Genomic DNA, 55862 nt, shown 5'->3' with positions numbered 1-55862 from the left:
GACCGTGAGGACCACGCAGGCATGGCCGGCTCGCTGCAACTGCTGAAACTCAGTGAGGGCAAGACGGTAGGGCACTCCGAAGCCCAGCTGCACAGCCACCTGATCAGCGGCCCCAGGGAGGTCCAGATCCTGGAGATGCGCTATGGAATGATCCGCGCGCAGGCTCTCACCCCCCGGGAGTCACTGGCCTTCATCGAGAAAGTCCTGGGAGAGGAAACATGACGCTCACGCCTTCAGCTCCACTGAACTGGATCAAGAGCAGCTACAGCAGCAATGACGGCCCCGAATGCGTCGAGGTCGCCTTCACCCCCAGCACCATCCACATACGGGACTCGAAGATCGCAACAGGCCCCCAACTCATCTTCGGCCCCACGCAGTGGGCCGCCTTCCTCACGTACGCCGCCGACCGCTGACCGGGCACGCGGCGTCGGCGTCCCAGGGCGCGCTGTGCGAGCCTGTGTCGCATGGGTGATCTTTTTCTCGTCCGGCACGGAGAGACCGCGTGGTCGCGTTCCGGCCGGCACACCGGATCGACGGACGTCCCGCTCACCGAGCACGGCCGGGACGAGGCGCGGCGGCTGGCGCCGCTGATCCGGTCGCACCGGATCGGTGCCGCGTTCGTCAGCCCCGCGCAGCGCGCGCGGGAGACGGCCGAGCTGATCGGGCTCGGCCCGCACGAGCCGCAGGTCGACGCGGATCTGCGGGAGTGGGACTACGGCGGCTACGAGGGCATCACCACCGTGGAGATCCATCGGGAGCGGCCCGACTGGTTCCTGTTCACGGACGGGGTCGCGCCGGGACCGCCCGAGCATCCCGGGGAGAGCCCGGAGCAGGTCGGGGAGCGGGCCGACCGGATGCTGGCCAAGGTGGACGCGGCGCTCGCGAACACCGAGGGGTGCGTGGTGCTGGTGGCGCACGGGCACTTCCTGCGGGTCCTCACGGCGCGCCGGCTCGGGCTGCCGCCGTCCTCGGGCGCGCTGTTCCAGCTGGCCACGGGCACGCTGTGCCGCCTGGGGACGGAGCACGGGCGGCCGGTGATCGCGGGGTGGAACATCCGCCCGGGCGGATGACGGGCCCGGGGGATGTCAGACCCTCGTCGTAGCCTCGGAGGCGGTGGGTGAACGGCGGGAGCGGGCCCGTCGTCCCCGTGGCCCGGAGGGGGTACGCCGTGACACGACCGCCGACCGCCGCGCAGCGGCGGGTGATCGACGCCGCCGATCCCGTCACCGGGCGGCTGCGGGGTACGGAGGCGCAGCTCGCGGCGCTGGTGGGGCGGGGGCTCGCCTTCCGGCATCCGCGCCCGCCGCACGACTGCTTCCTGACGCCCGCCGGGCACCGGATACGCGAGGCCGCGCCCGAACCGCCCCGTGCGGCCGAAGCGGCTCCGGAGGCGGCGGGCGCGGGCGGGGTGTTCGCCGCGCGGGTCGGCGGCGAGGAGGAGCCGGCGGCGGGGCCCTCCCGCGCCCGGGAGGTGCACAGCGCCTGGCAGGGGCTGCTGGAGCTGCGCCGGATGACCAATCCCGACGGCGCCGCGGACCGGCCGTGCGGGTGGGAGCGTACGCATCTCGTGCGGGCCGCCGCACTCGCCCTGGAGGCCGCCGGGCACCGCCCCGCCGGGCCGGACGGCGACGGCTACCGGGTCCGCGCGACGCCGCAGCCGGACGCCGTCGCGGTGCGCGGGCCGGACGGCGGGACGCTGCGGGCGTGCGCGGCGACGCTGGAAGGGGCGGGCTGGCAGGTCGGGGAGCACACCGACTCCCGCACGAGAGACCGCTACCTGCTGGCGTCCCCGCGCCGCGTGTGAGGGGCGTGCCGGGATGCGCCGAAGCCGTCGGTCTTTCAGTGCCCGCGGTGCCGTCCTGTCGAGGGCCGACAGGGGCCAGGAGTCGGAGTCCGGGAAGGGGATGAGGAACTGCTCGGGCAGCTCGGTGCCGGGGTGGAGCGAGGGGGCGTCCCACCCCGGCCGGGTCTCATCGGATGTGCTTCGCCGGTTTGGTGGCGGCGTTCAGGAGGTATTCCAGGGGGCCTCGGCGGAAGAATCGGGACCAGATCGCGGCGAACACGGTCGCCCCGAGGACGAACATGACGAGCGGCACCCATGATTGCTGGGCACCGGTCCCGGCGGGCACGGACAGCGCGGACTGGGCGAGGAAGTGGCCGACGTAGGCGGTCAGGGACATGGTGCCCACGGCGATGACCGGCTTGGCCAGGCGGCGCAGTCGCGGCAGGCGGTCCATCGCCACCGTCGCGCCCACGATCACGAGGATCGCGACGCCCACGCTGCCGATGATGTCGAACGTGGTCCCGCTGTGCGGCCCGGCCGCCAGGAGCGACGAGGCCGGAATGTCGGGGAACGACCCCCCGTCCGGGGGCATCGAACCGCTGACGGGGGGCATCGAACCGGAGCCGCCGGACGAGGACCCGTCTTCCGCCGTGCTCCTCAACGCGCCCGATCCGGCGAGCAGCAGGGACATGCCGTAGGCGGCCGCGGTGAGGGAGGCGCCAAGCGCGGCGAGGCGCTTCTGAACGGTGGCGGAGGACAGGTCGAGGCGGCCCAGTGCCATGCCCGCGATCACGAACGACATCCACGTGAGCGCCGGGTAGAAGCCGGTGAGCAGCAGGTCGAGCACTCCCACCTCGCTGAGGCGGCGGAGCGGGTCGTGGGCGTTGATGCTCTCCTGGACCGACGAAGTCAGCAGCGAGGTCAGGACGTACGCCAACTGCGGTGTGACGAGGGCGAACGCGGCCGCGACGACCGCGAGTGTCCTGGCACGCAGTCGCACCAGGGGCAGGGCGAGCAGGAAGTAGACCCCGTAGAAGCCGAGGATGATCACTCCCCCGTACTCCATCGCCAGCACGGTGCCCAGCACCAGCAGGACCACGGCGCGGATCGCGATGCGGGCCTTCGCCTGCCGGCCCGCCAGGCCCGTCTTCGGCTCGCGGCGGCCGGCGATCAGCATCAGCGAGAATCCGGCGAGGGTGGCGAACAGGACCGACGAGTGGCCATCCGCCATGTAGCGGATCCAGCTCGCCACACCGGTCGTGGCGGACAGCGGGGGGCCGATGTGCACGACGTACATGCCGAACACCGCCAGCGCGCGGGCCAGGTCCACCCCGACGAGGCGTCCCATCGAGGGACCGGCCGAGGCAGACGCGGTGGACCCGTGCGGGTTTCGGGACTGTGGAGGCGAGTCGTCCTGGGGACCTGACGTCTCCGGCGGCGGCTGTGTCTGTGTCATACCGAGAACCTCGCGTGGCGTCAGGGAGGGGGCCACCCGGCAGCCTTCGGTGACTCCCCCGCCGAGCGGCGGGTAACGCCCCGCCGACCGGCGAGGTTCCCACTCCTTCCGGTCCGGTGCGGACCGGACGGCGGTCTCGGTCAGCCGCTCGGCGGGGGTGTACCCGACGGTTGCCGGATGGGCGCGGCCCAACCACGCCTCCAGGCTGGTGGCATGACGCGCCGTGTGCAGAACAAGTGGACCCATGCTTCCTCCGGGTCATCGGCCGACGTGCTGGGCCGGGGCGCCGTCCCTGGCAGGGCCGGGTTCCTGGAGTTCCTCGGAATGACGTTGGCGGCAGGCGTCTTGGCGCTGTCCGTCGTCCGTCCCGAACTGCCCGCGGCGTTTGTGCATGCCCTCGTCTCGGGGTCCGCCACAACCGGCCCTCGGGCCGGCACATGCTCACTCACCGGTGTGCTGAACCGCTGACGCGGCCCGGCAGACCGCAGAAGAAGGGAACCTCGTGAACACCGCATCCGCCCCGACGACGGATGAGACCTCCCTGTCCGCACGGGAGACGGTCAAGGCCCTGTGTGCTTACGTCCGGCCGCACCGGGGGGCTGTCGCTGTCGGTCTGCTGTGCGCCCTGGTGGGGGCTGCCGGGGGGCTGCTGCAGCCGCTGGCCACGAAAGCCCTGGTGGACCGGCTCACCACAGGCGAGACCATCGCCGGGATCCTGATCGCGCTCACCGCGCTGGTGGTGCTGGGCACGGCAGTCGAGGCGTTCGGCGCGTATGTGCTGGAGCGGACGGCGGAGTCGGTGGTCCTGACCGCTCGGCGCACCCTGGTGGCGCGGTTGCTGCGGCTGCGGCTCGCGGAGTGGGAACGGATCCCGCCGGGTGATCTGATGTCCCGCGTCACCTCGGACACCACGCTGCTGCGGGCGGTCAGCACGCAGGCGGTCGTCTCCGCGGCCACGGGTGCGGTCGCGTTCGGCGCGGCGATCGTGATGATGGCTCTGCTCGATGTCGTGCTGCTGGGTGTCACGCTCGGCGTGGTCGTGCTGGTCGGCGGAGGCGTCGCGCTGGTCATGCCGAAGATCGCCCGGGCCACCGAGCGATCGCAGCAGGCGGTCGGGGAGATCTCCGTCGCGCTGGAGCGGGCCTTCGGGGCGTTCCGCACGGTGAAGGCGTCCGGTGCCGAGGGCCGGGAGACCGCCCGGGTGGAGGCGGCGGCGCGGCGGGCGTGGCGGCACGGCGTGAAGAGCGCGAAGTGGGAGGCCGTGGCGGGCTCGGCCGACGAACTCGCCGTCCAGCTGGCCTTCCTCGCGGTGCTCGCGGTCGGCGGGTCGCGCGTGGCGTCCGGGGAGATCCCCGTCTCCACCCTCATCGCCTTCCTGCTGTACCTCTTCTACCTGATCGAGCCGGTGTCCAGACTGGTCGACGCCGTCTCCCAGTATCAGGAGGGGGCGGCAGCGCTCTCCCGGATCGCGCACGTGGAGCAGCTGGCGACCGAGCCGACCGCCGGACGGCACAACGGCCCGCCCAGGCAGGGGCCATCGGTGCCGGAGCCGGCGTCGGTCCGCTTCGAGGACGTGTCCTTCCGCTACCGCCCGGGCCGGCCGTACATCCATCGGCAGGTGAGTTTCGAGGTTCCGGGAACCGGTATGACGGCCTTCGTCGGTCCCTCCGGTGCGGGCAAGTCGACGGTCTTCGCGCTCATCGAGCGGTTCCACGAGGCCACCGGCGGCCGGGTCCTGGTCGACGGCAAGGACGTGCGGGACTGGCCCCTGTCCGAGCTGCGGTCGGCCATCGGGTACGTGGAACAGGACGCGCCCGTCTTGGCGGGCACCCTGCGGGAGAACCTCGTCTTCGCGGCGCCCGGCGCGAGCGACGACGACATTCGCGACGTCCTCGCCCGCACGAAGCTCGACACCCTCGTCGAGCGCCTGCCCCACGGCCTGGACACCCCGGTCGGACACCGCGGTTCAAAACTGTCGGGCGGCGAACGGCAGCGCATCGCCATCGCCCGCGCCCTGCTGCGCAAGCCCCGACTGCTGCTCCTGGACGAGGCGACCTCACAGCTCGACGCCGTCAACGAGCTCGCGCTGCGGGACGTCATCACGGAGGTGGCCCGCGACACCACCGTGCTGGTGGTGGCCCACCGCCTGTCCACGGTGACCGGAGCCGACCGCATCGTCGTCGTGGACGCCGGCCAGGTCCGAGCCGTCGGCACTCACGAGGAACTGGTGGAACAGGACCAGCTGTACGCGCGGTTGGCAGCCACCCAGCTCCTGACCCCCGCCCGGTGATCCGCTTCCGCTTTCGGCGCACCCTGCCCAGGGTTCACCTGCCGTAGGCGATGATCCGCCGGACAGGCCCTGAGCAACAGCTCAGTCCGCGCTGAGCGGGATCCGCAGCCGCACCCGGTAGCCGCCTTCCGTGGTCGGGCCCGCGTCCAGGGTGCCGTGCAGGATGTCGGCACGTTCCCGCAGTCCGACGAGGCCTTGCCGGGAGCCGGGGAGGGACAGGGAGGGACGCGTGGGTGGGGTGTTGGTGACGGTCACTCCCACGCCGTCGCCGTCCTGCCACAGCGCAACGCCGGCAGTGGCGCCGGGGGCGTGCTTGCGGACGTTGGTCAGCGCTTCCTGAACCGTACGGTAGAGGGCGCGTTGGGTGGGTGTGCTCACAGTGGGTGGCAGTTCCCCCGTCAGCTCTACGTGAGTGCCGCTCGATTCCACGAGTTTACGCAGGTCGGCAAGGGTGGGCTGAGGCGTCAGCTCGGTGGCGTCACCGCCGGAGGCCCGCAGCAGTGTGACCATGGTGCGCAGTTCGTCGAGCGTGGTGACGCTCAGCGAACGGATCGTGCGGGCGGCCTCCTTGGCGTCCGCGTCCTTGGTGGCGACCTGCAACGCCCCGGCCCGGACGGCGATCAGGCTGACCTGATGGGAGACCACGTCGTGCATCTCCCGGGCCAGCTGGGCGCGTTCGCGGGCGAGGACGGCCTGGGCGTGCAGGGTCCGCTCGTGTTCCCTGGCGTCCTCGATCTCGGCCAGTCGCCGCGCCAGGTCCCGCTGCGCCTGGAGAAGCTGGCCGAAGAGGACCGGTGCCGCGGCCGTGGCCAGGCCGTACACGAAGAAGACCAATGTCATGGTCCGGTCGACCTCGGCCAGGGGCCACGGAGTGCTGCTCGCGACGGCGGCCAGGGCGACGCACACGGCGAGAAGACGGCGGTTGCGGGAGCGTTCGGCCAGGGTGAACAGCGCCGCGAGCACAGCGACGGCGACATCCTGCGTCAGCGCGAGGGGCAGGGTGAGCAGGAACACGCCGAGCGGGAACCTGCGCCGGAAGGCCAGCGCGGTGCACCCGACAGCCGCCAGCGCGAGCGTGAGGCGCGTGGGCTCCCAGTTGTTCAGCCGCACGTCCACGGCCGCCGCGGCCACCAAGGCGAGGTCGATGACCGGCGCGGGAAGCCGCTGCCACAGGGCGCGTGCACGGCTCATCCGCCGGCCTCCGACCGCAGGCGCTCGTCGAGCAGCCCGGCCCGCTGCGCCAGCAGCGCGGCCTGCACCCGGCCCGCCACCCGCAACTTCGTCAGGATCGCGCTGACGTGGTCCTTGACCGTGCCCGCCCCCAGGTGGATGCGTGCCCCGATGTCCGCGTTCGACAAGCCCTCCGCCACCAGGACGAGGACATCACGCTCCCGCGCGGTGAGCAGCCGGACCCGCGCCGCGTCCTCGTCGACAGCCCTCTCGGTGCCGGGGTGGCTGTGCAGGAGGGTCCGCGACGCCTTGGGGGACAGCACGACACCGCCCGCGGCCAGGGTGCGCACCAGGTGAGGGAGTTGCTCCGGTTCGGTGTCCTTGAGCAGGAAGCCGGCAGCGCCGCCGTTCAGCGCGGTCAGGATGTACTCGTCGGCGTCGAACGTCGTCAGCATCGCCACCACCGGCGGGTCAGGCATCGTGCGCAGCTCGCGCAGGACGGTGAGCCCGTCGACGTCCGGCATCCGGATGTCCAGCAGCACCACGCCGGGCCGCTCCCGGCGGACGGTGTCCACCGCGTCTCCGCCGCTCGCGGTCGCGACGACCTCGATGTCCTCGGACGCGCCCAGAATCAGCTGGAAGCCCGAGCGGACCAGAGCCTCGTCGTCCACCACCACTACCCGTATCACGCGCTCCGCCTCACCTTGTTCATGCCGTTCGGCCCATGCCGACTCGACCCTAAGGCCCCGATCGGTCCCGGAGACCCGCTGAGCTGCAGCGCCAGCCACACGGCGGGGTGGCACCCACCGCTCGGCAGGGCCACGACGGCTTTCTGCAGTACGGGCAACGGATACCCGGGCTCAGCGGACGCGGTTCGCCAGTTTCGTGGCGCTGTTGAGGAGGTACTCCAACGGGCCGCGGCGGAAGAAGCGGGACCAGGTCCCAGCGAACAGGGTGGCCCCGGCCGCGAAGCAGAGCAGCAGCTCGAAGGAGGCGGACTGCGGTGGGGTGACCCCGTCGCATGTCAGGCATCCCGGCCATGATCTCCACGAGACCGACACGCAGGGCCATGTGAACCAGAGCGTGTACGTCAACTACGCGGAGCACGCGCGCTGGTCGCTGCTCCAGGCCGCCGGGATCACCCAGGCCGCCCTGATCGCGAGGGGCGTCGGGCCCGTCGCCCTGGAGACGACCATCCGCTGCAAGCGTGAGCTGCTCGCCGGCGACGAGGTCGACGTGACGTGCGTCTTCGAGTCGAGCGGCGGCAAGACGTTCCGCATCGAGCAGGTCATGCACAGGGCCGACGGCACGGTGGCGGCCGAACTCACCGCGGTCGGCGGCCTGCTGGACCTGAAGACACGGCGGATGGTGCCCGACCCGCAGAACCACTTCAAGGAACTGGCGTCCGACCCGGCCCTGTTCGGCCTCTGACGGACGACGTCACCCGAAGGCCGCTCGACGCTCCCGCGCCCACTCGCGGTAGGTCCGCGCCGGACGCCCCAGCAGCTCCGGCACGTCCTCGGTGACCACGGCGTTGCCGCCGTCGCGCACGAAGGCGTTGCCGGCCAGGACGCCCTCCGCCTGGGCCTCACCGAGACCCCATGCGAGCAGACGCTCACGCGCCTCCCGCGGTGTGAGGTCCCGGGTGGTGATCGGCCGGCCGAGGACCTCGGCGAGCACGGCGGCCTGCTCCGGGACGCTGATCGTCTCCGGTCCGGTCAGCGTGTACGTCCGTCCGACGAGCCGGCCGTCGAGAAGGACCCGCGCCGCGGCCTCGGCCACGTCACGCGGGTCGATCACGCCCTGCGCCCCGTCGCCGCACATGTTCGGCACCGGCTCGCCCGCCCTGATCGGGGCCGCCCAGCTCAGTGTGTTCGAGGCGAACGACGAAGGCCGCAGGACGGCCCACTCGGCCCCGCTCTCGCGCACGGCCCGCTCGCCGGGCAGATGCCACGTTCCGAAAGCGCCCAGACCGGGGTCTCCGGTGGCGATCGCGGACAGCTTCACCAGCCGGCCGACCCGCGCCGACCGGGCCGCCGCCACCAGCGCCTCGTCGTGGTGGGTGTCCGGCCCCGGGACGCCCACCAGGAACGCGGCCTGCGCTCCGGCCGCCGCGGCCTCCAGGGAGCCGGGGTCGAGGTAGTCCCCACGTGCCACCTCCACCCCCGAGGGCAACCCGGCGGCCTTCGCCGGGTCGCGGAGCAGTGCGCGCACCTTCTCGCCGCGCGCCGTCAACTGTCGTACGAGTTCACTGCCGATGGTGCCCGTGGCACCGGTCACGAGGATCATGGCTCTCACGGTGCCGGGCGTCGCCGCCGCGTCTCTAGGAGATTCCGGCACGCTTCGGCAGCCCTCCGGGACCTGTCCGACGCATACGGTGGAGCGGTGACCGACGTCCTCGCCGAACAGCCCCTCACCGTCCACGACCGGGCTCGCCCCTGGATCTCCGGCGTCGCGGCGGTGCGGGCCACGGGTCCCGTCGAGAACGCCCTCGCACACCCGCCGGACACCGCGACCCAGGTGGTCGTGCGTCTGCGGGGCGACGGGGGGCGCGACACACTGGTCGTCGGACCGCGCACCCTGGCCACGTACCACGCGGACGCGCGGAAGCGGCTGGTGTCCTGTGTGCGCCTGCGTCTGGAGCCGGGTGCGGTGCGACCGCTGCTGGGTGTGCCGGCCGTGGACCTCGTCGGCCGGGTGATGCCGCTGGGCGCCCTGCCCTCCGACACCGCCCGTGCACTGGCGCGTGATCTGGCGTACCGGGATCCGGGCGAGGTCACGTCCGGCCTCGCTGATCTGCTCCCCCCGCCCACGATCCGTTCCCGCGACCGCGACCGGCTGCTGCGCGCCGCCGTCGCCGCCCTGTCGACCCGACGGGACCGCGCGCCGGCCGCCGTGCGGGACGTCGCCCGCGAGCTTGCCGTCAGCGAACGTCAGTTGCGCAACCTTTTCGCGGAGGGCATCGGCCTCTCCCCCAAGCACTTCGCCCGCATCGACCGCGTGCGGCACGTCCTGGACCACGCCCTGACCACCCCGTGGGCCGAACTCGCCGCGGTCACCGGTTACTACGACCAGTCGCACATGACGGCCGACTTCCGCACCCTGATGGGTGTGCCGCCCCGGGAGTTCTTCTCGGGGCGGCTGCCGCGGGCCACACCCTGCCAAGCACCCTCATGAGGCCAGAGGGGAAGGGGAATTCGGGTGCACCGCGCCCCGCGCACCTGCGATGCTCCCGTCCCATGCCCCCGCGACGCGTCAGACCCAGCCTGTACATCTCCGTGGACATCGAGGCCGACGGACCCATTCCCGGCCCGTACTCGATGCTCAGCCTCGGCGCCGCGGTCGCCGGTGTGCAGGACGCGGACGGTTTCACCGCGGCCGATCCCGCCGCGCGGACCTTCTACCGCGAACTGCGGCCCATCAGCGAGGAGTTCGTGTCCGAGGCGCTGGCCGTGAGCGGGCTCGACCGGGAGCGGCTGCGCGAGCAGGGGATCGAACCCTCCCTGGCACTGGCCCAGTTCGCCCGCTGGGTGCGTGAAGTGAGCGACGGCGCGCAGCCGGTGATGTGCGGCTACCCGGCGTCGTACGACTGGACGTTCCTGTACTGGTATCTGATCCGGTTCACCGGGTCGAGTCCGTTCGGGCACTCCGGCTGTCTCGACATGAAGACGCTGTACGCCGCGAAGGCGGGGCTGCCGCTGCGGGCGGTGGCGAAGCGGGCCATGCCGCCCGAGCTGCTGTCGACGCGCCGCCACACCCACCACGCCCTCGACGACGCGATCGAGCAGGCCGAGCTGTTCGCCAACCTCATGGCCTGGGCGGGCCCCCCGGCGTCCTGAGGCCGCCCCTTTTCGCTCAGGAACCGGCGGCGATCCGGGCCAGCCGCCTCGCCTCCTCGCGGGTGGACCGGGCGATCGCCTCCTCGTCGGCGGTCAGCAGCCGGCCGTTCTCGACGATCTGGCGTCCGTTCACGAAGGAGGCGGTGACCGGGGCGGCCGCGCCGAAGACCAGCGCGGTCACCGGGTCGGCGATGGAGGCGTGGGCGAGGGTGTCCATCCGCCACAGCACCAGGTCGGCCAGCTTTCCCGGCTCCAGCGAGCCGATCTCCCTCTCCCGGCCCAGGACCTGGGCTCCGCCGTAGGTGCCGAGGCGCAGCGCCTGACGGGCGTTCAGGGCGGCCTCGTGGTGGGGGCCGAGCCGGTTGACGAGGAGGGCGTTGCGCAGCTCGGTGTGCAGTTCGCCGGACTCGTTGGACGCGGTGCCGTCGACGCCGAGGCCGACCGGGACGCCGGCCGCGAGGAGGTCGGGGACGCGTGCGATCCCCGCCGCGAGGCGGGCGTTGGAGGAGGGACAGTGGGCGACGCCGGTCCTCGTGCGGGCGAAGGCTTCGATGTCGGAGTCGTTCATGTGGACGCAGTGCGCCATCCACACGTCGTCGCCGAGCCAGCCGGTGGACTCGAAGTAGTCGGTCGGGCCCATGCCGAACAGCTCGTGACAGAACTTCTCCTCCTCGACCGTCTCCGAGCCGTGGGTGTGCAGCCGCACGCCGAGCCGGCGCGCCGACTCCGCTCCCTGCCGCATCAGTTCGGTGGAGACGGAGAAGGGCGAGCAGGGGGCGACGGCCACCTGGGTCATCGCGCCGAAGGAGGAGTCGTGGTGGCGCCGTACGGTCTTCTCGGTGGCGGCGAGGGCGTCCTCCAGGCTCTCGACGGCGAAGTCGGGCGGCAGGCCGCCGTCCTTCTCGCCGCGGTCCATGGAGCCGCGCGCCAGGGTGAAGCGGACGCCCATGTCGCGGGCGACGCCGATGATCGTGCCTTCCAGGTCCCCGCAGCCGCGGGGGAAGACGTAGTGGTGGTCCATGGCGGTGGTGACGCCGCCGCGGGCCATCATCGCGAGCGAGCCCTGCGCGGCCGCGCGCACCATCGGCTCGTCGATGCGCGCCCACGTCGGGTACAGCGCGACGAGCCAGTCGAAGAGGTTGTGGTCGGTGGCGAGGCCCCGGGTGATCCACTGGTAGAAGTGGTGGTGGGTGTTGACCAGGCCGGGGGTCACGAGGTGGCCGGTGGCGTCGACGCACCGTACGACGTTCTCCAGGCCCTCGGGGGCCCGACCGGGGCCGATCGACTCGATCCGGTCGTCCGCCAGGACCACGTGCCCCGAGGCGTGCTCGGTGTCGTGCGCGTCCACGGTCGCGATGGCCGCGTTCTCGATGACGGTGCGCTGGGTCATCCGGTCCGTCCTCACAGGTTGGTCAGGTCCTCCGGGATCCGCGCCTCACAGCCGTCCCGCAGGACGGTGGCCTCGATCAGGCCGTAGGGGCGGTCCGCGGCGAAGTACACCTCGTTGTCGTTCTCCAAACCGAACGGCGCGAGATCCACCAGGAAGTGGTGCTTGTTGGGCAGCGAGAAGCGGACCTCGTCGATCTCCGGGCGGTGCTCGACGATCCGGGAGCCCATCGCGTACAGGGTCTGCTGGAGGGACAGCGAGTACGTCTCGGCGAAGGCCGAGAGCAGGTGTTCCCGGGTTCGCGCGTAGGACTCGTTCCAGTCGGGCGCGGACTGCGCGTCGTCGGTCCAGTTCAGGCGCCAGCGCCCGGAGACCTCGGTGGCCAGGACCCGGTCGTGGGCCTCGGGGAGCGTCGTGTACCTGTCCTTGACGTAACCCGAGAACTCGGAGTCGGTGGTGTTCAGCACGGTCAGGTCCTTGAGCCCGGCGACGACCTCCCAGCGCCCTCCGTCGTAGGCGATCTGGGCGAGCCGGGTCTCCTGGCCCTTGCGGACGAAGGAGTGCGCGCCCTCGCCTGAGGTCTCGACGCGCTCCCAGGCGTACTCCTCGACGCGGATCCGGGCCCGGTGGATCGACTGCTGCGAGGTGACGAAGTGGCGGGCGAGGTGGATGCCGAACTGCTCGGGGGAGTCGACGCCGTGCTCCTTGGCGAACGCGTACACCGTGTTCTTGGTGGTGTCCGTCGGCAGGACGCCGGCGTTCGAGCCCGAGTAGTGGACCTCCTCCATGGCGCCGCTGAGCGACACCGAGACGTTGAGGTCCTTGATGTGGTGGGTGGCGCCGTCGCGCGTGACCTTGACGACCCGGGTCTCGGCCTTGCCGTACCGGTTCGGCCCGAGCACGGGGCGGCCGGGGCGGGGGTTGTCTGCCATGGAGCTAGCTCCCTCGGTATACGGAGTAGCCGAACGGGGTGAGCAGCAGCGGTACGTGGTAGTGCTCGCCGGGCGCGACGGCGAACGTGACCGTCACCTCCGGGAAGAACACGCCCGGACCGCCGTCCCCGTGCGCGGGGGCGTCCTGCCGCGCCTCGGCCCGCTCGGTCTCGAAGTACGGCTCGACCGCGAAGTCGAGCCGTACATGGGTGGTGTCTTCCGGCAGGTCCGGGAGGTCCTTGCACCGGCCGTCCGCGTCGGTCGCGGAGCCGCCGAGCGGCTGCCAGCCGGCGTCGCGGCCCGCGCGGGCGGCGATCCGGACGGCGACGTCGCGGGCGGGGCGGCCGACGGAGGTGTCCAGGATGTGGGTGGACACCGAGGCGGTCGTGCTGGTGCTCATGCTGCTCCTCGGTCCTCTTCGGCTTCGACGACGCGGGCGAGCCGGATGCGGTTGATCTTCCCCAACTCGGTGCGGACGACCTCCCGCTCCCGCTCCGGCGTGTTGCCGAACCGTTCCCGCACGGCGTCGCGCATCTGCTCGCCGGTGCGGCCGGTGGCGCAGATCAGGAACACGTGCCCGAACTTCTCCTGGTAGGCCAGGTTGAGTTCGAGCATCTCCGCTCTCAGCTCCTCGGACGCGCCGGCCATGCCGCGCTGTTCGCGGGCGGAGGCCGGGTCGCCGGGCCGGGGCCGGCCGATCGGCGGATGCCCGGCCATGGCCTCGTCGAGGTCCCGCGCGTTCAGGCCGGCCGTCGCGGCGTCGCTTGCGGCGTAGAGGTCGTCGGGGGTGGCGTAGGGACGGCCGGCGAGCAGCCGTCGCACCCATGCCGTGGAGGAGCACACCTCGTGCAGCGCGGCGGCTGCCGCCCGCTCCTCCAGGGCGTTGAACCGGCTCAGACCGGCGGGCTGGGGAGTCGACGTCACGGGAGCCTCCGTGGCCGTGGCGGCCTGCGTGCTGATGGGACTGCGTACTGACCGGGCTGGGGCCAGCTAACGCCCCACCGGCCCCTGGCGTCAACACTTTGTTGAAAAATCCGGGTTACGGCTCCCCGCCGACGGGCACTCCTCCCCCGCAGCGGGTGACGACCCCGCCGCCGCTCAGCCGCCCTTCTCGCGGTTGAGGTAGTTGTAGACGGTGAACCGGCTCACCCCGAGCGCGCCGGCCACGGTCTCCACGCCGTGCCGCACGGAGAAGGCACCGCGCGCCTCGAGTATCCGTACGACCTCCTGCTTGGCCTTGCGGTCGAGGTCGGCGAGCGGCCTGCCCCGCTCGCGCTCCATGGCGGCCAGGATGTGGTCCAGGGAGTCGGCGAGCTGCGGCAGCCGTACGGCGACGGCCCGCGTCCCCTCCCAGGAGAGCACGACGTCGTCGGGGCCGGCCTCGTCCGGCGGGAGCAGCTCTCCGCCCATCGCGTCGACCAACGGCTTGACGGCCGCGACGAAGGCGTCGTCCCCGGCGCGGGTCACTTCCCGCCCTCCCCGACGACGTTGAGCTGGAGGGAGATCCGGGTGGCGCCCGACCCGAGGGTGCGGCGCAGCACGGCGTCCACGGCGGCGAGCACGGCGTCGGCGTCGCCTTCGGCGGTGTTGCCGAACGGGCCGACGTCCACGGCGTCCAGGTCGGCCGACTCGATCACCTCGCGGGCGACCAGCGCGTGCGCGGGCGCCTCGTCGAGATCGAAGGGCTCGGTGGTGAACTCCAGTCTCAATCGCACGCGCTCAACCTAACGTGCGAGACGGTTTCCCGCCGGGCGTCCTCCCCGGCAGGGGCACCGCCGTCCGGCGCGATCGGGAGCCCGCGTCAACCTCAAATGAACCTCTGAACACGGTCCGTGGGCTTCAACCGCGCCTGGCGCAGGGCACATTGTGGTCCTGCGGGGTCCGCCGGCACGGGGGCGGCGGACCCCGCGCATCGTGAAGCGGGCGTTCGGTCTTCGAGCACGCGCCGGGCTTTCGGCCCCGCTTTCTCCGGTCTCTTTCCGACCTTCGCCAACGGACGGACAAGCGGGGGGCGATGGAGGACCATGGGGGCCATGTTCGAGAGCGTGCCGGTGAGTTGCCCGGCCTGCCGACGCGAGCGTCTCTACTCCGCGCCGACCTACCCGTGCGCGTGCGGTGCCCCGGTCGCCCCGCGCCTCGACCTCCGCGCGAAGGTGACGGCCGTCGCCCACCGCGCGTGGGAGGAGGAGTGGGTCACCGTCCGCTGCGCGGCCTGCGGCCGTCATGACCAGTGGCCCCGACCGGAGCTGGGGTGCGCCTGCGGCACGGTGCTGCGCATCCCGGTGAGCGCGGAGAGGGACGACGGTGAGGGGGAGGCGACGGCGAGTTCGCCGCCCCAGCGGGAGACGGCGAGCCCGCGGCCGGCCGAGGACCCGGCGGCGGACCTCGCGGCCGCCGCGCCGCCCGCGCCCATATCCACCTCCCCGCCCCGCCCCCGCCCCTTCCGCCCCGTCGCCATACGCACGGCCCGGGACGCGGTCACCGCGACCGCCCTGTACCTGGACTGGCTGGGCTACCCGGAGGTCCGCCGGGCCGACCAGCGCCCGACCTCGGGCATAGGCCTCGCCACCCGGGGGCTGCTGGCGCAGGTCGACCCCAAGGCGGCCCCGGCCTCCGTGCGGGACGTCGAGTGCCTGTGGCTGACGGCCATGACGGAGTCCTCGGAGTGCGTGTACTTCTCCCTCTCCGGTTACACCCCCGACGCCCACGCCCGCGCCGACTCCCTCGCCGTACCCCTGTTCGTCATGGACCTCACGGGCAGACCCCGGCCGGTCAACGCGGTCGCCGGCGCGCTCGACGCACAGGGCGGCGGCTGAGCCGGCACGACCGCACCGGCCCGGCTCCGCCGCCCGCTCACGCGCGAGGACTCACCGGAAGTCCTCCTCCCGGTACTCCCCCGCCGACCCCGCCGCCGTGGCCTCACGGAGCTCGACGCGGCGGATCTTGCCCGAGACGGTCTTGGGCAGCGGCGCGAACTCCAGCCGGCGCAGGCGCTTGTAGGGGGCGAGGACCTCGCGGGAGTGCTCGAACAGCACCTTCGCGGTGTCGGGGCCGGGTTCCCAGCCCTCCGCCAGGACGACGTACGCCTTGGGCACGGCCAGCCGCACCTCGTCCGGTGCGGGGACCACGGCCGCCTCGGCGACGGCCTCGTGCTCCAGCAGGGCGCTCTCCAGCTCGAACGGGCTGATCTTGTAGTCGGAGGCCTTGAAGACGTCGTCGCTCCTGCCGACATAGGTGATGTATCCGGATTCGTCGCGTTCGCCGATGTCGCCGGTGCGGTAGTAGCCGCCCGCCATCGCCTCCGCCGTACGGTCGTCGTCGCCGTGGTAGCCGGTCATCAGGCCTACCGGCCGCGCCGACAGGTCGAGGGCGATCTCGCCCTCCCGGGCGCCGGGCGCACCGGTCACCGGGTCCAGCAGTTCCACCCGGTAGCCGGGGCTGGGGCGGCCCATGGAGCCGGTCTTCAGGGGCTGCCCGGGGCTGTTGGCGATCTGCACGGCCGTCTCCGTCTGGCCGAAGCCGTCCCGGACGGTGACGCCCCAGGCCCGCCGGACCTGCTCGATCACCTCGGGGTTGAGCGGTTCCCCGGCGGCCACGACCTCACGGGGCGGGGTGCGCAGCGCGGTCAGGTCGGCCTGGATGAGCATGCGCCACACGGTCGGCGGGGCGCAGAACGTCGTCACGCCCGCGCGGTCCATCTCGGCCATCAGCCGGGCCGGGTCGAAGCGGGTGTAGTTGTGGATGAAGACGGTCGCCCCGGCGTTCCACGGGGCGAACAGATTGGACCAGGCGTGCTTGGCCCAGCCGGGTGAGGAGATGTTGAGGTGGACGTCGCCGGGCCGCAGGCCGATCCAGTACATGGTGGCGAGGTGCCCGACCGGGTACGACACGTGCGTGTGCTCGACGAGCTTGGGCCGGGCGGTCGTCCCCGAGGTGAAGTACAGCATCAGGGTGTCGTCGGCCAGGGTCGGGCCGTCGGGCAGGAACTCGGCGGAGGCGGCGTAGGCGTCCTCGTACGGCTGCCAGCCCTCGGGCACTCCGCCCACGGCGGTGCGCGTGTAGTCGCCGGGGACCTCGTCGAACTTGCCGGCGTCCTCGGCGCGGACGACGACGTGCCGGACCTGGCCGCGCTCGACGCGGTCGCGCAGGTCGGCGGGGCCGAGCAGCGGGGTCGCGGGGATGACGACGGCGCGCAGCTTCATCGCGGCGAGGGCGGTCTCCCACAGTTCGGCCTGGTTGCCGAGCATCACGAGGATGCGGTCGCCGGCCGCGACGCCGCGCTCGCGCAGCAGGTTGGCGAGCCGGTCGGAGCGTTCGGACAGCTCGGCGAAGGAGAGCCGGACCTCGGTGCCGTCCTCCTCGACGATGTGCAGTGCGATGCGGTCGTTGCCGTCCGCGATGGCGTCGAACCAGTCGAGTGCCCAGTTGAAGTGCTCGAACCGGGGCCACTCGAAGCCCTCGTAGGCCGTGGCGTAGTCCTCGCGGTGTCGCAGCAGGAAGTCCCGCGCCGTACGGAACCGCTCCGTCGCCGTCGTCATGCGTCCTCCGTCTCGCTCTGCCTGCCGCGCGGCCCCGTCGGGCCCCGGGCGGCGGCCGCGCGCCCGGTGAAGCGCGCGGGCCGGCGCCGGACCATTGCCGGGCGGCTCTCTGTCATCGTGTAATCCGTGATGCGGGTGCACCACCCCCGCACGGGGATCACCTCGGAAAGGAGGGGCCGCCGGCACAGGAGGCGGGGAGGTCCGCGCGGAAGGCGGGGCCGCCCCGGGAAGGGCCGGCCGGACGAAAGACCGGCGATTCGGCGGAGGGATCCGTTCCGGCCAGGGACGGCTCCGGGCGACGAGTGGCTATTCAACGGCCGGTTCGTTGAATTTCCCCATGCTTCCCGCTGTTATATCCCTCACCAAGGAGTCCGCCGGGATTTCAACGGGATGTTGCCTAGAATTTGGCCCGAACACGACACACGGAGGGGAGCGGTGACCGTGCGACGGGACCTCCAGGAGCCTGCCAGATGCCGCCCCGACCTGGTCATCGGACGGGAGGAACTGGTCGCGGCCGCCCGCGACCAGCTGACCGGCGGCGGCAGTGTGCTGCTGCACGGCCCGGCCGGAATAGGCAAGTCGACCGTGCTGCGGGCACTGGCCGCGGATTACGGCGACTCCGCCCGCACCGTCCTGCGCTGCTCGGCGACCGAGTCCGAATCGCACCTTCCCTTCCTCGCGCTGGCCGACCTCTTCGGACTGGTCCTCGGCGAGGTGTCCGACAAGCTGCCCGCCGCCCAGCTCACGGCCCTGGAGGCGGCGCTCACCGGCCGTGGCGAGTCGACCCTGCAACGCGACGGCCTCGCCCTGCGCCTGGCCGTGCTGTCGGCGCTGCGCGCCCTCGCCGCCGCCGGGCCCGTGCTGCTCGTCGCCGACGATCTCCAGTGGCTGGACTCCGCCAGCGCCGAACTCCTCGGCTTCGCCGCCCGCCGCCTGGGCGACACCCCCGTGCAGCTGCTGTGCGCGGTGCGGACCGAGGGGCAGGAGTACGACCGCCATCTACGCGCGTCCCCGCCCGACACCCTGGCCGTCCGGCTGAACCCGCTCTCCCGCGCCCAGGTGTCCGCCCTGCTCGACCACCGCGGCTACACCGACCTGCCGCGCTCCACGATGCGGGAGATCCACCGCACCAGCGGCGGCAACCCGCTGTTCGCGCTGGAGCTCGGCCGCGCCCTCGGCGAGAATCCGACCCCGCCGCGCCCCGGCGAGCCGCTGCCGGTGCCGACCTCGCTGCGCGACCTGGTGCTCAGCCGGCTCGACATGCTCTCCGGCGAGGCCCGACGCACCCTGCTCGTCGCCAGCGCCGGCGCCCGCCCCACGCTCGCCCTGCTCCAGGCGGCCGGCCGGGAGAACGCCGAGGCGGAGACCGCCCAGGCCGCCGCGCTCGGCCTGCTGGCGACGGAACCCGACGGGCCGGCCGTACGGTTCGCGCATCCGCTGATCTCGGCCGCGCTGTACGCCGAGGCGCCCGCGCAGGAACGCCGGGCCGCGCACGCCGCGCTGTCCACGGCGGCCTCCGACCCGATCGAGCGGGCCCGGCACCTCGCGCTGTCCACGACCGGCACCGACCCCGGCGTGGCCGCGCGGCTCGCGGGGGCCGCCTCGATGGCCCGGGACCGCGGCGCGCCCTCGGTGGCCGCCTCGCTCGGGCTGCTCGCGGCCCGGCACACCCCGCCGGACGGCACGCCCGCCCCGGACGACCGCCGGCTGCAGGCCGCGGAGGACGCGATCACCGCCGGGGAGGTGGACCTCGCCCGGGACATCGCCCACGAGGTGCTGACCCGCGCCTCGGCGCCCGCCGAGCGGGTCCGCGCCTGGATGGTGGTGATCGAGGCCGCCGGGCAGGCGCTGGGCGACGTCGACACCGTCTACCCGCAGGCGCTCTCCGACGCGGGCGACGACCCGGTGCTGCTCGCCCAGGTGCACTACCAGCTCGCCTGGCGCGGTCTGGTCGTCCAGGGGGACTTCGCCGAGGCCCGCCGGCAGGCGGAGCACGCCGCGGAGCTGGCCGCGCGCGGCGAGGACCGGCGCAACGAGCTGATGGCGCTTGCCCTCCAGGCGTCGACGGAGATCCTCATGGGGCATCCGAACGCGCCCGTCACCATCAAGCGGGCCCTGAAAGAGCCTCAGGACCCGTACGTGACGTGCCATCACAACGGCGTCGGCATGGCCAGGTACCGCTGGCTGCTGATGAGCGACCAGCTGCCCGAGGCCCGGGCGACCATCAGCGCGCTGCTGCGCGAGGTGCGCCGACGGGGCATGGTCGAGAGCGAGGTGCACTTCCAGCGGTTCCTGGCCGACATCGAGCTGCGCTCCGGGCACTGCGGGCGCGCCCTGGACCTGGCCCGGGAGAGTCTGCGACTGGCCCGGGACTCCGGTATCGGCCTGGGCGCCTCCGCCATGCTCGCCTCCCTCGCGGAGGCGTCCGGCGGGGACGTCGACCAGGCGCTGGCGCTGGCCCGGGAGGCGGTGGACCGGGCCGAGGAGGACGGCGACCAGATGTATCTGTCGCGGGCTCTGGCCGCCCTGGGCTACGCCCAGTTGGTCGCCGGGGACGCGGCGGGCGCGGTGGGCAGTCTGCGCCGGGTGCGGGATCTGGAGCAGGGGCTGGGCATCACCGATCCGGCGCGCGGCCGCTGGCAGGGCGACCTGGCCGAGGCCCTGGTCCGCGTCGGTGAGCCGGGCGAGGCGCAGGACGTCATCGACGTCGCCCGGGAGCACGCGCTGCGGCTGGGACGGGAGAGCGTCCTCGCGGTGCTGGACCGGGCGGAGGCGCTGGTGCGGGCGGCGCGGGGCGACCAGGAGGGGGCGCTGGCCCGGCTGACGTCCGTTCAGGACCGTCTGGCCAGGCTGGGGTACGGACTGGAGGAGGCGCGGGCGGCGTTCGAGCTGGCGCGGCTGCGCACCCGGCGGCCGGGGCCGACGTCGTACGAGGAGGCGGCGCGGCTGTTCCGGCGGTGCCGGGCGCTGCCCTGGCTGCGGCAGGTGGAGGCCGCCGCGGCGGAGGAGTCGGCCGAGACGGCCGCCGCGCCCGTGCCGGCGCCCGCGGCCGACGCGATGGAGGGGCTGGCCTCGATGGAGCGTCAGGTGGCGGCGCTGGTCATGGAGGGCGCCACCAACCGGGAGATCGCCGCGCGGCTGTTCATCAGCGTCAAGACGGTGGAGGCGACGCTGACCCGGGTCTACCGCAAGCTGGGGATCCGCTCGCGGGTGGACATCGTCCGGCTGGCGGCGGGGCACCACGCCAAGTAAGGGATCCGCGGGTTTTACTGCCTGCTGTCGAAAGACCGGTACCGGCCCCCGTGGCCTTCCGTGTGCGGTCCGCCGAGGCGACCGAGGGTTTTCCCTGCCCCAACTCCCTTAGGGGGTTCCCTCATTGGGGAGGGTGAACCCCGAGCCCTAGCGTAAGGGACGTGCCGCTCGCCCGGGCACACGGGGTCGGTCCCGCCCCCACTCTCGGCTTCGCTCGAGCGGGGGGACCCCCACCCCGTGCAACCCCCACACCCGCGCGTCCCCCACCGGCCACCTCCCCACGCAAGGAGATCCATGTTCGGGCTCACCCGTGCCAAGAAGACCGCGGCTGTCGTCGCGGCGACCGCGGCGGCTGCCGCGACCGCGTTGATCGGCGCCCCCACCGCTGTCGCCGCGCCGCAGCCCATCGTCGGCGGCACGACCACCACCACGACGGCCTACCCGTTCATGATGCAGATCACGGACGCCTCGCAGAACCAGTTCTGCGGCGGCACGCTCGTCTCCCCGACCAAGGTGGTCACCGCGGCCCACTGCATGGTCGGCGAGACCACGAGCAGCGTGCGGGTGGTCGGCGGCCGGACGTACCTCAACGGGACCAACGGCACGGTCAGCCGGGTCAGCAAGATCTGGATCAACCCGAGCTACACGGACGCCACCGACGGCGACGACGTGGCCGTGCTGACCCTCGCGACGTCGATGCCGTACACCACGGCGTCGTACGTCTCCTCCACCCAGACCGGTGTGTACGCGGCGGGCACCACCGCGCGCATCCTCGGCTGGGGCACCACCTCTTCGAACGGCAGCTCCTCCAACCAGCTGCGGACCGCGACCGTCCCGATCGTGTCCGACGCCAGCTGCGGCAGTTCGTACGGCTCCGACTTCGTCGCGAGCGACATGGTGTGCGCCGGATACACCTCCGGCGGCGTAGACACCTGCCAGGGCGACAGCGGCGGTCCCCTGCTCATCGGGGGCGTCCTGGCAGGGATCACTTCTTGGGGCGAGGGCTGTGCCCAGGCGGGTTACCCGGGTGTCTACACCCGGCTGACCACCTTCTCCAGCCTGGTGACCGCACAGGTCAACTCCTAGTCCCGAGCGCTCCCCGAGCCTGGCTCGGGGACATGACCGGGGGGCGTTGCGGGCCTCCACGAGCGGCCCGCAACGCCCCCTCTCCATACCCGACGCCTGTCGGGGGCACCCTGTTGAGGGTCAGCGCCGTGCGACGGTCGTGAACCGGATGTCGTACGGCGTTTCCGCGTACAGGCACGCGAGCATGTGCTCCGCTTCCGCCGTCACCTCCTCGCGCCGGGCCCTGTCCAGGTCGGCGAACGGTTCGATGACGAGGGCGTCCGGTTCGAGTCGCCACACTCCGGCCACGAAGCCGTCGACGAGGAACGCGCGGTGGGCCTGGTTGCCCTGCCAGGTGCGGCCCCGGTACGGGGCCGGGACGACGCGGGTGCGGTCGGCGTGGGACAGGAGCAGATTGTCGAACTCGGGGAGGAAGCGGGGCGGGGCGGGCGTGTCCGGGTCGGGGCGGGGGGCGTCGGGGAGGTCGAAGAGTTCGACGCCGTGCTCGTCGCGGAAGGCGAGGAGGCGCGGGCGGAGGCGCTCGAAGGCCTCGCGCAGCCGGGTGAGGCCGGCCCAGGTCTGCATGTCCTTGACGGAGGCCGGGCCGAAGGCGGCGAGGTAGCGCAGGACGACGACGTCGACCGGCGGAGCGGGTTCGGCGGGGCGGCCCAGCCAGTGCTCGGCGGTGGTGAGGGCGACCTGGCCGGACCGTCCCCACAGCCCGCGCGGGGTGACCTGCACCAGGGGAAGCACGCAGCGGGCGGCGACCGCCAGGGACTGCGGGTCGGCGTCCGGCCACCGCGCGCCGAGTTCTTCGCGCAGTTGCCCCATGGTGCGCGGCTCGGCCTCTACGAGGTCGCGGGCGAGCGCGGCGAGCCGCCCGAGGTCGACGCCGGCGAGGCCGGCGCGGAACGCGGTCAGTTCCCGCTCCCGGGCCGGCTGCACCAGCGGGCGCAGGGTGAGGCAGTCGTCGGCGGTGTGGGTGTGCAGGGTCGAGCGCAGGGTGACGATCCGGGCGACCCGACGGTCCGCCATGAGCGCCGAGAGGGCCTCGGGCGCGAAGCCGTCGAGGCGGGCGGCGAGGGCATGGTACGGCGGCCTGACGTTCTGCGCCTGCAGTCCGACGAGGTGGGCGACGGCCGCCTCGGGCGTGAGCCGGGAGCGGCTCAGCAGGAGCTGCCTGTCCAGGGTCGCCCGGTTGAGCGCGCGCACGCCGAGCACGGGGGCGGGGACCGTCGTCTTCGTCATGCCGGGCACGGTAGCGGGCGCGGTGGGGGTGTGACTTCGGGACCGAGCATCGGCATGACGTCCGGTCAGCCCGCCCGGCATTGATCGCACGGGACCAATGTTGTGCACTTTATTGACTGCGGTCACTTCAGCGCCTACTTTCGCGGTGTCCTTCCCCCGGTCAAGGGAGACCGCGATGCCTTCGTCCCCCGTCGCATCCGCATCACCGTCCAGGACCCCCGAACAGACCCGGCAGCTGCGCCGGGTCGCCCTCTCCGGCCTGCTCGGCACGGCCGTCGAGTTCTACGACTTCCTCGTCTACGGCACGGTCGCCGCGCTCGTCTTCGGCGAACTGTTCTTCCCCGGCGCCGATCCCGCCGTCGGCACGGTCGCCGCGTTCGGCACCTTCGCCGCCGGCTATGTCGCCCGGCCGCTCGGCGGCGTCCTCTTCGGCCACTTCGGCGACCGGCTGGGCCGCAAGTCGATGCTGCTGCTCACCATGGGCCTGATGGGCGGCGCCAGCTTCCTCATCGGCCTGCTCCCCACCTACGACACGATCGGCGTCTGGGCGCCGGTGCTGCTGATCGCCCTGCGCGTGGTCCAGGGCATCGCCATCGGCGGCGAGTGGGGCGGGGCCACGCTGATGGTCGTCGAACACGCCGGGGAGCGGCGGCGCGGACTGTGGTCCAGTTTCACGCAGATGGGAGCCCCGCTCGGCTCCCTCCTGTCGACCGCCGTCGTCACCCTCGTGGTCGCCCTGCCCCGGGAGGAGTTCGCGGCGTGGGGCTGGCGTGTGCCGTTCCTGCTGAGCGTGGTGCTGCTCGGCGTCGGGCTGTTCGTGCGGCTGCGGGTGGTGGAGAGCCCGCTGTTCGCCGAAGTGAGGAAGGATCGCGCCGAGGCGCGGCTGCCGGTCCTCGACGTGCTGCGCCGGCCGCGCCCGCTGCTGCTGGCCTGCTGCGTCGGCATCGGCGCGTTCACCGCGCAGTCGCTGCTGACCAGCTACATGATCGCGTACGCCACCGGCATCGGCTACGCCCGCCCGCAGGTGCTCACCGCGCTCACGGTGTCGGCCTGCGTCGCGCTCGTCGTCCTGCCCTGCGCCTCCGCGCTGTCCGACCGGATCGGCCGCCGCCCGGTCGTCCTGGCCGGGGCCGTGGCCTCGGCCGCGCTCGCCTTCCCCGTGCTGGCGCTGGTCGACTCCGGGTCGCCCGGGCTGCTGATCCTCGCCGTCGCCCTCGGTCACGGCGTCGCCCAGTCGACGATGTACGGGCCGCTGGGCGCCCTGCTCACCGAGATGTTCGGCACCCGGGTCCGCTACACCGGCGCCTCCCTCGGCTACCAGGGCGCCACCCTGGTCGGCGCCGGCTTCTCCCCCATGATCGCCGGCAGCCTGGTGGCCGCGAGCGGCGACAGCACGCCCGTCGCCCTGTTGCTCTGCGGCGGCGCCGCCATCACCGCGCTCACCGTGCTGTTCGTCCGCGAGACCAGCAAGGACTCCCTCACCGAGGCCGCCGAACGGCCCGCCGCAGCCCACACGGAAGAGGTCACGGCATGACGACGGACGCCGCCGCCGAGAACCCCCGGGGCACCCGCATCCCCCTTCAGGGAACTCCTCGTAAGGGCGCCCGCGCGCACAGGGCCACCCCCGGCCGCCGCCGCCGGGCCGCCGGCCCCGGCGCGCTCCGCCGGTCCGTCCGCCGCGCCGCCTGCGCCGCCGCGTCCGTACTGGCGGTCGCCGCTGTGCCCGCGCCGGGCGCGACGGCCGCCACCGGCACCGTCCACGCGGGCACCAGTCACGTCGAGGGCCGGCTGCCCTCGGGGGCCACGTACGTCATGGACGTGCCCGCGACCTGGAACGGCACCGTGCTGCTCTACAGCCACGGCTACACCCCCTCCGGCGTGCCCAACCCAGCCCGCAACGGACCCGACGGGGCCACGGACTCCCTTCTGCTGGGCAAGGGTTACGCGCTCATCGGTTCCTCCTACGCCACCACCGGCTGGGCGGTGACCGACGCGGTCCCCGACCAGATCGCCACCCTTTCCGCGTTCGCCGACCGCTTCGGCGCGGCCCGGCGCACGATCGCCTGGGGCACGTCGTACGGCGGTCTGGTCACCACCGCCCTCGCCGAGCGGCACGGCGACCGGATCGACGGCTCGCTGTCCCTGTGCGGTCTGGTCCACGGCGGGGTAGCCAACTGGAACAACACCCTCGACCCGGTGTTCGCCCTCAAGACGCTCCTCGCGCCCGACTCCGGGATCCCCCTGACCGGCCTGCCCGATCAGAGCACCGCCACCGCCGCGGCCGACGCCCTGGCCGCCGCGGTCGACTCGGCGCAGTCCACGGCCGCGGGGCGGGCCCGGATCGCGCTGGCCGCCGCCCTGCACAACATCCCGGTGTGGAACCAGCCCGGCCAGCCCCGGCCGGCCCCCGCCGACCTGGACGCACAGCAGGCCAACCAGTACGAGGCCGTCAAGGGCCTGGTGAAGGTCGCCGCCTTCAACTGGCGGCAGGAGGCCGAGACCAGGGCCGGCGGCAACATGTCGTGGAACACCGGCGTCGACTACGCGCGGCTCCTCGGCCGGTCCTCCGTCCGCGACGAGGTCACCGCGCTGTACCGGAAAGCAGGGCTGTCGCTGAAGGCCGACCTCGCCACGCTCGACCGCGCCCCGCGGATCGGCGCCGACCGGGCCGCTCTCGCCTGGATGAGCCGCACCAGCTCCTTCACCGGCCGGCTGACCAAGCCGCAGCTGTCCGTCCACACCGTGGGCGACGCCCTCGTCCCCGTCCAGACGGAGAGCGCCCTGCTCCGCGCGGTCACCGCCGCCGGTACGGCCCCGCTCCTGCGGCAGGCGTACACCGGCGCCCCCGGCCACTGCACCTTCAGCCCCGCCGAGCAGCTCGCCGCACTGCACGCGCTGGAGGACCGCATCGCCACCGGCGCATGGCGCGGCGTCGGCCCCGAAGCCCTCAACTCCCGTGCGGCGTCGGCCGATCCGACGACTCCCACGCGCTACGTCCGGTACGGCCCCACCCCGTACCCGCGGCCGTACGACCTTGCGCATCCCGCCGACCGCCCCTGACCCCGTACGGCCGTCCGCCGGGCCGTCGGCGGACGGCCGTACCCTTTCCCCCGTGGAGGACGACGACATCCTGGACACCACGCACGATGGCGGCAGCGGCGGCGCGGGCGGTGACGCCGTGGACGCCCCCGCGCCGCGCCCCCAGTCGCTCATGCTGACCTTCTTCGGCAACCACGTGCTGGACGAGGGGCAGCTGTGCGTCTACTCGGGCAGCATCATCGACGTCCTCGGCCGGGTCGGGGTGGGTGAGCAGGCCGTGCGCTCCACGCTGACGCGCATGGTCAACCGGGGCCTGCTGTGCCGGCAGCGCGAGGGCCGCAGGATGTACTTCGGGCTCACCCCGCAGGCGGTGCGCGTCCTGGAGGACGGCCGTGTGCGCATCTGGCAGCAGGGCGCGGTCAACGACGACTGGGACGGTTCCTGGACCCTGCTCGGCTTCTCGCTGCCCGACTCCTGGAAGCGGCAGCGCCACGACCTGCGCTCCCGGCTCGCCTGGTCCGGGTTCGGCGCGCTGTACAGCGGGCTGTGGATCGCGCCGGGGGACGTCGACGTGTCCGCCGTCGTCGCGGAGCTGGGGCTGACCGAACGGGTCAAGATCTTCCACGCCCGGGCCGACACGGCCACCGACATCGAACTGATGGTCCGTGACACCTGGGATTTGGAGAGCATCGCCGCCCGTTACGTCACCTTCGACAAACGCTGGACCGCCCACCTGGGAGCCGGCTCGGGGGACGATCCCATCGCGACGCGCCTGCGACTGGTCAGCGAATGGCTGTGGACGATCCGCACCGACCCCCGGCTGCCCGCCGCGCATCTCCCCCGCGCCTGGCCCGCCGGCCCGGCCCAGGAGACCTTCCGCCGCGTCGCCGACCAGACCGCGGAGCCGGCCCGGCGGACCGCCCGCGCTCTGCTGGAGACGACTCCGATGCGGTAGGCGGGCGGACGAGTGAACCCGGCGGCACGGCCTTCCTCGGTCAACGCCCGTCAGAGGATGCCCCCATGTGCCGCATTTCTTGCACTCCCCGTATACCTCCGCAATCCACCCACCGGGTGTCCGGCCTGCCCCCTAAAGTCGCAGGCGGTCGACCGACCCACCCGCCGACCCGGGAGGTATCCGCCGTGATCCGTCTCAGCCCGCCCGACCCTCGTCCGCTCGCCCGCGTCGTCGGCCCCGAGGACGCCGACGACGCGCTGATACCGAGCCACTGACGAATCGCCAGCCGCACTCACCAGGACCGCAGCGCCCGCACCGCCCGGTCCGCCCGCAACCGGTTCGCGTGGTCCGTCAGGTGCGAGGGGCGCAACTCGCCGAAAAGGGAGGGGCGTCCACGGTTGGCGCTCCCGTCGAGCCACTCCAGAACCCGCCACGCGCACCGGAACTGATGGTCCACCAGATGCGCGGGGAGCCGCGGGTCCGCCGCCGGGAGGGCGCGGGGCGGATCGGGCAGCGTCAGCAGGAGGTCGCCGCCCACCGGCAGCCCGCGACTGCCGCGCCGGGCGTGCAGGACGTCCTCGACGCGCTCCAGGGCGCGGTCGATGCCGGCCCGCCACACGTCCCCCGGCGTGCCCCGGACCGAGGTGAGGTCCCGGCGGGCGGCCCACCAGTCGAGGTGCCGGTGCGAGGGGCGGACGTACACCACCCGCGCGCCGGTCTCCCGCAGCAGGTCCGCCATGACGTGCCCGTAGTGGCCCTCCTCGGCGAACACGTACGGCTTGACCAGGACGACCGCCGGCCAGTTCTCCTGGAGCCGGACCCGCTCCGCGATGTGACGTGCCGTCACCGCCCAGCCGCGCAGCCGGCCCGACCGGCGGTCCAGGGGGTCGCCCTGCACGACCCGGCCGCCGTCCACCTCGGTGGCGGAGCTGACCGGCACGTACTCCCAGCCGAGCGCGTCGGCCACCAGGGCGGCGGTGAGCGCGGCCGACCAGACGGCGCCGACCACCACCAACGGCCGCTGGTCGACGCCCCGCCACGGGTAGGCGGCCTGCCGGTGCAGGTCGACCAGGCAGTTCTGCACGAGGAGATGCCCCGGCCACTCGGCTGCCGCCGGCGCCCACAGGGAGGTGCCGGGCTCGCCCTGCCAGCTGAACTCCCCCGCTGCCCGCAGGGACTCGGAGACGACGATCCCCAACTCCGCCCTGACGCGCGCGTGTTCGCCGTCACCGTCGTCCACGGCGGTGCCGTCCGGCAGCCGGGCGGCCGAAGGGCCCGCGCGGAGCGCCCGTTCGGCCAGCTCCCGCCAGGGCAGCGCCTCGGCCCCATCGGTGAGCCGGAACTCGCCCACCAGCGCCGTGGACACGGGGTACTCCCGGCCCGAGACGAGGTGCGACAGGCCGACCCGGAAGCGCGCCGCGGCCCGCCGGTCGCCGCACAGCGCGGCCGCGGCCCGCAGCGGCGCGGGCAGCCTGGCCTGCGTGAACCCCCGTACGTACGCCTCGATGCCGCTGATCGCGGACAGCGCCGCCACCAGTTCGGGCGGCGGTTCGTAGGCGGCCGGGGACGGCGCCTCGCCGCGGGGCAGCCAGCCGATGTCCGCGAAGACCCGCGCCGGACTCACCCCGGCGAGCTCCGCCAGCGCCCGCACGAAGCGGGGCGGCGGCATGCGCTCGCCCAGCATGTACTTGCGTACCGTCTCCGCCTTGTACCCGAGAGCGTTGGCGAGCGCGCTGTCGCCGCCGGGCCGTCCCTGCGCCACCGAGGCGGCCCGGCATCCCTCCAACGCCGTTCTCACCCGCTCCCGTTCTTCCCGGCTGTAGGTCATCGGCCCCCCTCGGCCCCTCCGTCCCGCTACGCCCCGTACGGAAATGGTGACACGAACGTACGGATCGGGCGGGCCGAACGTCTCGACGCTGCGCGAATCTGACCCCGGGACATCCGTTCCCGCCGGCGCCGGGCCGATCGCGACCCGCGTCTGGGGACGGAGGAGGGAGTGCAAGATGACGCCGGAGAAGCCCCCGGGGGGATCCATGCCGACCAGTGCGAAGCCGCCGGACGACGTCCCGACGGTGACCAAGTGGCCGCCGTTCCACCCGGGAAGCGTCCTGGGCGGGTACCGCCGCCTGGCCCGCTACGTGAGCGTCCCGGCGCTCACCGGCCTCGACCTCGTGGAGCACGAGGCGCACAAGTGGCGCGGTGATCCACAGGAGTTGCTGAAGCGGCTCTACGAGCGCCTCCGTCACAAGCGGATCCCGTACAACCAGGCCTGGAGCGCCGGGACCCACCAGCGGGTCCGCGACCCGCACCTGATCGACCGCAGCTCGGGCACCTGCCTCGATCTGGTCCTGATGTTCGCCGCGATGTGCGAGGCGGCCGGTCTGAGGCCCTATGTGACCGTCCTGGGCGACCACGCCCTCGTCCTGGTGCACACCGACCCCGACGCCACGCCGGGACAGCTGTCCGAGCCCCCGGTGACGTCCTGGCACGACCACGACCGGGGCGTCTTCCTCGCCTACGGCGAAGGGCTGCGGCTCAGGGCCGGTACGGCGATCGACGTGGTCGGCGCCTGCCGGGGCGAGGACCGGACCTTCGCCGAGGCGTGCGCGAGCGGGGCGCGGTGGCTGGAGTCCGGGCAGGACGACGTCCGCATGGTCGACGTCGTCGCCCTGCACGCGGAGGGCAGTGAGGACGTGGCCGAACTCCCGCTGGTGCGCGACGAGTCGAGGCCGGCGATCTACCGGCGGCTGCCGGCCCGGCCACAGTTCGTCGACTTCCCCGGGCGGGACAAGTTCATGGCGGAGTTGCGGGACCTCGCCGCGCGCGGCGGCACGGTGGTGCTGCACGGCCCGCAGGGCATCGGCAAGAGCATGGTCGCCCACCGGCTCGCGGCCGGCGCGGACGAGGGATGCGGATGGTTCCTCGACGCCTCCGACCAGCGGATGCTGACCGCATCCCTCGGCGACGCGGAGATCGAGGAGCGGGGGCTCGGCGGCGAGGCGCGGGACGACTCCGACCGCACCGTGTTCGCCGCGCTGGCCATGGAGCGGCTCGCCGACGCCAACGGCCCCTGGGTGGTCGTCCTGGACAACGTCGACGTCGACCCCACCGAGCTGCGCCTGCCCAGGCCCGGCCGGCCCGGGCAGCTCGTGGTCGTCACCACCACCAACGCCAAGTGGGCCGACCCGGAGGGGTATCCCGCCTTACGGAACACCTGCGCCAAGGAAGTGCCCGAGCTGGACGCCGACGACCTCCCGCACGTCCTGGACGTGACGGACGCGCCCACGGAACTCCTCGCCGGCCGCCCCCTGCTGCTCGAAGCCAGCGCCCGGCTGCTCCAGGCGACCGGCCGGGCGTGGTGGAGGCACCCCGCCGCCCGTCCCGCCGACCCCGGTCAGGTGCCGGCGGCCATCTGGTCGACGGTGGTGCGTGCGGCCGACGCGGGAGCCCCGGCCGGCCCGCTGCACGACCCCGCCCTCATCGAGCGCCGGCTGGCCACGGTCATGGCCTGGCTGCCGCCCTCCGGCCTCTCCCCCGAACTGCTCACCCTGGCGGTGAGCGGCGAGGTGAGCGGGCCCGGGGCACGGCCCGAAGAGGTGCACGCCGGCCTGGAGCGGCTGCGCGCACTGGGACTGATCGAGTTCACCGGCGGCCTGGCGACCATGCACCGGCTCTTCCAGCACGCCGTGCGCGAGCACGGCCTGCGGTGGAACGCGGCCGACACCGCCGCACTGGTCGGCGGTGTCCACCGGAACTTCTTCACCGCGACCAGCGCAAGGCAGCCCGCCGACACCCGGCGGGCAGGTCTGTCCACGCCCTTCGACCTGGTCCTGGACCCCCGCCAAGTCGGGTCGGTCGCCGACCTGTTGACGCATCAGCCGACGGACCTGGACGCCTTCCGCAGCCTGCACGCACTCGGTGTGCTGGTGGAACGCCAGGATCCGGCGGCGGCGACCGAGTGCTTCCAGAAGGCCCTGGAACGGATCGCGCACCACGAGGCGGGCGCCGACGCGGAGTTGCGGATCATGCGCTCCGACTGTCTGCGCGGCAAGGCACGGGTCGTGCACCGCACCCCGGGCCGATCGCCGTGGGGCACCGTCGACGACGCCATCGGCTGGGCGATCGAGGCGCGGGAGCTGTGCGCCGTCCCGGGCGCCGGCCGCGACGAGCAACTGGCCGCGTCCCGCGCCGAGGCCATGCACGGCCTGCTGATCCGCAGGAAGGCGAACACGGACGGGCTCACCGCGGGACAGCGGCTGGCCCTGCTGCGCGAGGCCGAGGTCCTCCTGCGCCACAGTGCCGCCGAGCGGGAGCTGCTCACCGGCGAGGACTCGCCCGACGCGGACCGCAGTCGCTTCAACCTCGCCGGTCTGGAGGTCTCCCTGGCCCAGGTCGACCCCGACCTTCCGCCGCAGCGTCACCTCGACGCGGCGGACGAGCACTACCAGGCGGTGCTGACCCTGCGTGAACGCCGGTACGGCACACGGCATCTGGAGGAGGTGATCACCTGTGTCAACGGGCTGGCACTGGTGAACTTCTACCGGGCCGTCCTTCAGGACGTCGGACCGGCCCAGCGCGTCACCTTCCTCACCCACGCCCTGCGCTTCGCGCACGAGGCGCTGGAGGTGCGCCAGAGCCTCGCGATCCCCATCGAGCTCAACGTGATGAAAAGCCTCGACATCCTCGCCAAGACCGCTCTCGCCCGCCTCGACGCCCGTCAACCGGCCGCGCACGCCGGGGAGACGGCCGGCGCGGCCTCCGAGAAGCTGTACACGACCTACCGACGGGAGTCCGCCGACGGCCGGTTCACCGTCCGTCCCGCGGCCGAACCCCCCTGCCTGCCCGGCATCCCCGCCCAGCAGTCCGCCCAGGAAAAGGAACCCTCATGAGCACGCGCTTCCCCCGGCCCACGCTGCCCGGCAGCGGCAAGGACCTGATCTCCGACATCGACGCCTATCTGGCCTCCGACGCCATGCGGGCACTGGTCGCCGCCTTCCACGGCGACCCGGACGGGCTGTCCGGCCCCGTGACCGCCCTGACGGAACGCATCGACCGGCTCTACGAGTTCACCGCCACCGTCAGCACGCGCCTGGAGGACAAGGAGCGCAACACGGCCGACGAACTGCCGATGACCCCCGACCAGGCCGACACCACCCTGGCCGCCGTCACCGCGCTCGGCCTGCGCGACGAACTCCCGCCCCGGCACCGCGAGTACGACCATGTGCTGATGCTGGGCGGTCTCGTCCGCGCCTGCTTCAACCGCCCGGCCTACGCCGCCCGGCTCGTCGACGAGGGTGCGGTGACCGCCCGCGCCGTCACCGCCCTCGGCGGTCACCGCGAGTTCAAGGCGTCCGACAAGAGCGTCAAGGACCCGAACGAGCGGGAGTCCGCGATCTCCGAGCGGCTCGGGCACCCCGAACTCACCGACGAGTACGGGGCGCTCGACCTCGGCACCCGGCTGGCGTTCGGGCTCGGCGACCCCGAACGCGTCGAGGGCGAGGAGTCCCCCGACCCGGAGAAGCTGCCCGGTCTGACCTGGGGCGTCCGTCACTACCGCAGGGGCGACGGGCTGTCCGTGCGGGTGGCCGCGGCGCCGTCCGAGGACCCGAAGCGGCGGGCCCACACCGGCGAGACGTACGCCTTCTTCGCCGAACGGATGACCTCGCTGAAGCCGGGGGCGCGGCTGCTGCTGGTGACCACGCCCATCTACGCGCCCATGCAGCACTTCACGGCCGTCCGGATGCTCGCGCTGCCGTACGACGTGGAGGTGGAGACCATCGGCGGCGACGTGCCGGACCGGGCGCCCGCCCTGCGCCAGCCGTTCACCCCGACGAAGTACCTCAACGATCTGCGCACCACCGTACGGGCCCTGCGGGCCCTCGCGGAGGACGCGCTCGCACGCGACGAACTGGGCTGAGGGAGAGGACGGGGAGGACATGCCGGAAACGATGGCCGAGGCGCTGACCCGGGGCTGGCTGCGCCTGCCACAGGAGGCACGGCAGGGGGTCCATCCGCTGAGCGCGCTCACACGTGACGGTCTGGTCAACTCACGTCTGGCGCGCGCCTACTTGACGCCCCGGGTGCGTGGGAAGCACCCGGAGCTGGGGCCGGTCCTGCGCGCGAGGGCATGGGAGCAGCGGGAGTTGGACCAGGTGGCCGAGGCGGTGGCCGGGCTGCTGCCCGAGGTGCTCGCGGACGGGCCGGTCGCGACCGGGCTGCGGGAGGCGTTCGCCCGGGCCGAGGTGCCGACCGCGGAGCACGAGGACAAGCTGTACGGGTGGGTCGTCCGGTGGACCGGGAACCGTCCGCCGTCCCGCGAGGAGTGCGACCGGGTGGTCGAGGAGCACTTCGGCCGGGGCCCCGACTCCCGGCCGCCGGCCTACGCGGCGCTGGAAACGCTGCTCGGGGACGCGGCCGCGGTCGCGGAGCTGGGCGAGGTCGTCTCCCGGAACTGGAAGCCCCGGCCGGCCCGCCCCCGCCGTCCGATGGACGCGGCGCAACGCCGCGCGCTGGACGACCTGTTGGACTCCGACGTCACCTGCGACCTGAACGGGCTCTGGGAGGCGTACGTCAAGACCCGCCCCTGGGAGGCCCTGTCGGACGACCCGGCCCGGTCGGGGATGTCGGCGGCCTCCGTGCCCGCGAAGCCCACCGTGGACGGGCGGCGGCGGGGGCGGGGTGAGCCCCTGCCGCTCCCGCTGGACAGGTCGCTGCGCCAGCGGCTGGGCTCCGCGGTGTTCCGGCAGCCCGAGAAGGCGAGCGAGGAGTTCCGCGCGAGTACCACCCGGGACCTCGCCCGTCGGGAGGCGGAACGGATGTGCCTGCCGCTGGGACTGGGGTCGGACGACCGGCGGGCGGCCTTCGCGCTCGGCGTCCACCTGGCGTACGCGGTCAACACGTCCACCATCGACGAACGGACACGGTCGCGCGCCGGCGCCGGCCGCCGCCTCTCGCGCCGGATGGAGAAGCTGATCGCGCAGGTCCTCGACAAGGACCTCTTCGCCTACAGCGAGCGCCGGCCCGGCGGCCGGCAGTCCCCGGCCCGACTGCGGCTGCAGGACCCGCAGTTCCATGTGGTCACCCGGTTGTGGCCCCGGCTGCACACCCCCGACGTGCGCGGGGAGTCGTTCACCCCGGAGAGGTACTTCGGGCTGCTCAACAGCGCGATCCGGTCCTTCGTCCGCGAGACCGGCAAGCGGGACGCTCACCCGGACGAACCCCGGATCGTCCCCCTCGCCGAAGGCGGTCCGTCGGCCCGTGCGACGGACGGGCCGACGGATGACGCCGTCTCCTTCCTGGACGTCGGCGCCGTCGTGGTCTCCGTGTTCAACGACCGCATCGCCCACCGCGACCTCGCGGGGCACGCGGACGCCTTCGGGTTGACGCGCTGGTTCCTCACCGCCTCCGACCAGGAGGCCGTCCACGACTGGTGGTCGCGGGCCCTGGACGCCTGCACGGTGTCCCGCCCGGACGGAGCCGAGCTGTCCGTCCGCCCCACCGCCGCCGAGGCCCGGGAAGTGATCCGGCGCCTCCACTCCCCCGACGACCGCCCTGACGACGACTCAGGAGAAGGACAATGACCCTGACCGTACGCATCGACACGGTCGGCACCGTCCGGCTCGGCCCCCGGCCGTCGGCGCGGCCGTTCCACGCGCCGCTGGCCCTGTCCGGCGGGATGCTGTGCGTCGACCCGTTCGCGCCGGACGCGCCCCCCTACGCCGAGGTGGACGACCTCGACGAGGCGGCGGGCTGGCTGGAGGGCGTCTACGGCGCGCACGCCCTGGACGCGGCCCGCGAGGCGCTCGCCGGGGCGCGAGAGGGGTCGGTGTCCCGTCAGGACCCGGTGGACGCCACCGTTCGCTCGGCTGTCGTCGCATGGGCGCCCGGGCCGCGGCACACGTCCGTGGCCCGGCTGGCGACGACGCGCTGGCTCGGCGCCTGGTCGCCGGAGCGCCTCGACCCGGCGCTCCTCGACCTGGAGACCGGCGGCCTGCTGTGGGACCTGGACGGGCTGGTACCGGACGCGCCGGGGCAGGCGAGGGCGTGCCTGGCCGGCTCGGCCGGACGGCTGTCGGCGCTGGCCGGACGGCTGCGGCGCCGATCGCCCGAGCAGGTGTCGGACGGGCTGGTGGCGGAGGCCGTCATGGACTCGGTGCTCGCCGCCGCGTGTCTGCTCGACGGCCGTGAGCACCACGCCCGGCTGCTGGAGCTCGCCCGGGAGGAGGCGGCCCTGCGGGAGTCGGGGCAGCGGATGGCGGCGTCCGAGGAAACGGTTCTGGCCGCCTTCCGCACGGAGTCCGCCCGGCGCGGCGGCGAGCGGCTGGGCAGCGTCGACTGGGAGCAGGTGCCGGCGCACGTGCTGAACGCGGCGGAGAACACGGTGCGCTGGTCCACCGCGCCGGGCCCGGACGGCTCCCGGTTGCTCCAGGTGGAGGTGGAGGCCGCGTCGCGGACCGTCCGCGCGGACGGGCTGGGCTTTCGCGCCTACCACCCGGAACTGCCGCTGCCCGTGGCGCTCGGCCGGCTGGCCGGGCCGTGGGAGCCGGGCGGGACGACGCTGCATGGTGAGGCCGTGCTGAGTCCGGCGGCGGACGCCCTCGACGCGGCGGACATCGTGGTCGACGTGTTCGACGCGTCGATGGTGTCCCGCCCGCGCCTCGGCCGGGCCGCCGTGCGGGCCGCGCACGAACGGCGGGCGGTGCGCCGGCTCACCGCCCTGCGCCGGCACTGGGCCGCCCGCGACGGCGACGCACTGCGGGAGTGGGCGCAGTCCGCCGCGCGGACCGCGCAGAGCCTCGACGAGGACGCCGCGGTCGCCGGCCCGGACCCGCTGGGGACCCGGATGTGGACGCTCGTCCTGGCGGCCGCCGACACCGCGGTCTCCCTGGGCGCGCCGACCGCACGGCTCCCGGAGCGCGCCGCGGCCGTCCGCGAGGCGGCCCGCGCCGGGAACCGGGAGGGCGACGCGGGCGACCTTTACGTGCCGCGGCTGCGGGACGCCGCCTGGCGGCCCACCGTGGCCGAATGGCTGGCTGTCCGGCCGGACTTCGGTCTGACGTCGACCTGAGCCCGGCCGGGCCGCGAGCAGGGGGTCAGCGGCGGCGCAGCGCCCGGTCCGCCAGGTCGTACGCCATACCGGCGATCACCAGGACGACCACGGCCCACAGGCCGGCCGTGTTGTCCACGAACCAGCCCTTGGCGATGGCCAGGACGAGGCCGCCGGTGCCCGTCACCGACACCGTCCGCGCCGCCCGCGGCAACGCCAACTGCAGGACGGCGCCCGAACCGACGGCGCCGGTGCCGAAGGCGGCGTCCGTGTCGTCGCGCCCGCTGGAGCCGCGTCCCCGGTGCGTGTCATCGTGGGTCATGGTGCTCCTCCTGGGAGTTCCCTCCGCCCGCCGCTTCCTGCGACCGCCAGATCCGGGGCGGCGGGCGGACATCCGATGCGTCCCACCGGAGCCCCGAGGGCGTCCGCGGCACGCGCTGTCATCCCCTTTCTCCGCTCCCAGCACCGCCCCGGCCGCACCACGACCCGCCGCTCACCCCGCACGGTTGTCCGGCCGCACGAAACCCGCCGCCCCGGTGAACGGGCCGGGTTATGCGAGTGAAGCCCGGTCCGCACTTCGTCGGGCGGGGCATGCATGGTGGTCCCGGCCGCACCCCGGCCGGCTCGGCGGACACGACGCGCTGGAGGCGAGTGATGAACACGAGAGCCGAGCACCCCGATCCCACGGTCGAGCCACCTGATCCCCAGGTCCACGAGGTCCCCGTCCTCATCGTCGGCGGCTCCCTGGTCGGGCTGTCGACCTCCCTGTTCCTGGGCCGGCTGGGGGTGCCGCACACCCTGGTGGAGCGTCACGCCGGCACCTCCATCCACCCCCGCGGGCGCGGCAACAACGTGCGCACGATGGAACTGTTCCGGGTGGCCGGCGTCGAGGCCGACATCCACGCCGCCGCCGCGACCCTGGCCCACAACCACGGCATCCTTCAGACGCCCACGCTGGTGGGCGACGCCGGCGAGTGGCTGTTCAGGAACATCGACCCGGGCGGCGGTCTGGCCCGCTTCAGCCCGGCCTCGTGGTGCCTGTGCAGCCAGAACGACCTGGAGCCGGTCCTGCTGGAGCACGCCCGCGCCCTCGGCGGCGACCTGCGCTACCACACCGAGCTGATGTCCTTCGAGGCCGACGCCGACGGCGTGACCGCGGTGGTCAAGAGCCGTCGCACCGGCGAGCACTCCACCGTCCGCGCGCAGTACCTGGTCGCCGCCGACGGCCCGCGCAGCCCCGTCCGGGAGCGGCTCGGCATCGGGCAGAGCGGCCCCGGCGACCTCTTCCACAACATCAGCATGACCTTCCGCTCCCGCCGCCTCGCCGACGTCGTGGGCGACCGGCGTTTCATCGTCTGCTACCTGACCTCGCCGGACGCCGACGGCGCCCTGCTGCCCGTGGACAACCGCGAGAACTGGGTGTTCCACGCCCCGTGGCACCCCGAGACCGGGGAGACGCTGGAGGACTTCACCGACGAGCGCTGCATCGCGCACATCCGCCGCGCGGTCGGCGATCCGGACCTCGACGTGGAGATCACCGGCCGGGCGCCCTGGCACGCGGCGCAGCGCGTCGCCCGCGGCTACCGGTCGGGGCGCGTCTTCCTGGCGGGCGACTCGGCGCACGAGATGTCCCCGACGGGGGCGTTCGGCTCCAACACCGGCATCCAGGACGCGCACAACCTCGCCTGGAAGCTGGCGGCGGTGCTGGGCGGCTGGGCGGGCGAGGGGCTGCTGGACACCTACGACCTCGAACGCCGTCCGGTGGCGGAGGCGACCAGCGCCCGCGCCGCCGCCCGTTCGGTCGAGCACAGCCACCCGGGCTTCGCGCCTGCGCCGGGCGCGGGCAGCGGGCCGCAGCGCGGCATCCTCAACGTGGCGCTGGGCTACCGCTATCCGCTGGGGGCGGTCGTCGGCACCGACCCGGAGTCCCCGGTCGTCCCCGACGAACTCGCCCTGGCCGGGGTGCCCGGCACCCGGGCGCCCCACCTGTGGGTGCGGCACGAGGGCCGGCGGATCTCCACCCTCGACCTCTACGAACGGTCGCTGGTCCTGTTGAGCGACGCGGGTGACCTGAACGAGTGGCACGAGGCGGCCGCGCGCCTCGCGGACCAGCTGGGGGTGCCGCTCGTGTCGTACCGGGTGGGCGAGGGGCCGGACGCCGAGCTGACGCCGGAGGACGGCGCCGACTGGCGGACGCACCACGGCACCAAGCCGGGCGGCGCCGTGCTGGTGCGGCCGGACGGTTTCGTCGCCTGGCGGGAGACCGGTCCCGCGCCGGACGCGGAGAAGGTGCTGCGTCAGGCCCTCACCAAGGTGATGTCGCTGGCCTGACGGGCTCTCACCTCGCGCCGCGCGCTCACGACGGCCGGGCCGTCGCCTCTCCCGGGGGTGACGGCCCGGCCGTCTCCGCGCCCTTCCGGCCGCACCCGCGTCCGGTGTCTCCCGCGAGCGCCGGTCACCCGCGCGCTCCACACGAGTCGCGCGCCGATGGGGACCGGCTCAGGATCGAGGCACGCTCACCTCGACGCTCAGCGGCCGAGGTACGCCTTCCCCTCTCCCGAAGGAGATGTGCACACCGATGACCACGACGTCCGCGCCTGCCTCGCCACCGCTGACACGACAGGTGTCACAACATGTCTCCCAGTCCGTGTTCGACGGCTCCCGGCTCCGGGTCGTCCTGCTGGTGGACGTCTACGACGGAGCCCAGCAGCAGTTCCTGGAGGCGTACGAGCAGCTCTGCAACCAGGTCGCGTCGGTTCCCGGGCACGTCAGCGACCAGCTGTGCCAGTCGATCGAGAACCCCTCGCAGTGGCTCATCACCAGCGAGTGGGAGAGCGCCCCGCCGTTCCTCACCTGGGTGAACAGCGAGGAGCACGTGGAGATGGTGCGGCCGCTGCACAACTGCGTGAGCGACACCCGCTCGCTGCGGTTCCACGTGGTGCGCGAGACCGGCGGCGAGGCGGCGGGCGCTCAGTCCGGCCGGCGCCGGCTGCAGTCCTCTCCCCGCATCGGCGACGGCGTCATCCGGCACGCGCTCACCTTCACCGTCAAGCCCGGCAACGAGAAGGCCGTGGCCAAGCTCCTCGCCGACTACGCGCCGCCCAACCCGCGTGTAGACGACACCACGCGGCTGGTGCGGACCTCCCTGTTCATGCACGGCAACCGGGTGGTGCGGGCCATCGAGGTGCGCGGCGACCTGCTCGCCGCGCTGCGTCACGTGGCCCGGCAGCCCGAGGTGCGGGCCGTGGAAGAGGCCATCAACCCCTACCTGGAACAGGACCGGGACCTCGACGACCCCGAGTCGGCCCGCGTCTTCTTCACCCGGGCCGCGCTGCCCGCCGTCCACCATGTGACGACGGACCAGGAGCCCGCGGGCGCCGTCCGGCACGCGCTGTACTACCCGGCCCGGGAGGGCGCCGGGATGCGGCTGGCGGAGCTGCTCGCGCAGCGGGACGAGGCCGCGGCGGACGACCCGCGCAGCCCGGTGCTGCGCAGCACGATCTTCCAGCGCGACGACGTCGTGGTGCGGCTGGTCGACGTGCAGGAGGGCCTCGACGCCGACGCCGGCACGGTCCTCGGGCTCACCGACCCGGCCCGGACGGCCGAGCTGACGGACCTGCTGGACGTCGCCGCCCTGGGCGCGGACGCCTCCGCGCTGCGGGCCGGGTCCGCGGACCGTCTCCTCGCCCTCGCCCGCATGGAACTCGTCACCGACCGCCGCTCCCCCGACGCCTGAGCCGTCGCCACCCCGGGGCCACGGCGCCCAAGTCGACACAGCACACGAACGGAGCAACGTCGTGATCACTTCCCGTCCCAGAATCGTGGACCTCAGCGAGGTCGAGCCGAACACCCGGCGCGGCGGCGACCTGCGCGCCATGCTCACGCCCGCCACGGTCGGCGCGACCAGCGGCTTCATGGGCGTGGCCATCGTGCAGCCCGGCGACCGCATCGGCGAGCACTACCACCCGTACTCCGAGGAGTTCGTGTACGTCGTCTGCGGACAGCTGGAGGTAGACCTGGACGGCGACCCCCACCCGCTGCGGCCCGAGCAGGGGCTGATGATCCCCATCGGGATGCGGCACCGGTTCCGCAACGTCGGCAAGGTGGAGGCGCGTGTCGTCTTCCACCTCGGTCCGCTGGCCCCGACCCCGCCGCTGGGCCATGTCGACACCGAGGCCACCGACGGGGTTCCCGTCGCGGCGGAGGGCGCGGGCGGACCGGCCGCCGGCCGTGGGGCCCGGTCATGACGCGGCGGGTCGCGGTCACCGGGATAGGCGTGGTCGCGCCGGGCGGCATCGGCATACCGAACTTCTGGGACCTGCTCTCCAACGGCCGCACCGCGACGCGGGGCATCACCTTCTTCGACCCGAGCGGACTGCGGTCGCGGATCGCCGCCGAGTGCGACTTCGACCCGGCGGCCCACGGGCTGGACGCGGAGCAGGTCGCCCGGTGCGACCGCTACATCCAGTTCGCCCTGGTCGCCGGCGAGGAGGCGATCCGCGACGCGGGTCTCGACCTCGGCCGGGAGAACCCGTGGCGGGTCGGGGTCTCGCTGGGCACCGCGGTCGGCGGCACCACCCGTCTGGAGCACGACTACGTGCTGGTCAGCCAGGGCGGGCAGCGCTGGGACGTGGACCACCGGGAGGCGGAGCCGCATCTGCACCGGGCGTTCGCGCCCAGCACCCTCGCCTCCACGGTCGCCGAGCGGTTCGGGGCCCGGGGTCCGGTGCAGACCGTGTCCACGGGCTGCACCTCCGGGCTCGACGCCGTCGGGTACGCCTTCCACACGATCGAGGAGGGCCGGGCCGATGTGTGCGTCGCGGGCGCGTCCGACTCCCCCATCTCCCCGATCACGATGGCCTGCTTCGACGCGATCAAGGCCACCTCGCCGCACAACGACGACCCCGCCCACGCCTCGCGTCCCTTCGACGCCGACCGGGACGGGTTCGTGATGGGCGAGGGGGGCGCGGTCCTGGTCCTGGAGGAGCTGGAGCACGCCCGGGCCCGCGGGGCCCACGTGTACTGCGAGCTCGGCGGCTACGCGACGTACGGCAACGCCTACCACATGACCGGGCTGACGAAGGAAGGCGTGGAGATGGCCCGGGCCATCGAGGACGCGCTCGAACACGCGCGGCTCGACCCGACGGCGATCGACTACGTGAACGCGCACGGGTCGGGCACCAAGCAGAACGACCGGCACGAGACGGCCGCGGTGAAGCGCTCCCTGGGCGCGCACGCCTACGACACGCCGATGAGCTCCATCAAGTCGATGGTGGGTCACTCGCTGGGCGCGATCGGGGCGATCGAGGTCGTCGCGTGTGTGCTGGCGCTGGCCCGCCAGGTGGTGCCGCCGACCGCCAACTACGAGACGCCGGACCCCGAGTGCGACCTGGACTACGTCCCGAAGGTCGCGCGTGAGCGGAAGCTCAACAGCGTGCTCTCCGTGGGCAGCGGGTTCGGTGGCTTCCAGTCCGCGGTGATCCTGACCCGGCCGAGGGAGAGGACACGATGAGCGAACCCCGTGCACGGCGCGCCGCCGTCACCGGAATCGGTGTGGTGGCGCCCAACGGAACCAGCACCGAGTCCTTCTGGAAGTCCACCCAGGAGGGCATCAGCGTCCTCGACCGGGTCACCCGCGAGGGCTGTGAGCATCTGCCGCTGCGGGTGGCCGGCGAGATCCGCGCGTTCGAGCCGTCGACGGCGGTGGAGGAGCGCTTCCTCGTCCAGACCGACCGGTTCACGCACTTCGCGCTGGCCGCGGCGGACCTGGCGCTGGAGGACGCCCGCCTCGGCCACGCCGACACCGACGCCGAGCCGTTCTCCGTGGGCGTGGTCACCGCGGCCGGCTCCGGCGGTGGCGAGTTCGGCCAGCGGGAGCTGCAGCAACTGTGGGGAAAGGGAAGCCGGTTCGTCGGCCCGTACCAGTCCATCGCCTGGTTCTACGCCGCCAGCACCGGCCAGATCTCCATCCGCCGGGGCTTCAAGGGCCCCTGTTCGGTGGTCGCCGCCGACGAGGCGGGCGGTCTGGACGCGCTGGCGCACGCGGCGCGTGCGGTGCGGCGCGGCACCGACGTGATCGTGGCCGGCGCCACCGAGGCGCCGCTCGCCCCGTACTCGGTGGTGTGCCAGCTCGGCTACGAGGAGTTGAGCACCGCCGACGACCCGGCCCGCGCCTACCGCCCGTTCACGGAGTCGGCCTGCGGGTTCGTGCCCGCCGAGGGCGGCGCCATGTTCGTGGTGGAGGAAGAGGACTGGGCCGTGGAGCGGGGGGCGCGGGTGCGGGCCGTGCTCGCCGGGCACACCGCGACCTTCACCGGGCCGTCCCGCTGGGCCGAGTCCCGGGAAGGGCTCGCGCAGGCGATCCGGGGCGCCCTGGACGAAGCCGGCTGCGCCCCGGAGGAGGTCGACGTGGTCTTCGCGGACGCCCTGGGCGTGCCGGAGGCGGACCGGGCCGAGGCGCTGGCGATCACCGACGCGCTCGGCGCGCACGGCCGGCGGGTGCCGGTCACCGCGCCGAAGACCGGCATCGGCCGGGGCTATTGCGCGGCGCCGGTGCTGGACGCGGCGGCGGCGGTGCTCGCGATGGAGCACGGCGTCGTCCCGCCCACCCCGAACGTCTTCGACGTCTGCCACGACCTCGACCTCGTGTCCGGCCGGGCCCGCGCCGCCGAACTGCGCACGGCACTGGTCCTCAGCCGGGGCCTCATGGGATCGAACTCGGCGCTGGTGCTGCGGCACGGCGCCGCCGACGCCTCGCAGCGGGGCGCCGGGAAGCAAAGGAGAGGAACCGCATGAGCGACCGCATCACCGTGGAAGAGCTGGCCGAGCTGATGAAGAAGTGCGCCGGGGTCACCGTCCCGGCCGCGGAGCTCGCCCAGCAGCCCGACATCGGCTTCGACAGCATCGGCGTCGACTCGCTCGGTCTGCTCGGGATCGTCGGCGAGCTGGAGAATCGTTACGGCACCCCGATGCCCCCGGACGCAGAGCGCTGCAAGACGCCGCAGGCGTTCCTCGACCTCGTCAACAGCGCCCTGCTGGCTGGAGCCTGACATGCCCGGACACACGCAGAACGAGATCACCATCGCCGCCCCGCTGGACCTGGTCTGGGACATCACCAACGACGTGGCGAACTGGCCGCGGCTGTTCAGCGAGTACGCCTCCGCCGAGATCCTCTCCACGGAGGGCAAGAAGACGACGTTCCGGCTGACCATGCACCCCGACGAGAACGGCACCGTGTGGAGCTGGGTCTCGGAGCGGGAGGCGGACCGCGACACGCTCAGCGTGAAGGCCCGCCGGGTCGAGACGGGCCCCTTCGCGTACATGAACATCCTGTGGCGGTACGAGGAGGTCGCCGGCGGCGTGCGGATGGTGTGGACGCAGGACTTCGCGATGAAGCCCGAGGCGCCGGTCGACGACGACTGGATGACCGACAACATCAACCGCAACTCCAAGGTCCAGCTGGCCCTGATCCGGGACCGCATCGAGAAGGCCGCCGCCGAGCGCGGGTCCGTGCCGCCCCTGTCCGACTGAGCGGAAGACGCGCGGAAACCGAGCACAACGGAGGAAGGCCCATGCACCAGGCCCTGATCGTCGCCAAGATGGCTCCCGGTTCGGCCCCCGACATCGCCAAGCTGTTCGAGGAGTCCGACCGGGGGGAGCTGCCGCACCTCGTGGGCGTCGCCCGGCGCAGTCTCTTCGAGTTCGGCGACGTGTACCTGCACCTGATCGAGTCCGAGCAGGACCCCGGGCCGGCGATCGCCAAGGTCGCCGGTCACCCCGAGTTCCGGGACATCAGCGATCGGCTCCAGGCGTACGTCAGCGCGTACGACCCGGCGACCTGGCGTTCGCCGAAGGACGCGATGGCCCGCTGCTTCTACCGCTGGGAGCGGGACGGGCGCGGCTGAACCCGCCGCGTCACCGGTCGCCGGGCCCGCGAGTTCCGCGGGTCCGGCGACCGTTTCGCAGAGGGTTGTCAGGGTCGTCAGGCGGGGACGGTGCAGTCGAAGGCGTGCAGGTAGGGGTTGACCGGGCGGATGTCCTCGACGACGAGGCCGCCCGCGGTCAGCCGGCGGACCATGCTGTCGGTGGTGTGCTTCGCGCCGCCGACGTTGAGGAGCAGCAGCAGGTCCATCGCGGTGCTGAACCGCATGGAGGGGGTGTCGTCGACGAGGTTCTCGATGACGACGACCCGCGTCCCGGGGCCGCCCGCCTCGCGCACGTTGCGCAGGGTGCGGGCGGTGCTCTCGTCGTCCCACTCCAGGATGTTCTTGATGATGTAGACGTCCGCCCGGACCGGGACGGCGACCCGGCAGTCGCCGGGGACGACCTTCACCCGCTCGGCGAGCGCGCCGCCGGGGCGCAGCCGGGGGTCGGCGTTCTCCACCACGCGCGGCAGGTCGAGCAGGGTGCCGTGCAGGGCCGGGTACTTCTCCAGCAGGCTGGCCACCACGTGCCCCTGGCCGCCGCCGATGTCGGCGACGGAGGAACTCCCCGACAGATCCAGGAAGTCGGCGACGTCCTGGGCGGACTGGGCGCTGGAGGTGGTCATGGCGCGGTTGAAGACGAGGGCCGACTCGGGGGCGTCCTCGTTGAGGTACTGGAAGAACTCCTTGCCGTACAGGTCCTCGACGACGTTGCGGCCGGTGCGGACCGCCTCGTCGAGCCGGGGCCACGCGTCCCACGTCCACGGCTCGGTGCACCACAGGGTGATGTAGCGCAGGCTGTGCGGGTCGTCCTCGCGCAGCAGCCGGGACATGTCGGTGTGCGCGAAGGCTCCGTCCGGCTGCTCGGCGAAGACGCCGTAGCAGGACAGGGCCCGCAACAGCCGTCGCAGCGGCTGGGGTTCGGTCTTCACCGCGGCGGCGAGGTCCTCCACGGACACCGGGGAGTCGCCCACGGCGTCGGCGACTCCCAGCCGGGCGGCGGTGCGCAGGGCGGCGGCACAGGCCGCCCCGAACACCAGCTCCCTCAGCCGCATGGACGGCGGTGGAGCAGTCTCTGCGGTCGTCATGTGCCGCCTTCCTTCTCTCTGTGAACCCTGCGGACTCCCGGTGCTCAGCACAGGCCGGCGGGCCGGGAGGAGCGGCAGGTGTTGTTCTCGAACTTGTTCCCGACGCCGGCGGTGTCGGTGTTGACGAGGTCGGCCGGGGAGTTGTCGCTCAGCGTGTTGCCGGTGACGCGGTTGCGGTCGCTGGTGGCGCCCACGAAGCTCTTGAACACGACGATGCCGCCGGACAGCGGGGAGGTGCCGGCGTGACCGGTGATCCGGTTCCGGGTCACCTCGGTGTCCTCGGCGCCGGTGAGCACGATGCCGGAGCCCTGGAGGGCGTCGAGCCGCGCGGTCTTCGGGCAGGACTTGTTGTTGTGCTCGACGCGGTTCTCGCGCACGCTCAGCGCGCCGGTCTTCGGCTTGTTCTCGTCGCCGACGACGAAGACGCCGGCGCAGTTGTCGATGACGAGGTTGCGCGCGACGGTGAGGTTGCGCAGGCGCCGGACCGTGACGCCGATCCGGTTGTCCTCCAGCCGGTTGCGCTCGACCAGGGTTCCCTGGGTGTCCGAGGCGCCCTTCTCGGCGGTGATGGTGTTGGCGAGGAACAGGCCGGCGTCGCCGTTGCCCCGGGCGGTGTTGCGCCGGTAGACGCTGCGGACGGAGCCCTCCTCGGCGATGCCCCACACGCCGTTCTTCTCGGCGGTCACGTTCCGCACGGTCAGCCCGTCGGTGGCCGCGGCCGACACGCCGGACTTGGCGAAGCCGCTCACCTTGAGGGAGGCGACGGTGACGCCCTTGAGCGGCTTCTTCGAAGTCCCCTCCACACAGATGCCGTTGCCGGCCGCGGCACAGGTGACGACGGCCTTCGGCGCGACCGGCTTGGCCGGCTTGGCGGGGGCGGGCTTGGCCGGCTTGGCGGGGGCGGGCTTGGCGGGCTTGGCGGGGGCCGGTTTCACCGGGGCCGGCTTGATCACCGTGTCGCGTCCGACGCCGCGCAGGGTGATGCCGGGGGTGGTGATCCTTACGCTCTCCCTGAAGGTGCCGCGGGTGAGCTGGACGGTGTCGCCGGGCCGGGCGGCGTCCACCGCCTTCTGGACCGACTGCCCGGGACGGACCACGTGGGTCGTGTGGCCCGCGGCGGGCGAGGCGGCGCCGAGTCCGGTGCCGACGATCGCCGCGGTGCACGCCAGATACAGAACATGGCATTTCGTCATATGTGGGACGATATGCCCGCCCTTCTCGGGGCAGGCCGGGATGGGCCATCCGATGGCGTGTCACACGAGTGCCGACCGCCCCCGGAGCGCCGCCCCGCCGGTGACCGGCACCACCGTTAGTTCGGCGTGAGGCCGGGCACCTGGAAGTGGTCAGTGTCGGCCCGGGTGATGGAGGAACAGTGGCGACTGGCCGGCTTTCCGATGACGAGCGTCGCATCCTGGCGGAGATGGAGCGGGCCCTGCGCCGCGACCGCCGCCTCGACAGGCGACTGAGCACCCTGCACTGGCGTCCCGGGCTCTCCCGGATGACGTCCTACACCCCCCATCCCCTCACGGTCGCGCTGCTGCTCGCCGTGTCCATAGGCCTGATGGTCACCGGCGTCACCACCGCGCAGCCGCCCGCGATCTGGGCGTTCGCGGCGCTGTGGCCGCTCACGCTGTACGCGCTGTTCCGCCTGGCGTACCGGCGCGCGCAGACCTGACCGACCCCGGACCCGGCCTCCGGGCGGCCGCACCCGCCCGCGACCGCTCCCCCGTCCCCGCACACCTCAACCGGCCCCGTCCACCGGCCGGTAGGCCGCCACGATCGCCCGCTCGTCCACCAGGACGTGCTGGCGCGGCGGCCCGGACAGCAGCCCGCGCACGGCCGTGAGCAGGTCGGGCGCGACATGCTCCGCACCGGCGGTCTCCTCGGGCCGCACGCCCGGCCCGGGGACGAGGATGCCGTGGGCGCCCGCCCGGCGCGCGCCCTCGACGCACTCCCGGCTCGCGCCGACGACGGCGATCCGCTCGGGCGGCGTGCACGACCTGCCCGCCGCCCACAGCACCGGCCCGGACTCCCCGCGGTCGCCGTCGCGTTCGGAGGCGTGCGGGCGGACCGCACGGACGTCGAACGGGCCGAGGAGTTCGTCGATCCGCTCGTCCACGCGACGCCGTTCCGCCTCGGACGGCCCGCCCCGACGGCGCGTCAGCACACCGGTGCGGACACCACGGGAGCGCAGCAGGGCGAGCGCCTCGCGGGCGCCGGGCACGGGCCGGATCCGGTCGGGGTCATCGGCGTCGCCGCCCTCGACGAGGATGCCGTCCTGGTCGACGAGGACGAGGCGAACGCTGCTCAAGGCGTTGTGAGTGGTCACCCCACCCGGGTGCCAACTGATCCACACCTCAAACACGCAGCCCGCATCACCGCAGGTCAGAGGCTATACGCACTGTATATAGTCCCGCCATGCGAACTCAGATCGAGAAGACGCGGAAAACGGCGCCCCGGTTCCGCGCGGCCAGGATCGGGGCGCTCGCCGCCTGCCTCTCCCTCGCCCTGACCGGCTGCGCCGGCATGGACACCACCGCGCCCAGCGCCGTCCGCGCGCACGGCGGGCCCACCGCCCAGGCGGCCCGCCTCGGCCCGGTCGACTGCGGCGAGGTGAAGTGCATAGCGCTCACCTTCGACGCGGGCCCGAGCGAGAACTCCGCACGGCTGCTGGACATCCTCAAGGACAGACAGGTGCCGGCGACGTTCTTCCTGCTCGGCGAGCGGCACATCACCGCATATCCACAGCTCGTCAGACGCATGGCCGACGAGGGGCACGAGGTCGCCAGCCACACCTGGGACCACCGGATCCTCACGGAGCTCACGCCCGAGGAGATACGCGCCGAACTGGAGCGCCCCAACGCGGAGATACAGCGCCTCACCGGACGACGGCCCACGCTGATGCGTCCGCCGCAGGGCCGTACGAACGACACCGTGCACGAGATATGCCGTGAGCTGGGCATCGCGGAGGTGCTGTGGACGGTGACCGCGAAGGACTACACGACGGAGGACCCCGAGCTGATCCAGCGTCGCGTCCTCGACCAGGCTGAGCGGGACGGGATCATCCTGCTGCACGACATCTACGCGGGGACCGTGCCGGCGGTGCCGGGGATCATCGACGCGCTGAAGGACCGGGGGTACGTGTTCGTGACGGTGCCGCAGCTGCTCGCGCCCGGGAAGGCGGAGCCGGGGAAGGTCTACCGGTGACCCGGACGGCGCACGCTCCCTGCGGCCCGGTCGTGCGCACACCCGTGCGGAGAATCGTTTCGCGTGCGGCGGCGCGGAAAGCCGGGACCGGTCCGAGCGTGTGACCCGGCGGGGATGTCTGCGCGTGGCGGCTCGCACTGCCTACGATCACCGTGTGGTCACCTTCGAGTTGGAACGCACGGCGCCCCTCAGCCTCGACGAGGCGTGGCGCCGCCTCACCGCGTGGCCCCGGCACGGTGACGTGGTCCCGTTGACGCGCGTCACCGTGGTCACCCCCGGGCCGACCCGCGAGGGCACGGTGTTCGTCGCCCGGTCCGGGGTGCGGCCGCTCGTCTTCGACGACCGTATGGAGGTCACCGTCTGGCGTCCGCCGACCACCGACGCGGACGGGGACGGGCCGGGGCTGTGCAGGCTGGAGAAACGCGGCCGGATCGTGCTGGGGTGGGCGGAGATCGAGGTGCGGCCGGGGCCGGGCGGGCGCGCCCGGGTCGTCTGGCGCGAGGAGCTGCGGGTGCGCTTCCTGCCGTCGCTGTTCGACCCGCTGCTGCGGGTCTCGGCCCGCACCCTGTTCGGCCGCGCCGCCAACCACCTCCTGCGCCGCCCCTGACCGGTGACCTGACCTGCCAACGACCCCCTGGGCAGCGGCCGTTGCCCATGACAGGGTGAGCACATGACGACGGCGGACGAAGAGTCGGCCCCCACGGCGGACAGGTCCGGCGGGCTGGGCGAGGTCGAGGCACTGGCCGCGGAGGGGCTGCGCTGGCTGCTCGGGGTGGCCCGGGAGACGGAGGGCGGGGGGCTGGGCTGGCCCGCCCGGCCCTCGGACGCCGCGCTCGAAGCGGAGCTGTACGGCGGGACGGCCGGGATCGTGCCCACCCTGCTGGAGGCGCGTCGGCACTTCGGGGACGACTCCTACGGCGACGCGGCCCTGCGCGCGGCGCGCCATCTCGCGGTCGCCGCCGAGGAGGCCGAGGACGACTCCCTGTACTTCGGCCGCACCGGCATGGCGCTCGCCCTGCGGGCCGTCCAGCGCGAGCTGGATGACGACGCGGCCGGCGCCGCCGCCGACCGGGCGCTGGAGCGGGTGCGCTCCCGCTTCGACGGGACGCGCTGGGGCGAGCTGTTCGAGCTGATGGGCGGCAACGCGGGCATCGGCCTGGGCGCGCTCGCGGCGGGGGACGAGGAACTGGCCGTCCTCGCGCTGGAGCCGTACACGCGCACGGCGGAGGAGACGGAGACGGGCGTCACCTGGGCGCACGCGCACCGCCCGGGCTTGGTGCCCCGGCTGCACCACATCTCGCACGGCTCGCTCGGCATCGTGTACGCGCTCGCCGCCGTCGGCGGGGCGGCCGGCCGCGCGGACTTCCTGGCGCCGGCGCGGGCCGGGGCCGCGAACGTGACGGCCCGTGACGAGGCCGGCCCGGACGGCTTCCTCGTCGCCCACTCCGATCCGCAGTACCGGCCCGACCTGGTGGAGCGGCACAGCTACGGCTGGTGCCACGGCCCGGCGGGCGACGCGCAGGTCTTCCGGCTGCTGCGGGACGTGCTGGCCGAGCCCGGCTGGCAGGACCTGGCCGACCGCTGCTGGCACACGGTGACGCACTCAGGTCTCCCCCGGCGGCTGCGGCCGGGCTTCTGGGACAACAACGCGCGCTGCTGCGGCACGGCGGGCGTGCTGGCGCTGGCCTGCGACCGGATGGCAGAGCAGGCGGACCCCCCGGACTTCGCGGACGTGCTGGTGGCCGACCTCGTCGCCCGCGCCACCCGCGACGCGGACGGGGCCCGCTGGTCGAACGTCGAGCACCGGGCCACGCCGAGCGTGCTGGAACCGGCCACCGGCTGGGCCGCGGGCGCCGCGGGCATCGTGCGCGAGCTGCTGCGCTTCACCCGGGTGAGCGGGAAGGGCGACCCCGACTACGCGTTCGTCTGGCCGGACCAGCCGGCGGTGCGCCCGCCCGGGGCCGTTCAGGCGACGGAGCCGATCCTCCCGGCGGGCCCGGGCGCGCCGTCGTGATGGATGGGGGTGTGCGCGCCGGCCAGGGGGACGCCGCTGCCGCCCCGCCGGTCGGCGACGATCTCCGCGGCGATGGACAGCGCGGTCTCCTCGGGAGTGCGGGCGCCCAGGTCGAGGCCGATGGGTGAGCGCAGCCGCGCCAGCTCCAGTTCGGTGACGCCCACGTCGCGCAGCCGGGCGGCGCGGTCGAGGTGCGTGCGGCGGGAGCCCATGGCGCCGACGTAGGCGACGGGCAGCCGCAGCGCCAGCCGGAGCAGCGGGACGTCGAACTTGGCGTCGTGGGTGAGGACGCACAGCACGGTGCGGCCGTCCACGCGGGTGCGCTCCAGATAGCGGTGCGGCCATTCGACGGCGATCTCGTCGGCCTCGGGGAAGCGCTCCCGGGTCGCGAAGACCGCGCGGGCGTCGCACACGGTGACGTGGTAGCCGAGGAACTTCCCGACGCGCACCAGCGCCGCCGCGAAGTCGATCGCGCCGAAGACGATCATGCGGGGCGGCGGGGCCGAGGACTCGACGAGGACGGTGAGCGGGGCCCCGCAGCGGGAGCCCTGCGCGCCGATCTCCAGGGCGCCGGTGCGGCCCGCGTCGAGGAAGGCGCCCGCCTCGGCGGCGATCGTGCGGTCCAGTTCGGGGTGGCCGCCGAAGCCGCCCTCGTGGGAGCCGTCGGGCCGGACGAGCAGGGCGCGTCCGACGAGGTCCGTGGGGCCCGACACGATCCGGGCGAGCGCCGCCGTCGCGCCGCTCGCGGCGGCGGCGAGCGCGGCCGCGATCACCGGGCGGCCGGGGTCGGCGGCCCGTATCGGGGTGACGAGGACGTCGATGACTCCGCCGCAGGTCAGGCCGATGGCGAAGGCGTCGTCGTCGCTGTGGCTGAACCGTTCGAGGACGGGTTCGCCGTCCTGGAGGGCCTGCCGGCACAGGTCGTAGACGGCGCTCTCCACGCAGCCGCCGGAGACCGAGCCGACCGCCGTGCCGTCGGCGTCCACCGCGAGGGCCGCGCCGGGCCGGCGGGGCGCGCTCCCGTTGACGGCGACCACGGTGGCGACGGCGAAGTCACGGCCCTGCCCGACCCACCGGTCGAGTTCCTCGGCGATGTCCAGCATCTCTGGAGTCTCCTTGCTGTGCGCTCCTGGGACGGGTTCCCGCACGGACGGCCGGTGCACGCCCGGACGGCCACCGATCGTGCGCAGGCCCGGTGACCCGCGGGAGCGCACGCTCAGCGGGGGTGCTGTTCCTGTGCCGTGCCCGTGAGGTGTTCCGGACGGACGGGTGTCCGGTTCAGTTCCAGGCCCGTCGCGTCGCGGACGGCCGCGAGGACCGCCGGGGTCGAGGACAGGGTGGGGGCCTCCCCGATGCCGCGCAGGCCGTACGGGGCGTGGGTGTCGGCGAGTTCGAGGACGTCGACGGGGATGGTCGGGGTGTCGAGGATGGTGGGGATCAGGTAGTCCGTGAAGGAGGGGTTGCGCACCTTCGCGGTCTTCGGGTCGACGACGATCTCCTCCATGACGGCGATGCCGAGGCCCTGGGTGGTGCCGCCCTGGATCTGGCCCAGCACGGACAGCGGGTTGAGGGCCTTGCCGACGTCCTGGGCGCAGGCCAGTTCGACGACCTTCACCATGCCCAGCTCGGTGTCGACCTCGACGACGGCGCGGTGCGCGGCGAAGGAGTACTGGACGTGCCCGTTGCCCTGGCCGGTGCGCGGGTCGAACGGCTCGGTGGGCCGGTGCCGCCACTCCCGTTCGACCTCGACGGCCTCGTCGCCGAGCACGTCCACCAGATCGGCGAGGGCCTCGCCGCCGTCGGTGACGACCTTGCCGCCCTCCAGGAGGAGTTCGGCGGTGGCCCAGGCCGGGTGGTGGGCGCCGAACTTGCGGCGCCCGATCTCCAGCACCTTCTCACGCACCAGCTCGCAGGCGTTCTTCACGGCCCCGCCGGTGACGTACGTCTGCCGTGAGGCGGAGGTGGAGCCGGCGCTGCCGACCCGGGTGTCGGCCGGGTCGATCGTCACCCGGGCGACGCCCAGCTCGGTGCGGGCGATCTGGGCGTGTACGGTGACTCCGCCCTGGCCGACCTCGGCCATGGCCGTGTGCACGATGGCGACCGCCTCACCGGCGACCACCTCCATGCGCACCCGGGCCGTCGAGTAGTCGTCGAAGCCCTCGGAGAAGCCGACGTTCTTGATCCCGACCGCGTAGCCGACCCCGCGGACGACGCCTTCGCCGTGCGTGGTGTTGGACAGGCCGCCGGGCAGCTGCCGCACGTCGGCGCCCTCGCTGCTCTCCCACTGACGCTCGGGCGGCATCGGCATCGCCTTGACCCGGCGCAGGAGTTCGGCGACGGGGGCGGGAGAGTCCACCGGCTGGCCCGTCGGCATGATCGAGCCCTGTTCCATCGCGTTCAGCTGCCGGAACTCCACCGGATCCAGGCCGAGTTCCCTGGCCAGCTTGTCCATCTGCGCCTCGTAGGCGAAGCAGGCCTGGACCGCGCCGAAGCCGCGCATCGCCCCGCAGGGCGGGTTGTTGGTGTAGAGGGCGATCGCCTCGATGTCGACGTCGTCGACGACGTACGGGCCGACGCCGAGCGAGGAGGCGTTCCCAACGACGGCCGGGCTGGCGGAGGCGTACGCGCCGCCGTCGAGGACGATGCGGCACTTGACGTGGGTGAGCTTGCCGTCGCGGGTGGCGCCGTGCTCGTAGGACAGCTTGGCGGGGTGGCGGTGGACGTGCCCGAAGAACGACTCGAACCGGTTGTAGACGATCTTGACGGGTTTGCCGGTGCGCAGGGCGAGCAGGCAGGCGTGGATCTGCATCGACAGGTCCTCGCGCCCACCGAACGCGCCGCCGACGCCGGCCAGCGTCATCCGCACCTTCTCCGGCGGGAGGCCGAGCACGGGGGCCATCTGCCGGAGGTCGCTGTGCAGCCACTGGGTGGCGATGTAGAGGTGGACGCCGCCGTCCTCCTCGGGCACGGCGAGCCCGGACTCGGGGCCGAGGAAGGCCTGGTCCTGCATGCCGAAGGTGTACTCGCCGCGGACGACGACGTCGGCCCCGCGCGCGGCGGCCGCCGCGTCGCCGCGGACGATCGGCTGCCGGTGGACGATGTTGGGGTGCGGGACGTGGCCGACGTGGTGGTCGGTGCGGTTCTCGTGGACGAGGACGGCGTCGGGGGCGGTCGCGGAGGCCTCGTCGGTGACGACGGGCAGCTCGCGGTACTCGACCTTGATCTTCGCGGCGGCGCGGCGGGCGGTCTCCGGGTGGTCGGCGGCGACGATGGCGACCGGCTCGCCGTGGTGGCGGACCTTGCCGTGGGCGAGGACCGGGGTGTCCTGGATCTCCAGGCCGTAGTGGCGCACCTCGGTGGGCAGGTCGTCGTACGTCATCACGGCGTACACGCCCGGGGTGGCGAGGGCCTCGGCGGTGTCGAGGGAGACGATCTCGGCGTGGGCGACGGTGGAGCGCAGGATCTGGCCCCACAGCATGTCCTCGTGCCACAGGTCGGAGGAGTACGCGAACTCTCCGGTGACCTTGAGGACGCCGTCGGGGCGCAGCGTGGACTCGCCGACGCCGCCCTTGGCCTGCGTGCCCTGGGTGATCCTGGCGGGGGCTCCGTTCGTAGGCATGGTCAGCCCGCCTCCTGCTGCCGGGCGGCCGCGAGCCGGACCGCGTCCATGATCTTCTCGTAGCCGGTGCAGCGGCACAGGTTGCCCGAGAGCGCCTCGCGGATGTCCGCGTCGGAGGGGTCGGGGTCGCGTTCCAGCATCTCGTCGGCGGCGATCAGCAGGCCGGGCGTGCAGAAGCCGCACTGGACGGCTCCGGCGTCGATGAACGCCTGCTGCACGGGCGAGAGTTCGGTCTCGTCCCCGGGGTGGGCGGCGGTGCCCTCGGCGTCCGCGCCGTGCGCGCGCTGCCGGGCGTACCGCGCGAGCCCTTCGACGGTGACGATCTCACGTCCCTCGGCCTGGCCGGCGGCGACGAGGCACGCGCAGACCGGGACGCCGTCGAGGCGGACCGTGCACGAGCCGCACTCGCCCTGCTCGCAGGCGTTCTTGGAGCCGGGCAGCCCGAGCCGCTCGCGCAGCACGTACAGCAGGGACTCGCCCTCCCATACGTCGTCGGCCTCCTGCGGACGGCCGTTGACGGTGAAGTGGACGCGCATCAGGCGGCTCCCTCGCTCGGGCGGCGACCGCCGCGGTAGGACTCCCAGGTCCAGGTCAACGTGCGGCGGGCCATGACGCCGACGGCGTGGCGGCGGTAGCTCGCGGTGCCCCGTACGTCGTCGATGGGGTTGCAGGCGGCGGCGCACAGGTCGGCGAACCGCTTGGCGACGGCAGGGGGGACGATCTTCCCGTTGTCCCAGAAACCGCCCTCGTCGAGCGCCGCGTTCAGGAACTCCTCGGCGGTCTCGGCCCGGACGGGGGTCGGCGCGGCGGAGCCGATGCCGGTGCGCACAGTGCGCGAGGACGGGTGCAGGGCGAGGCCGAACGCGCAGACCGCGATGACCATGGCGTTGCGGGTGCCGACCTTGGAGAACTGCTGCGGCCCGTCGGCCTTGCGGACGTGCACGGCGCGGATCAGCTCGTCGGGGGCGAGCGCGTTGCGCTTCACGCCGGTGTAGAAGTCGTCGATCGGGATCATGCGGGTGCCGCGCACCGAGACGGCCTCGACCTCGGCGCCGGCCGCGAGGAGGGCGGGGTGGGCGTCGCCGGCCGGGGAGGCGGTGCCGAGATTGCCGCCGACCCCGCCGCGGTTGCGGATCTGGGGGGAGGCGACCGTGTGGGAGGCGAGGGCCAGCCCGGGGAGCTCGGAGCGCAGGTCCTCCATGATCCGGGAGTACGGGACGGAGGCGCCGAGCCGCACGCGGTCCTCGCCGACCTCCCATTCGTACAGGTCCGGGACGCGGCTGAGGTCGAGGAGGTGCTCGGGACGCCGGTGGTCGAAGTTGAGCTCGACCATCACGTCGGTGCCCCCGGCGATCGGCACGGCGGCGGGGTGCTCGGCCTTCGCGGCGAGCGCCTCCTCCCAGCCGGCGGGGCGAAGGAAGTCCATGACCGGCTCTCTTCCACGTCTCGGGATCGGACGGAGTCTCGGGATGGGTCGGATCAAGCCACTGCGCGCTCGGGCGGGCCCGGCTCACACAGGTGCTGTTCACGCCGGGTGGGCTCAGTACACAGCGCCCTACGCCGAGCGGGTCAGTCACCGAAACCATGAAGGAGTTCGCTGGCCAGGGAGGTCATCTTGTAGATTCGTATGAACGGAGGCCCTCCGTAACCTCGGGGCTTTCCGATGGAAACGTACGACACACACTGTGTGACCTGGGGCACAGGCTCTCGTCGATGATCCTTTCGGATTCGGCGCGATCCATCTGCCTCCCGGCGTGTTTTCCATCGTGTTGTCCATCGTGGTTTTCGAGACAAGGAACGGCGGCGACGAGAATGCGGCTGCGCGCACTGCTGGACACCGACGCGCTGGGCCTCAGGCTGCTGGGCGGCGAGGCCGAGCTGGACCGCACGGTGCGCGGTGTGATGACCACCGACCTGCGCGACCCCAGCCGCTACCTCTCCGGCGGTGAGCTGGTGCTGTCCGGTCTGGCCTGGCGGCGGGACGCAGCCGACTCCGATCCTTTCGTACGGAT

The 55862-nt window shown here is 73.4% G+C and carries 52 protein-coding genes (2 of these 52 only partly in view); 31 read left to right on the top strand and 21 right to left on the bottom strand.

Translation table 11 applies throughout. The features are described from left to right. The 4 genes from ACIOC0_RS22880 to ACIOC0_RS22865 form a co-directional block, all read left to right on the top strand. Positions 1 to 222, top strand: partial view of a Scr1 family TA system antitoxin-like transcriptional regulator gene (locus ACIOC0_RS22880; RefSeq protein WP_402157126.1) — the final stretch only. Its footprint begins 630 nt before the window's first position; only the last 222 of its 852 coding nucleotides appear in the window; its start codon lies beyond the left edge, outside the window; its stop codon occupies positions 220 to 222. Beyond that, positions 219 to 413, top strand: a complete 195-nt coding sequence (locus tag ACIOC0_RS22875) for a DUF397 domain-containing protein (protein WP_402157125.1) — start codon at positions 219 to 221, stop codon at positions 411 to 413. The genes ACIOC0_RS22880 and ACIOC0_RS22875 overlap by 4 nt, the downstream gene beginning before the upstream one ends. Before the next feature lie 51 nt (positions 414 to 464). Then, complete coding sequence (locus ACIOC0_RS22870; protein WP_402157123.1) at positions 465 to 1070, top strand: histidine phosphatase family protein; 606 nt, start codon at positions 465 to 467, stop codon at positions 1068 to 1070. Between the two features lie 98 nt (positions 1071 to 1168). Further along, a complete protein-coding gene (locus tag ACIOC0_RS22865; protein ID WP_402157122.1) occupies positions 1169 to 1804 on the top strand; it encodes a hypothetical protein in 636 nt (211 codons plus the stop codon). A 166-nt stretch (positions 1805 to 1970) separates the two neighbouring features. Here ACIOC0_RS22865 and ACIOC0_RS22860 read toward each other — a convergent pair whose 3' ends face one another. Then, positions 1971 to 3131 carry a DUF418 domain-containing protein gene (locus ACIOC0_RS22860; RefSeq protein WP_402157120.1) on the bottom strand — a complete coding sequence of 387 codons (1161 nt, stop codon included), beginning with the start codon at positions 3129 to 3131 and terminating at the stop codon, positions 1971 to 1973. A 610-nt stretch (positions 3132 to 3741) separates the two neighbouring features. Here ACIOC0_RS22860 and ACIOC0_RS22855 point away from each other — a divergent pair. Then, positions 3742 to 5529: an ABC transporter ATP-binding protein gene (locus ACIOC0_RS22855; protein WP_402157118.1), complete on the top strand. Its 1788-nt coding sequence runs from the start codon at positions 3742 to 3744 to the stop codon at positions 5527 to 5529. A gap of 81 nt (positions 5530 to 5610) precedes the next feature. Here the strand turns inward: ACIOC0_RS22855 and ACIOC0_RS22850 are convergent, their stop codons facing one another. Both ACIOC0_RS22850 and ACIOC0_RS22845 read right to left on the bottom strand, forming a co-directional pair. Next, positions 5611 to 6720: a sensor histidine kinase gene (locus ACIOC0_RS22850; RefSeq protein ID WP_402157117.1), complete on the bottom strand. Its 1110-nt coding sequence runs from the start codon at positions 6718 to 6720 to the stop codon at positions 5611 to 5613. Then, positions 6717 to 7376, bottom strand: coding sequence for a response regulator (locus ACIOC0_RS22845; protein WP_402157164.1), 660 nt, complete (start codon positions 7374 to 7376; stop codon positions 6717 to 6719). The genes ACIOC0_RS22850 and ACIOC0_RS22845 overlap by 4 nt, the downstream gene beginning before the upstream one ends. Positions 7377 to 7707: 331 nt before the next feature. On the opposite strand from ACIOC0_RS22845, the gene ACIOC0_RS22840 reads away from it, so the two are divergent. After that, positions 7708 to 8130, top strand: coding sequence for an acyl-CoA thioesterase (locus tag ACIOC0_RS22840; protein ID WP_402157116.1), 423 nt, complete (start codon positions 7708 to 7710; stop codon positions 8128 to 8130). 9 nt (positions 8131 to 8139) lie between these two features. On the opposite strand, the gene ACIOC0_RS22835 is transcribed toward ACIOC0_RS22840, so the two are convergent. Continuing rightward, on the bottom strand, positions 8140 to 8997 hold the full coding sequence (locus ACIOC0_RS22835) for an NAD(P)H-binding protein (RefSeq protein ID WP_402157114.1): 858 nt from the start codon (positions 8995 to 8997) through the stop codon (positions 8140 to 8142). Between the two features lie 87 nt (positions 8998 to 9084). On the opposite strand from ACIOC0_RS22835, the gene ACIOC0_RS22830 reads away from it, so the two are divergent. Continuing rightward, positions 9085 to 9876, top strand: a complete 792-nt coding sequence (locus tag ACIOC0_RS22830) for a helix-turn-helix domain-containing protein (protein WP_402157112.1) — start codon at positions 9085 to 9087, stop codon at positions 9874 to 9876. A gap of 62 nt (positions 9877 to 9938) precedes the next feature. Next, the gene (locus tag ACIOC0_RS22825) at positions 9939 to 10538 is read left to right on the top strand and encodes a 3'-5' exoribonuclease domain-containing protein (RefSeq protein ID WP_402157111.1); all 600 of its coding nucleotides are present in this window, start codon (positions 9939 to 9941) and stop codon (positions 10536 to 10538) included. Between the two features lie 16 nt (positions 10539 to 10554). Here the strand turns inward: ACIOC0_RS22825 and ACIOC0_RS22820 are convergent, their stop codons facing one another. The 6 genes from ACIOC0_RS22820 to ACIOC0_RS22795 form a co-directional block, all read right to left on the bottom strand. After that, a complete protein-coding gene (locus ACIOC0_RS22820) occupies positions 10555 to 11928 on the bottom strand; it encodes an 8-oxoguanine deaminase (RefSeq protein ID WP_402157110.1) in 1374 nt (457 codons plus the stop codon). Between the two features lie 11 nt (positions 11929 to 11939). Further along, positions 11940 to 12857, bottom strand: a complete 918-nt coding sequence (gene pucL, locus ACIOC0_RS22815) for a factor-independent urate hydroxylase (RefSeq protein ID WP_402157108.1) — start codon at positions 12855 to 12857, stop codon at positions 11940 to 11942. Between the two features lie 4 nt (positions 12858 to 12861). After that, on the bottom strand, positions 12862 to 13257 hold the full coding sequence (gene uraH, locus ACIOC0_RS22810; RefSeq protein ID WP_402157106.1) for a hydroxyisourate hydrolase: 396 nt from the start codon (positions 13255 to 13257) through the stop codon (positions 12862 to 12864). Next, positions 13254 to 13781 carry a 2-oxo-4-hydroxy-4-carboxy-5-ureidoimidazoline decarboxylase gene (gene uraD, locus ACIOC0_RS22805; protein ID WP_402157105.1) on the bottom strand — a complete coding sequence of 176 codons (528 nt, stop codon included), beginning with the start codon at positions 13779 to 13781 and terminating at the stop codon, positions 13254 to 13256. Before uraD ends, uraH begins: the two co-directional genes overlap by 4 nt. A gap of 174 nt (positions 13782 to 13955) precedes the next feature. After that, on the bottom strand, positions 13956 to 14324 hold the full coding sequence (locus ACIOC0_RS22800; protein ID WP_402157103.1) for a helix-turn-helix domain-containing protein: 369 nt from the start codon (positions 14322 to 14324) through the stop codon (positions 13956 to 13958). After that, the gene (locus ACIOC0_RS22795; RefSeq protein WP_402157101.1) at positions 14321 to 14572 is read right to left on the bottom strand and encodes a hypothetical protein; all 252 of its coding nucleotides are present in this window, start codon (positions 14570 to 14572) and stop codon (positions 14321 to 14323) included. Before ACIOC0_RS22795 ends, ACIOC0_RS22800 begins: the two co-directional genes overlap by 4 nt. 318 nt (positions 14573 to 14890) lie before the next feature. Here ACIOC0_RS22795 and ACIOC0_RS22790 point away from each other — a divergent pair, with 318 nt between their 5' ends. Beyond that, positions 14891 to 15673, top strand: coding sequence for a hypothetical protein (locus tag ACIOC0_RS22790; protein WP_402157100.1), 783 nt, complete (start codon positions 14891 to 14893; stop codon positions 15671 to 15673). A 51-nt stretch (positions 15674 to 15724) separates the two neighbouring features. Here ACIOC0_RS22790 and ACIOC0_RS22785 read toward each other — a convergent pair whose 3' ends face one another. Further along, positions 15725 to 17395, bottom strand: a complete 1671-nt coding sequence (locus ACIOC0_RS22785; protein ID WP_402157099.1) for an AMP-binding protein — start codon at positions 17393 to 17395, stop codon at positions 15725 to 15727. A gap of 435 nt (positions 17396 to 17830) precedes the next feature. Between ACIOC0_RS22785 and ACIOC0_RS22780 the strand changes: the two genes are divergently transcribed. Continuing rightward, positions 17831 to 20647, top strand: a complete 2817-nt coding sequence (locus ACIOC0_RS22780; protein WP_402157097.1) for an ATP-binding protein — start codon at positions 17831 to 17833, stop codon at positions 20645 to 20647. A gap of 294 nt (positions 20648 to 20941) precedes the next feature. After that, on the top strand, positions 20942 to 21733 hold the full coding sequence (locus ACIOC0_RS22775; protein WP_352249353.1) for a serine protease: 792 nt from the start codon (positions 20942 to 20944) through the stop codon (positions 21731 to 21733). A gap of 120 nt (positions 21734 to 21853) precedes the next feature. On the opposite strand, the gene ACIOC0_RS22770 is transcribed toward ACIOC0_RS22775, so the two are convergent. Then, a complete protein-coding gene (locus tag ACIOC0_RS22770) occupies positions 21854 to 22960 on the bottom strand; it encodes a winged helix DNA-binding domain-containing protein (RefSeq protein WP_402157096.1) in 1107 nt (368 codons plus the stop codon). 175 nt (positions 22961 to 23135) lie between these two features. Between ACIOC0_RS22770 and ACIOC0_RS22765 the strand changes: the two genes are divergently transcribed. From ACIOC0_RS22765 to ACIOC0_RS22755, 3 genes are read left to right on the top strand one after another with little or no spacing between them, the layout of a single operon-like run. Further along, the gene (locus tag ACIOC0_RS22765; RefSeq protein WP_402157095.1) at positions 23136 to 24494 is read left to right on the top strand and encodes an MFS transporter; all 1359 of its coding nucleotides are present in this window, start codon (positions 23136 to 23138) and stop codon (positions 24492 to 24494) included. Continuing rightward, complete coding sequence (locus ACIOC0_RS22760; protein WP_402157094.1) at positions 24491 to 26020, top strand: hypothetical protein; 1530 nt, start codon at positions 24491 to 24493, stop codon at positions 26018 to 26020. The genes ACIOC0_RS22765 and ACIOC0_RS22760 overlap by 4 nt, the downstream gene beginning before the upstream one ends. A gap of 52 nt (positions 26021 to 26072) precedes the next feature. Further along, positions 26073 to 26954, top strand: a complete 882-nt coding sequence (locus ACIOC0_RS22755) for a PaaX family transcriptional regulator C-terminal domain-containing protein (protein ID WP_402157091.1) — start codon at positions 26073 to 26075, stop codon at positions 26952 to 26954. 292 nt (positions 26955 to 27246) lie between these two features. On the opposite strand, the gene ACIOC0_RS22750 is transcribed toward ACIOC0_RS22755, so the two are convergent. Further along, positions 27247 to 28782: a helix-turn-helix domain-containing protein gene (locus ACIOC0_RS22750; protein ID WP_402157089.1), complete on the bottom strand. Its 1536-nt coding sequence runs from the start codon at positions 28780 to 28782 to the stop codon at positions 27247 to 27249. Positions 28783 to 28987: 205 nt separating this feature from the next. On the opposite strand from ACIOC0_RS22750, the gene ACIOC0_RS22745 reads away from it, so the two are divergent. Genes ACIOC0_RS22745 through ACIOC0_RS22730 form a run of 4 tightly spaced genes read left to right on the top strand, consistent with a single transcriptional unit; the run spans position 28988 to position 36021 of the window. Beyond that, complete coding sequence (locus tag ACIOC0_RS22745; RefSeq protein ID WP_402157087.1) at positions 28988 to 31843, top strand: hypothetical protein; 2856 nt, start codon at positions 28988 to 28990, stop codon at positions 31841 to 31843. Further along, positions 31840 to 32871 (top strand): hypothetical protein, encoded by a 1032-nt coding sequence (locus ACIOC0_RS22740; RefSeq protein ID WP_402157085.1) that lies wholly within the window; start codon positions 31840 to 31842, stop codon positions 32869 to 32871. Before ACIOC0_RS22745 ends, ACIOC0_RS22740 begins: the two co-directional genes overlap by 4 nt. Positions 32872 to 32890: 19 nt before the next feature. Further along, entirely contained in the window at positions 32891 to 34534 is a 1644-nt protein-coding gene (locus ACIOC0_RS22735) for a hypothetical protein (RefSeq protein ID WP_402157083.1), read from the top strand. Next, positions 34531 to 36021, top strand: a complete 1491-nt coding sequence (locus ACIOC0_RS22730) for a hypothetical protein (RefSeq protein ID WP_402157081.1) — start codon at positions 34531 to 34533, stop codon at positions 36019 to 36021. Before ACIOC0_RS22735 ends, ACIOC0_RS22730 begins: the two co-directional genes overlap by 4 nt. 25 nt (positions 36022 to 36046) lie before the next feature. Here the strand turns inward: ACIOC0_RS22730 and ACIOC0_RS22725 are convergent, their stop codons facing one another. After that, positions 36047 to 36322, bottom strand: coding sequence for a hypothetical protein (locus ACIOC0_RS22725; protein WP_402157079.1), 276 nt, complete (start codon positions 36320 to 36322; stop codon positions 36047 to 36049). A gap of 332 nt (positions 36323 to 36654) precedes the next feature. Between ACIOC0_RS22725 and ACIOC0_RS22720 the strand changes: the two genes are divergently transcribed. The 8 genes from ACIOC0_RS22720 to ACIOC0_RS22685 all read left to right on the top strand — a co-directional run bounded on the left by ACIOC0_RS22720 (position 36655) and on the right by ACIOC0_RS22685 (position 43904). Next, complete coding sequence (locus ACIOC0_RS22720) at positions 36655 to 38331, top strand: FAD-dependent oxidoreductase (RefSeq protein ID WP_402157077.1); 1677 nt, start codon at positions 36655 to 36657, stop codon at positions 38329 to 38331. A gap of 247 nt (positions 38332 to 38578) precedes the next feature. Next, positions 38579 to 39736 carry a SchA/CurD-like domain-containing protein gene (locus ACIOC0_RS22715; protein ID WP_356679143.1) on the top strand — a complete coding sequence of 386 codons (1158 nt, stop codon included), beginning with the start codon at positions 38579 to 38581 and terminating at the stop codon, positions 39734 to 39736. 61 nt (positions 39737 to 39797) lie between these two features. Then, the gene (locus ACIOC0_RS22710) at positions 39798 to 40247 is read left to right on the top strand and encodes a cupin domain-containing protein (RefSeq protein ID WP_242620716.1); all 450 of its coding nucleotides are present in this window, start codon (positions 39798 to 39800) and stop codon (positions 40245 to 40247) included. Next, entirely contained in the window at positions 40244 to 41512 is a 1269-nt protein-coding gene (locus tag ACIOC0_RS22705; RefSeq protein ID WP_130437924.1) for a beta-ketoacyl synthase, read from the top strand. Before ACIOC0_RS22710 ends, ACIOC0_RS22705 begins: the two co-directional genes overlap by 4 nt. Continuing rightward, positions 41509 to 42795, top strand: a complete 1287-nt coding sequence (locus tag ACIOC0_RS22700) for a beta-ketoacyl synthase N-terminal-like domain-containing protein (protein WP_402157076.1) — start codon at positions 41509 to 41511, stop codon at positions 42793 to 42795. The genes ACIOC0_RS22705 and ACIOC0_RS22700 overlap by 4 nt, the downstream gene beginning before the upstream one ends. Further along, a complete protein-coding gene (locus ACIOC0_RS22695) occupies positions 42792 to 43049 on the top strand; it encodes an acyl carrier protein (RefSeq protein WP_402157074.1) in 258 nt (85 codons plus the stop codon). The genes ACIOC0_RS22700 and ACIOC0_RS22695 overlap by 4 nt, the downstream gene beginning before the upstream one ends. A 1-nt stretch (position 43050) precedes the next feature. Continuing rightward, positions 43051 to 43530: an SRPBCC family protein gene (locus tag ACIOC0_RS22690; RefSeq protein WP_130437927.1), complete on the top strand. Its 480-nt coding sequence runs from the start codon at positions 43051 to 43053 to the stop codon at positions 43528 to 43530. A gap of 41 nt (positions 43531 to 43571) precedes the next feature. Beyond that, complete coding sequence (locus tag ACIOC0_RS22685; RefSeq protein ID WP_402157072.1) at positions 43572 to 43904, top strand: TcmI family type II polyketide cyclase; 333 nt, start codon at positions 43572 to 43574, stop codon at positions 43902 to 43904. Positions 43905 to 43981: 77 nt separating this feature from the next. On the opposite strand, the gene ACIOC0_RS22680 is transcribed toward ACIOC0_RS22685, so the two are convergent. Both ACIOC0_RS22680 and ACIOC0_RS22675 read right to left on the bottom strand, forming a co-directional pair. After that, positions 43982 to 45010, bottom strand: coding sequence for a methyltransferase (locus tag ACIOC0_RS22680; RefSeq protein WP_402157071.1), 1029 nt, complete (start codon positions 45008 to 45010; stop codon positions 43982 to 43984). A gap of 44 nt (positions 45011 to 45054) precedes the next feature. Next, positions 45055 to 46203, bottom strand: a complete 1149-nt coding sequence (locus tag ACIOC0_RS22675; protein ID WP_402157069.1) for a nitrous oxide reductase family maturation protein NosD — start codon at positions 46201 to 46203, stop codon at positions 45055 to 45057. A gap of 179 nt (positions 46204 to 46382) precedes the next feature. Between ACIOC0_RS22675 and ACIOC0_RS22670 the strand changes: the two genes are divergently transcribed. Further along, a complete protein-coding gene (locus ACIOC0_RS22670; RefSeq protein WP_402157067.1) occupies positions 46383 to 46685 on the top strand; it encodes a DUF3040 domain-containing protein in 303 nt (100 codons plus the stop codon). 66 nt (positions 46686 to 46751) lie between these two features. Here ACIOC0_RS22670 and ACIOC0_RS22665 read toward each other — a convergent pair whose 3' ends face one another. Then, positions 46752 to 47321 (bottom strand): haloacid dehalogenase, encoded by a 570-nt coding sequence (locus ACIOC0_RS22665; RefSeq protein WP_402157066.1) that lies wholly within the window; start codon positions 47319 to 47321, stop codon positions 46752 to 46754. 107 nt (positions 47322 to 47428) lie between these two features. Between ACIOC0_RS22665 and ACIOC0_RS22660 the strand changes: the two genes are divergently transcribed. From ACIOC0_RS22660 to ACIOC0_RS22650, 3 genes are all read left to right on the top strand, one after another. Further along, positions 47429 to 48217, top strand: coding sequence for a polysaccharide deacetylase family protein (locus ACIOC0_RS22660; RefSeq protein ID WP_402157064.1), 789 nt, complete (start codon positions 47429 to 47431; stop codon positions 48215 to 48217). A gap of 154 nt (positions 48218 to 48371) precedes the next feature. Next, positions 48372 to 48824: an SRPBCC family protein gene (locus tag ACIOC0_RS22655; protein WP_402157062.1), complete on the top strand. Its 453-nt coding sequence runs from the start codon at positions 48372 to 48374 to the stop codon at positions 48822 to 48824. Positions 48825 to 48887: 63 nt separating this feature from the next. Further along, positions 48888 to 50231 (top strand): lanthionine synthetase LanC family protein, encoded by a 1344-nt coding sequence (locus tag ACIOC0_RS22650; RefSeq protein WP_402157060.1) that lies wholly within the window; start codon positions 48888 to 48890, stop codon positions 50229 to 50231. Here ACIOC0_RS22650 and ACIOC0_RS22645 read toward each other — a convergent pair. The 4 genes from ACIOC0_RS22645 to ACIOC0_RS22630 all read right to left on the bottom strand — a co-directional run bounded on the left by ACIOC0_RS22645 (position 50183) and on the right by ACIOC0_RS22630 (position 55276). Beyond that, complete coding sequence (locus ACIOC0_RS22645; RefSeq protein ID WP_402157059.1) at positions 50183 to 51334, bottom strand: XdhC family protein; 1152 nt, start codon at positions 51332 to 51334, stop codon at positions 50183 to 50185. The two genes, ACIOC0_RS22650 and ACIOC0_RS22645, sit on opposite strands and share 49 nt — an antisense overlap. Before the next feature lie 113 nt (positions 51335 to 51447). Continuing rightward, positions 51448 to 53850 carry a xanthine dehydrogenase family protein molybdopterin-binding subunit gene (locus ACIOC0_RS22640; RefSeq protein WP_402157056.1) on the bottom strand — a complete coding sequence of 801 codons (2403 nt, stop codon included), beginning with the start codon at positions 53848 to 53850 and terminating at the stop codon, positions 51448 to 51450. A gap of 2 nt (positions 53851 to 53852) precedes the next feature. Continuing rightward, complete coding sequence (locus tag ACIOC0_RS22635) at positions 53853 to 54386, bottom strand: (2Fe-2S)-binding protein (protein WP_402157054.1); 534 nt, start codon at positions 54384 to 54386, stop codon at positions 53853 to 53855. Next, positions 54386 to 55276 carry an FAD binding domain-containing protein gene (locus tag ACIOC0_RS22630; RefSeq protein ID WP_402157053.1) on the bottom strand — a complete coding sequence of 297 codons (891 nt, stop codon included), beginning with the start codon at positions 55274 to 55276 and terminating at the stop codon, positions 54386 to 54388. The genes ACIOC0_RS22635 and ACIOC0_RS22630 overlap by 1 nt, the downstream gene beginning before the upstream one ends. Before the next feature lie 386 nt (positions 55277 to 55662). Here ACIOC0_RS22630 and ACIOC0_RS22625 point away from each other — a divergent pair, with 386 nt between their 5' ends. After that, positions 55663 to 55862, top strand: partial view of a PucR family transcriptional regulator gene (locus tag ACIOC0_RS22625; protein WP_402157051.1) — the 5' portion only. The gene runs 1909 nt beyond the window's last position; only the first 200 of its 2109 coding nucleotides appear in the window; the start codon lies at positions 55663 to 55665; its stop codon lies beyond the right edge, outside the window.

This window comes from Streptomyces sp. NPDC088254 (assembly GCF_044740925.1).
In the GTDB taxonomy this organism is placed as follows: Bacteria; Actinomycetota; Actinomycetes; order Streptomycetales; family Streptomycetaceae; genus Streptomyces.
This window is presented reverse-complemented; position numbering and strand designations above follow the sequence as displayed.

Excerpts from the sequence above, each read along its gene's own strand:
- ACIOC0_RS22765 (WP_402157095.1), top strand. The coding sequence starts at position 23,136 with ATGCCTTCGTCCCCCGTCGCATCCGCATCACCGTCCAGGACCCCCGAA.
- ACIOC0_RS22775 (WP_352249353.1), top strand. The coding sequence starts at position 20,942 with ATGTTCGGGCTCACCCGTGCCAAGAAGACCGCGGCTGTCGTCGCGGCG.
- ACIOC0_RS22700 (WP_402157076.1), top strand. The coding sequence starts at position 41,509 with ATGAGCGAACCCCGTGCACGGCGCGCCGCCGTCACCGGAATCGGTGTG.
- ACIOC0_RS22725 (WP_402157079.1), bottom strand. The coding sequence starts at position 36,322 with ATGACCCACGATGACACGCACCGGGGACGCGGCTCCAGCGGGCGCGAC.
- ACIOC0_RS22785 (WP_402157099.1), bottom strand. The coding sequence starts at position 17,395 with ATGACGACGGCGACGGAGCGGTTCCGTACGGCGCGGGACTTCCTGCTG.
- pucL (WP_402157108.1), bottom strand. The coding sequence starts at position 12,857 with ATGGCAGACAACCCCCGCCCCGGCCGCCCCGTGCTCGGGCCGAACCGG.
- ACIOC0_RS22740 (WP_402157085.1), top strand. The coding sequence starts at position 31,840 with ATGAGCACGCGCTTCCCCCGGCCCACGCTGCCCGGCAGCGGCAAGGAC.
- ACIOC0_RS22640 (WP_402157056.1), bottom strand. The coding sequence starts at position 53,850 with ATGCCTACGAACGGAGCCCCCGCCAGGATCACCCAGGGCACGCAGGCC.
- ACIOC0_RS22850 (WP_402157117.1), bottom strand. The coding sequence starts at position 6,720 with ATGAGCCGTGCACGCGCCCTGTGGCAGCGGCTTCCCGCGCCGGTCATC.
- ACIOC0_RS22680 (WP_402157071.1), bottom strand. The coding sequence starts at position 45,010 with ATGACGACCGCAGAGACTGCTCCACCGCCGTCCATGCGGCTGAGGGAG.
- ACIOC0_RS22735 (WP_402157083.1), top strand. The coding sequence starts at position 32,891 with ATGCCGGAAACGATGGCCGAGGCGCTGACCCGGGGCTGGCTGCGCCTG.
- ACIOC0_RS22695 (WP_402157074.1), top strand. The coding sequence starts at position 42,792 with ATGAGCGACCGCATCACCGTGGAAGAGCTGGCCGAGCTGATGAAGAAG.
- ACIOC0_RS22820 (WP_402157110.1), bottom strand. The coding sequence starts at position 11,928 with ATGACCCAGCGCACCGTCATCGAGAACGCGGCCATCGCGACCGTGGAC.
- ACIOC0_RS22770 (WP_402157096.1), bottom strand. The coding sequence starts at position 22,960 with ATGACGAAGACGACGGTCCCCGCCCCCGTGCTCGGCGTGCGCGCGCTC.
- ACIOC0_RS22685 (WP_402157072.1), top strand. The coding sequence starts at position 43,572 with ATGCACCAGGCCCTGATCGTCGCCAAGATGGCTCCCGGTTCGGCCCCC.
- ACIOC0_RS22825 (WP_402157111.1), top strand. The coding sequence starts at position 9,939 with ATGCCCCCGCGACGCGTCAGACCCAGCCTGTACATCTCCGTGGACATC.
- ACIOC0_RS22745 (WP_402157087.1), top strand. The coding sequence starts at position 28,988 with ATGCCGACCAGTGCGAAGCCGCCGGACGACGTCCCGACGGTGACCAAG.
- ACIOC0_RS22760 (WP_402157094.1), top strand. The coding sequence starts at position 24,491 with ATGACGACGGACGCCGCCGCCGAGAACCCCCGGGGCACCCGCATCCCC.
- ACIOC0_RS22870 (WP_402157123.1), top strand. The coding sequence starts at position 465 with ATGGGTGATCTTTTTCTCGTCCGGCACGGAGAGACCGCGTGGTCGCGT.
- uraH (WP_402157106.1), bottom strand. The coding sequence starts at position 13,257 with ATGAGCACCAGCACGACCGCCTCGGTGTCCACCCACATCCTGGACACC.
- ACIOC0_RS22790 (WP_402157100.1), top strand. The coding sequence starts at position 14,891 with ATGTTCGAGAGCGTGCCGGTGAGTTGCCCGGCCTGCCGACGCGAGCGT.
- ACIOC0_RS22715 (WP_356679143.1), top strand. The coding sequence starts at position 38,579 with ATGACCACGACGTCCGCGCCTGCCTCGCCACCGCTGACACGACAGGTG.
- ACIOC0_RS22675 (WP_402157069.1), bottom strand. The coding sequence starts at position 46,203 with ATGACGAAATGCCATGTTCTGTATCTGGCGTGCACCGCGGCGATCGTC.
- ACIOC0_RS22720 (WP_402157077.1), top strand. The coding sequence starts at position 36,655 with ATGAACACGAGAGCCGAGCACCCCGATCCCACGGTCGAGCCACCTGAT.
- ACIOC0_RS22730 (WP_402157081.1), top strand. The coding sequence starts at position 34,531 with ATGACCCTGACCGTACGCATCGACACGGTCGGCACCGTCCGGCTCGGC.
- ACIOC0_RS22630 (WP_402157053.1), bottom strand. The coding sequence starts at position 55,276 with ATGGACTTCCTTCGCCCCGCCGGCTGGGAGGAGGCGCTCGCCGCGAAG.
- ACIOC0_RS22875 (WP_402157125.1), top strand. The coding sequence starts at position 219 with ATGACGCTCACGCCTTCAGCTCCACTGAACTGGATCAAGAGCAGCTAC.
- ACIOC0_RS22860 (WP_402157120.1), bottom strand. The coding sequence starts at position 3,131 with ATGGGACGCCTCGTCGGGGTGGACCTGGCCCGCGCGCTGGCGGTGTTC.
- ACIOC0_RS22660 (WP_402157064.1), top strand. The coding sequence starts at position 47,429 with ATGCGAACTCAGATCGAGAAGACGCGGAAAACGGCGCCCCGGTTCCGC.
- ACIOC0_RS22635 (WP_402157054.1), bottom strand. The coding sequence starts at position 54,386 with ATGCGCGTCCACTTCACCGTCAACGGCCGTCCGCAGGAGGCCGACGAC.
- ACIOC0_RS22690 (WP_130437927.1), top strand. The coding sequence starts at position 43,051 with ATGCCCGGACACACGCAGAACGAGATCACCATCGCCGCCCCGCTGGAC.
- ACIOC0_RS22645 (WP_402157059.1), bottom strand. The coding sequence starts at position 51,334 with ATGCTGGACATCGCCGAGGAACTCGACCGGTGGGTCGGGCAGGGCCGT.
- ACIOC0_RS22705 (WP_130437924.1), top strand. The coding sequence starts at position 40,244 with ATGACGCGGCGGGTCGCGGTCACCGGGATAGGCGTGGTCGCGCCGGGC.
- ACIOC0_RS22750 (WP_402157089.1), bottom strand. The coding sequence starts at position 28,782 with ATGACCTACAGCCGGGAAGAACGGGAGCGGGTGAGAACGGCGTTGGAG.
- ACIOC0_RS22650 (WP_402157060.1), top strand. The coding sequence starts at position 48,888 with ATGACGACGGCGGACGAAGAGTCGGCCCCCACGGCGGACAGGTCCGGC.